Genomic DNA, 55775 nt, shown 5'->3' with positions numbered 1-55775 from the left:
GGAAATGTACTCGGCCTGCAGCAGCATGGCCGCATCGCGCAGTTGCTGCGCCCCCGTGGCCCTGAGCGACACCAGCGTATGCCCGCGCCGCATGGTGAACCCGTTGCCCGCGCCGTCCGCGCGCTGGTGCCGCGCGTCGCCGTTGTTGGCCATGCGCGGCAACTGGGGGCCGTCGGCGCCAACCACCTCGATCAGCAGGACGCCGGAGGAATCGGCCGCATCGACTGGCTGCAGCACCAGCACTTGGGCATCGCCGCTGGGCAGGCGGGCCACCGCAGTGACGGCCTCGTAGGCGCCTGAGCCGTCGAATACCGTTCCGGCGAATGCAGGCGCGCGGCTGACGATGTCAAGGGTGGCGGGCCTTTCGGCAGGCCCGGTCGCGCAGGATGCAAGCACCAGCAGCGAAACCAACAAGGGAACTACATGCGTCAATCTCAAATTCATTACTCCTTCAGGCGGGACAAAGTCAGCGCATCGGACGCGCCGCCAAAATATTTGTCGAGGTTCTGGCTGAACACCGGGTCGGCACCGGGAATTGCCGCGAACAAGGTCATCGACGAATGGAACTTCATGTTATCGGGGTGGCCGAAAATCTCGTCGACGGTCGCATCGGGCGTCGCCAGTACCATGGTCGCGCACTGACGCAGGCGGTCGCCCAGCACAGGATGCGTCAGGTAGGCGGCGGCCTCGTCGAGCGACGCAAGCGCATAGCGCTGCGCCATCTCGCTGCGGCCCAGCCCCGCAAGCTGCGGAAAAACGAACCACATCCAGTGACTACGCTTGCGTCCCGAGCGCAGCTCCCTGCTGACCGCATCATAGACCGGCGCCTGCGCGCGTACGAACCGCTCCAGGTCAAAAGTTGATCGCAAGCGTGCCTCCATCAAAGATTGCCTTCATCAAGCGCGGCACTACCGTTCTCCTGAACGCACCCACTGCCGAATTATGGCCCTGTCCGTACCCCTCGAGCTACGCCGTACATCACTGTAAACCGTTTCTGAGCGAGCGGTGATCTCGCTCGGCGGCCCGAAAGTACGCGCGCTGTCGCGTTTGATCTTAAGATTAACCGATTGCTTGCTGTCAGAGCAACGAAGCCGGTACACTGGGCCATTAAGGACGTCCGCTGTTGGCCAACAGCGGATCTTGGCGCTTCAAAAACTGCTTGCGAGGCTGCTCGTGATTTAGGGTGCTGGGACTGAGACTGAAAGTGTCACTTGCTCAGCAGCAGTTGGCGCGAGCAGCCGAGATGATTTCTTAAGCTCGACAATAGACATACACTAATAAGCGAGAAATTGATGAACCCCAAATCCAGCACGCTTTTTCATTTTACAAATAATATTGATGTAATAAAATCGATATTGAAAGAAGGTTTTTGGCCGCGTTACAGCTTAGAAGATGTTTCACAATTAACTGAAGGCGAATACGACTACATTAGCTTTCCAATGGTCTGCTTCTGCGACATTCCGTTATCGCGAATAAGCGATCACGTCGAGTTTTATGGAAAATACGGAATCGGAATGTCCCGAAGGTGGGCGGAGATGAATGGCCTCAATCCACTATTGTACTTACCCGGAAATAATGAACTTAGAAAGGAATTGCTAAACTTGAATAAGCATTCCAATGAGGTAGAAGGTATCGAACGTGATGAGGCAAAAAAAACCATGCGATATATATTTGCGCACTCTAAGCCAACAAGAGGCACGATGGTGCTCAAGGGTGAACCTGTTGAAAAAAACTTCTATTTCGAATGCGAATGGCGCTATGTTCCAAAAAATGAAAACATAGACGCATATCTATTGCGAACATCACATGAAAAACAGGAAGAGCTTTCAGCCGCAAATGAACTAACAAAAAAACATTGCATATTAAAATTTGAACCTTCTGACATTCGATACATTTTTGTGGAGAGGGACTCCGACATACCAGGCATTATGAATTATATTCAGGCGGAACTTGAGCATTACTCAGCCAGTACACTAAAGTTGCTCAGCTCGAGAGTTTTGTCACTCGAAGGCCTCCACGAAGATTTATAAATCAGCGGGAACTGGCCGCGCTGTTAGCACATATCCTATTCGGAATGCAGCCACTCAACGAGCTTTGAGGGGAGGTTAGAATTTGATCCCAAGCCAACATTTATCTGTGCACCAAAAGGTTCTTTTATATGCAGAGCGTCCTTCAGATATGATCGCTCAGGCTGATCTGCTGGGTTCCAATTTGCCACTTGCCCGTTAGAGCCAATTTCTTGGAGAATCGTCTCGATGTGCTCGTCGCGAAACGCAAAACCAATAAAAAGTATATGCGTCGCCGCCCGGATTTGCTTGCGAAAATATGTATGAAATGTGTTAAAAGGCTCTCGACTTGCCATTCCTTTGAAACCCGGGTAGAGAATTAGCCGGTCACTATGGTTTCCGTAGAAATTGGGATTGCCTCGCCTGATGATTATATCGGTTGACTCATCATCTTCCGGTTCGCCGCGCATCCAGTCAACTGACCCATGAAGCTTGGTTAACAGGCCGCGTTGCGACTCCCCCGCCCATTGATTGATATCGACCTCTTGAAAAATCCCATCGGCATAGCCGAGCGAAACATTCGTCTTCGATTTCCGGATCGCTGTCTCGAGCACCATGTCGTAGTTGGTTGTAACGACATCAATCTTGTCGAATTTTTGCAGACCATCAGCTGTCAGCAGCGGCATCCACGTCCTATCAAGCTCCTCAACAGACGGCGTTTTCGAATAGAGCTTATAGACAAGTGCGTTGATCTTATCAGCCAAGGCGTCAATGTGGTGACCAATAGCAGAAGTTACTTGAATGATGCTCTGTCCGCTTACGGCTCCATCACCGATGATCTGCCGGATTTGGTTCGTTGCGAGTAATTCTGCCGCGAAAGTTCCGCTGCTTACTTGTGCAAATGCAGCTCGCGCTGCATTCAGTTCCCATAAGATGTGTTCAATGTCTACTTGAGATAATCCCTGAGTTCTCAGAACACAACTTTCAACGGCCTGGAAGAGCCGGTTAGAAATGATATCCTCCGGCAGTCTTTTTCTAAAGTCAAGGGCCATGGGATACTTCTCTTGTGACAAACCTCGCGACGCGCCTGCTCCTGCAAAAATCAAAATTTTTCGCACCGTCCGCTCCACCAATCAATTCGTTACTTTAGTATAACACCTCTGATAACACTTCAGAGATGCCGTCGCGCTGGCTCCGGCAGAGATAATGGATCATCCTGATCAAACGGGTTTGGAGGAAAGTCGGCCCTAGCCTGTACTAAGGCCACGTTACCAGTGCGCACTGAGCTGCGTCCACTTTGGGTCGAAAGCGGACACCCCCAGCTACGGTTCGGCATTGAAGACATCGGGAAAGAGTTCTCGGCCGTGACCTGAGTTCGGCCGCGATCGGGGCGCACACACCGTTCGACGTTTCGCTGGCCTGCGCCCTCATCCATTGGAGACACGGCGAGACGTTTTATCATGCCCTCTACGCTTACAGCCAAGCCCCAAAAAAAGCTATGTCACCGTTAAGTGTGGAAGCGCTACACCATCGTCGTTTCCGCGCACGCGGGACCCGATACTGAAGACGATCAGTAATAAAACGATTCGACCTCCAGCGCATACATCGGTTCCCGCTTTCGCGGGAACGACGTGCTGAATTCCATACTTAACGGTGACATAGCCAAAACAAACGGCCAGGGTATCGCTACCCTGGCCGTTCGTATGAACGCAAAAGCCCTTACTTGTCGGTGACAGTAAAGTCGCCGAACTGCTTCAGCTGCGTCGACACCGATGCATTATCGCCGACCACCACAATCGATTGGGTTTCAGGCGCGAAGTACTTCTTGCCCATGTCGCGAACCTGCTCAGGCGTGACCTTCTGGATCGCCGGCACGAACTCCCCCAGGAACTCGGACGGCAGGCCGACCAGCCAGTTGTTGGCCAGCGTCGATGCCACCGCGCGCTGCAACTGGTTGGTGATCAGGTAGGTACCCGCGACGTAGCGCTTGTTCATGCTCATTTCGTCAGCGGGAACCAGATCGCCACCAAGGCGGCGATACTCGCCGAAGTACTCGGTCAGCGCCGCGCCGGTCACCTCGTTGCGTACGTCTGCGCCGCCGACGATGCCGCCACCGGTACGCATGGTGCGTGCACCTGCCGACGCGCCATAGGTGTAGCCCTTCTCCTCACGCAGGTTGGTGTTAACCCGGCTCGAGAAGCCGCCGCCCAGGATGGTGCTGGCCAGGCGCAGCGGCACATAGTCGGCCGAGGTGGCTGGAATGCCAGGGCCGCCCAGGCGCAAGGTCGACTGCACGCTGCCATCGCGCTGCAGCAGGATGCGCACTGGCTTGGCCGATGCCGTGAACGCCGGGGTCGCAGGCGCCGCTGCGCCCTGCCCCTTCCAGTCGCCGAACGCCGCCTGCGCGAACTTCATCGCGTCAGCCTGCGAGATGCGGCCGGTGATCACCAGCAGGCTGCGCTCCGGACGGAAGCGCTTTGCGTGCTCGGTGCGCAGCAGTTCTTCGGTGGTGCTGCTGATCGACTCGGCCGTCTCGGTCGTGTTCCCGTATGGGTGGTCGCCGTAGATCGCCTTGCTGATCGCGCGCTCGGCGCGGAAGCGCGGCGTGGTCTCGGACACACGCAGCGCCTGTAGCGCGTTGGCCTTGGCCAGCTCGACTTCCTTGGCCGGGAACGACGGCATGCGCGCCACTTCGGCGAGCAGGTTCATCATCGGGCCGGCATTCGAGGTCACTGCGTTGGCGAACACGGTAATGCCGTCGTTGCCCGGGCTGGCGGCAACCGAGCCGCCGTAGCTTTGCGCCAGTTCGGCGATCGCGCGCGAATCGCGCTTGGTGGAGCCTTCGTTGAGCAGGCCCGCGAGCAGCTTGGCGAAGCCGGGGTGGTTCTTGTCGTCGGCGGCAAGGCCCGAATCGCGCACGGCCAGCACGTAGTCCACGCGCGGCAGTCCCTTGCGCGGAACGACCCACACTTCAAGTCCGTTCGACAGAACTTTCTTGGCGATCTGCGGCGCCGGAATGGTTTTCTCCTTGCCGAATGGCGGCAAGGTGTTGGCAGCCTTGCTGTCGGCGCCGGCAGCGTAGGCCGAAGGCGCGAACATCAGGGTAATGGTCAATGCCAGCATCAGTTTTTTCATCGATGCGCTCCTTTATGATTTGGCGCCGGCAGGCGCTGGTGCTGGTGCAGGTGCTGCGGCCGGTGCTGGTGCGGCAGGCTTGGCGGCGGCAACCGGTTTGCGGTCGATGACCGTGCGGTTCTCGCGGGTCAGGTACGTTTTGGCGACGCGCTGCAGGTCCGCCGAGGTAACGCCTTCGATCCACGATGGGATCTTGTTGACCACGTTGGCGTCGCCCCACAGGGTCTGCAGCTTGGCCAGCCTGTCGGCGCGGCTGATGAAGCTCTCAAGCGAGTTGTTCCAGTCGGCCAGCATGCTGGTCTTGACGCGCTTGAGCGTCGCGTCGTCGACGCCGTTCTTGACGACCTTGGCGATTTCTTCATCCATCGCGGTCAGCATGGCGTCCGCGTTGGTGCTTGGCTTGTAGACGAAGAAAACGGTGTACAGGGTCGGGCCGTCGTATTCCCATGGGCTGGTCAGTCCGTACAGCGCGTCGACGTTCAGCGCCAGCTCGCGGCCCTTGACGATACCCTGGTAGAACAGCGATGCGTCGCTGCCAGCCAGCAGTTCGCCCAGCACGGCCATCGGCGCCTGGTCGCGACTACCGCGGTCCGGCATCTTCCAGGCAGCCGCAATCGCGGGCACCTGGGCCAGCGTGTCGCTTTGCTCGATGCGCTTTTCAGCGGTGTTGAGCGGCTCGCTGAAGTCGCCCGACTTCGGCGTCGGGCGCTTTGCGATATCGCCGAAATACTTCTTGGCCAGCGCGAAGCCCTGCGCCGGCGTCACGTCGCCAGCGATCGACAGCACCGCGTTGTTCGGGCCGTAGTAGTCGCGGTGGAAGTTGCGCACGTCCTCCAGGCTGGCGCCTTCCAGGTCCTGGAAGCTGCCGTAGCCGTCGTGGTTGTTCTCCCACTTCTGGAACGCGTGCTGGCCGATGTCGATCCACATGAAGCCGCCGTAAGGCTGGTTCTTCACGTTGACGCGGATTTCTTCCTTCACCACGTCCTGCTGGTTCTTCAGCGTTTTTTCGTTGAAGTCGAGGGTCTTCATGCGGTCCGCTTCGAGCCACAGGATGGCGTCGAGCGCCGACACGGGCGCGGTTTCAATGTAGTTGGTGAAGTCCGCACGGGTCGAGCCGTTGTTGTTGCCGCCACCGCCGGTGATGGTCTTGTCGAAGACGCCCTTCGGTGCGTTTGGCGTCCCCTGGAACATCAGGTGCTCGAACAGGTGCGCGAAGCCGGTGCGGTTCTTCGGCTCGAGGCGCATGCCGACGTGGTACACCACGCTGACGCCGACTGTCGGCGAGCTGTGGTCTTCGGAAACAATGACGGTCAGGCCGTTATCAAGTTTTTTGACATTGACCGGCAGCTTCCAGCGGTCGCTGGTTGCGGCGACTGCCGACAGCGACAGTGAAAGGCCCGCCAGAAGGACGGGGATATGGCGAAAACGCATAGAAAACCTCATGGTGACGTTTGGCGAGGGACTACCAGCAAATGGGATGGCCCGAAGCCCATCCCGGCGAGGTATATTACCGTAGCGTTCTTACCAAGAATAGCTTTTGATCATCTATATTTTCACGACATACATATACATATACGCGCATGAAACCCGAGCACCTGTCATTGCTGTTGACGCGAGAAATGCCTTTTGGGAAGTACAAGGGCCGCGTGATCGCCGAGCTGCCCGCCCACTACCTGGGCTGGTTCGCGCGCGAGGGCTTTCCGAAGGGCGAGCTGGGCGAATTGCTGGAATTGATGTACGAGCTGGACCACAATGACCTGAAGGGGCTGCTCGATCCGCTGCGCGGGCGCCGCTAGCCGGCCGCTCGAAAATGCTTATGTCGCGGCGGGCACACGGCTGACGCTGAGGCGGTCGCCGTCGCGCAGCATGCGCTCGAACTCGGCGCCGGTCACGGCTGGGCTGAACAGCCAGCCCTGCAGCTGGTCGCAGCCGAGGTCGCGCAGGAAAGCCATCTGCTCTTCGGTTTCGACGCCCTCCGCGACGATTTCCTGGCGCAGCTGCTTGGCCATCGTGACGATCGCGCGGGCAATCGCGCAGTCGCTTTCCTCATGCGGCAGGCCGACCACGAAGGCGCGGTCGATCTTCAATGTCGAGATCGGGAATTTCTTCAGGTAGGCCAGGCTGGAATAGCCAGTGCCGAAGTCGTCCAGCGCCAGCGCCAGGCCCATTGCCACCAGCTCGTTCATGATGGCGACAATGTTATCGGCGCCGCCCACCAGCAGGCTCTCGGTAATCTCCAGCATGATCTGCTCGGGCAGCACGCCGTGGCGGTCCAGCACAGCCAAAATGCGCGCCGGCAGGCGGCGGTCGAACTGGCGCGCAGACAGGTTGACAGCCACCGGCGGCATCACCAGCCCTGCGTTGCGCCATGCGCCGATCTGGCGGCAGGCTTCTTCCAGCACCCACGAGCCGATGTCGTGGATCATGCCGGTTTCCTCGGCCAGCGCGATGAACACGCCCGGCGAAATCATGCCGCGTTCCGGGTGGCGCCAGCGGATCAGCGCCTCGGCGCCGACGATGCGGCCGCTGCGCAGGCTCACCTTCGGCTGGTAATGCAGTTCGAGCTGGCCTTCGTTGACCGCGGTGCGCAGCTCCGCCTCCAGCATCAGGTCTTCCTTGGCGCGCAGGTCCATCTGCTCGCGGTAGAACAGGAAGGTGCCGCCGCCGCTTTCCTGGGCCTTGGCCATGGCCACGTCGGCGCAGCGGATCAGCGATGCGGCGTCGGACGAATCTTCCGGGTAGACCGACACGCCGATGTTGGCGCTGACCTGCAGGTTATGGCCGTCGATCACCAGCGGCACCGCCAGCGCGGCCAGCATCTTCCTGACGACGATGGCGGCGCTCTCACGGCGGTCGATCTGCGGCAGCGCGACGGCGAACTTGCTTCCGTCGATGCGCGCCAGGATGTCGGCGTCGCGCAGCAGGTGGCGGAAGCGGCGGCCGATCTCGCACAGCAGCTGGCTGGCCACGTCATGGCCGAGGGTGTCGCTGATGGCCGCCATGCGGTTGACTTCGACCACCATCAGGGCGCCATACTGGTTGGCGCGGCGCGCATCCATCAGCGCCTGCCCGAGCAGGTGGGTCAACAGGCTGCGGTTGGGCAGGCCGGTGAGGCTGTCGTAGTTGGCCATGCGCTGCACGCGCGCCTCGGCGGCCTTGTGCACGCTGATGTCCGAGAACAGCGAGAAGGTGTGGGTGATCCGCCCTTCGCTGTCGCGCACCGCGCTGATGGTGACCGATTGCGGGAACAGGTCGCCATTCTTGCGCTTGCCGACAATCTCGCCGCGCCACGGGCCATTGCCGCGCATTGCGGCGCGCACCTTGGCGCGGAACTCGGCGTCGTGCACGCCAGAGCGCAGCAGGTCGGGCGTCTTGCCGATGGCTTCGACCGGCGCATAGCCGGTGATGCGGGTGAAGGCGCTGTTGATCGAAACGATACGTTCGCTCGAATCGGTAATCAACACGCCCTGGTCGCTGTCTTCGATGATGCGGGCGTGCAGGCGCACCTTGTCCTGGTCGCCCAGCTCCTCGACGATTGGCGAGACGTGCACCAGCATGCCGTTCGCTTCGCCGTTGTCGTCCTTGAGCAGCGACAGCGCCAGCCGCACGCCGATAATCTCGCCGTTCTTTTTGCGGCGGCGCACTTCGATCAGGTCGCTGCCCGATTCGAGGAACAGTTCGGCGATGTCGGCATCGTCGTCGCCCTCGGCATACAGGAACAGCACGTGCTGGCCGATCGCCTCCTCGGCCGTGTAGCCAAACAAGGTGGCCGCGGCCGAATTCCAGCCTGTCAGGTAACCGGCCAGGTCGAGCACGATGGCAGGTTCATCCGGGTTGAAAGGTTCAGCGCTGACCGCGCACGGGGGCGGGGTCACCTTGCCGGCGGCGAGCACCAAAATGGCTGCTTCCAGCTCGTCGAGCGAGTGGGCCAGCGCCGCACCATCGAGGCCGCGGGCGCCGCGCAGCAGGGCCAGGCAACGTTCAAGTGCGCGGTCAGGCATTGGTTTCACCCTTGGTCTCCTTGACGACCTCCAGCATCCAGCCGGCGGCCTCCAGTACAGCCTCGTTGAAATCGGCGGTGTCCAGCTGCAACCCTGCCAGCTTGGCCGCTACATCGGCGAAGTCGCCGCGTTCCGCGCTTTCGACCAGCGCCAGCAGCGCACCGAGCTCGCCTTCGCGCTCCAGCAATGCGGCGCGGACGGCATTGCTGATCGCCAGCGGCGCCAGCACCTCTGCCAGCGGCATGCCGAACAACACGCCAAGCAGCGAAAACATGCCGGCCATGAAGCCCTGTTCCTGCATGTTCCTGTCGTAGCCCCCGGCCTTGGCCAGCAGCTCGATGGCGCGGCCGCGCATGGCGACGCGCGACAGCAGCATGGCGCTGCGCACATCGCCCTGCCGGGCGGCAAACAGCATCAGGTTGAGCCAGCGGCGCAGTTGCTGTCGCCCAAGGATAAGGATAGCCTGCGCGAAGCTGTTGACCTTGCGCCCGCCCCCTACTCCCAGCGAATTGACGAGGCGCAGCAGGTGATAGGACAGCGCGACGTCCTGGCGCAGCAGCGCTTCGATTTCATGGGTGTCGGCGTCGGCGCCGACCAGTTGCACCAGCTGAAGCGCCAGCGAGCGCGACGCCGCCTGTGCCCCGCTGGCCTTTTCCGGCGGCGCCAGGTACCAGTCGCCGTCGATCCATTTGACGTCCGCCGGCAATTCGCTGCGGACAAACGGGCTGTTGGCGCGTAATACCGCCCCGTCATCGACCTGCTTCCAGCCGGCCTCGGCATATGCCTGCCGCAAGGAAGGTTCCAGCCCCGCCGGGACAAAACACGGCACGGCCGCCGGCAGCACCCTGGCCAGGTCCGATTCGAACAAACCGAGCAACGCAACGGCGTCGCCGGCCCCATCGGCCAGCAAGGCGGCAGGGGTGCCATTGCGGTTTGCAAGAACGTGAACGAAGAACATGGGCGCAGCTGCTACAGAATTCATCAAATGCCAGATGGGTAAAAGTGATCTGTCATGTTACCCGGAAATTGTTAATTCATACCAACATTTGGCATCGTTTGTGGGGCGTGCGCACCGATTTTTATTCGCTTTATACTGATCTTTGCGAAAACGTCAACAAACAGGAGAGTGGCATGCTGCAAATCCGCAAAAGCGACGAGCGCGGCGACGCGAATCACGGCTGGCTCCATTCGAAGCACAGCTTTTCTTTCGGCAGTTACCAGGACCCGCGCCATACCGGTTTCGGCCCCCTGCTGGTAATCAACGAGGACCGGGTGGCCCCGGGCCAGGGATTCGGCGCCCACGGCCACCGTGACATGGAGATCATTTCCTACGTGCTGGAAGGCGCGCTGGAACACAAGGACAGCCTCGGCACGGGGTCGGTGCTGCACTACGGCGATGTGCAGCGCATGTCGGCCGGCAGCGGGGTGCGGCACAGCGAATTCAACGGTTCGCGGACCGAACCGGTGCATTTCCTGCAAATCTGGATCCAGCCGAATGTCACCAATATCGAGCCCAGTTACGAGGAAAAGCATTTCACGCCCGACAGCAAGGCCGGCAAGCTGAAGCTGATCGCGTCGAAGGACGGGCGCGAGGGATCGGTGCTGATCCACCAGGATGCCGCCGTGTACGCGACGATCATGCATCCGGGCGACCAGCTCGACCACCCGCTGGCGGCGGGCCGCAGCGCCTATGTGCACGTTGTGCGCGGCGGCGTAACCGTCAACGGTACCCCGCTCGCGGGAGGCGACGCGCTCAAAATAACGGACGAGGACCGCATCAGCCTGTCCGGCGCGCAGGCGGCCGAGGTGCTGCTGTTCGACCTGCCGTACTAGCCTGCTGGCGGGCAAAGCTGGAGGCCCTCCTCCAACGGCTGTAGCGGATTTCCGCTACACTTGCGGGTATAGAAATAGATTTGAGATCAAGCCATGCCTGCCACCCTGCCTTCCGAAGAACTGTTGGACTACACCACATCGTGCCTGCTGCCTACGCCCTGGGCGCAGTTCACCTTGCACGCGTTTGTGGAACATTCGACTGGCAAGGAACACCTGGCGATGACCCTGGGCGACATCAGCAACGGCGAGCCCGTGCTGGCGCGCGTGCATTCCGAATGCCTGACCGGCGACGTGCTGTTTTCGCAGCGCTGCGACTGCGGCGCCCAGCTGGAAGGCGCGCTCAAGAAGATCGCCGATGAAGGCCGCGGCATCCTGCTGTACCTGCGCCAGGAAGGGCGCGGTATTGGCCTTGTCAACAAGATCCGCGCTTACCGCCTGCAGGAAGCCGGCGCCGACACCGTCGAAGCCAACCTGCAGCTGGGCTTCCACGCCGACGCGCGCAACTACGAGCTGTGCAAGCCGATGCTGGCCCAGTTCGACATCAAGTCGCTGCGCCTGATGACCAACAACCCGCGCAAGATCGACGCCATGGAGAAGCTGGGCGTCAAGGTCAGCGAGCGAGTGCCGCTGCTGGTGAACCGCAATGCTTTCAACAACAGTTACCTGAACACCAAGGAAGCCAAGCTGGGCCACATGATGCAGCCCCAGCTCGACGCAGTGGTCGAAGACGGGCAACTGTAACCGGCTAAAAATGCGTTAAGCTTGGGGTAAGTTAGTCTGACGCCTGACCTGCCCGACGATGCGCATGAAACGAACGATTACCGCAGCGCTGCTGTGCCTTGCCAGCGCGCTGGCGGCAGCCGCGCAGCAGGCGGCACCAGCTCCGCCCAGGCAGCGCGCCGCGCCTGCCGCCACCCCGTCCCGCCCAATCCCCCCCGCCGCTGTCCCGCCCGGCGTGATTCCGCCTGCCGCCGTGCCGCCCGGCGCAACCCCGCCGGCCGCCGAGGCCGAAGCCGACCAGAACACCACCTTGCCGCCGCCCTCGTCCGCGGCGCAACAGGTGTACTCGGCGGCGCAGGGCGATTTGCTGCAGATCCGCATGCTGCTCAAGAGCGGACGCAGCCAGTCGACAGTCGGCTCCGGTTTTTTGGTGGGCACCAGCAACCTGGTGCTGACCAATTACCACGTGGTGTCGCAGATGGCCCTCGACCCCGACGTCTACAGCGGCGAGTATGTCGACACCGACGGCAAGAGCGGCCCGATCGAATTGCTGGCCGTGGACGTGCTGCACGACCTGGCGGTGGTCCGGGTCGACCGTTTCGGCAGCGGCTTCTTCAATATCCCGACCAAGGCCACGCTGACCCAGGGCCAGTACCTCTACTCGCTGGGCAATCCCCTCGACCTCGGCTTTGCGATCTCCGAAGGCGCCTACAACGGCATCGTCACGCGCAGCTTCTACGACCACCTGATGTTCACCGGGCCGATCAACTCGGGCATGAGCGGCGGGCCCAGCGTGACGGCGGACGGCATGGTGGCCGGCGTCAACGTCTCGCGCCGCCGCGATGGCGAACTGGTCAGTTTCCTGGTGCCGATACGCTATGCCCAGGAATTGCTGGACAAGGTGGCCAGCCAGGCCCGCGCGCCGAAGGATTTCAATCCGCACATCGCCCAGCAGCTGCTGAGCCACCAGCGCGGCATGATCGACCGCCTGCTTGACCAGCCGCTGTCGCTGAAGCTGATGGGGCCTTACCATGTGCCGGTGCGCGAATCGGGCCAGGTGCGCTGCTGGGGCCGTTCCAACGACCAGGCCGAAGCCACCTTCAACGCCGACACGATCGCCTGCTCGATGGAGTCGGCCGTGTTTGTCTCCGAAACCCAGCAGACCGGGCACGTGTCGATGGTCCACCATTACATCCGCTCGACCAGCCTTGACCCGGTGCGCTTCGCCGTGATGGCCACGGGCGTGTTCAAGACGGACAAGCTGGGCAGCGCACGCGACGTGCGCCTGACCGAACCGAAGTGCACCGAGAGTTTCGTCACCACCAAAACCTTGCCATTGCGCGCCGTCACCTGCGTGCGCGCGTACAAGAAATTCGAGGGCTTGTACAACTTTACCCTGCTGACCGCCAGCACCGACGACGCCCGCGCCAGCCTGCAAAGCCGGCTCGACGTCACCGGCGTGTCGTACGAGAACGGCCTGCGCACCACGCGCGCCTTCCTGTCCGCGCTGGGGCGGAGCGGCAAGCGATGAAGGCGCCCTACTTCATCGAGACCCTGGCCCGCAACGGCGACGTGCTGCACCGGCACCAGGTGGCCGGGCTGCCGATCCGGCTGGGGCGCGGCTACGATAACGACTTCATCCTCGACGACGCCCACGCCGCGCCCGCCCATGCCGTGATCGAGGGCGGCGCCGACGGGCGCCTGCTGCTGCGCGACCTGGGCACCAAAAACGGCGTGGTCTACCGTGGCAAACGCCACGGCAGCATCGAACTGACCGGCGACACCGTGATCCGGATGGGCCACACCAGCCTGCGCGTGCGCGGGGCCGATTTTCCGGTGCCGCCGGAACTGGTCGACCGCACCATGCATGGCTGGGAAGGCGCGCTGCCCGGCCTGGCGGGAATGCTACTGATCGGCATCGTCGCACTGCTGACTGTGTGGCTGGGCGACACCAGGCCTTTCCAGCTGAGCCGCTACCTGCAGGCGCTGGCGTACGGGGTGGCTGCCGGCCTGGTCTGGGGCGGCATGTGGGCATTCGCCAACCGCCTGTTCGGACGCCACGCGCGGCTTGGCCGGCACCTGTTCATCTTTGGCTGCGGACTGGCCGCGCTCGCCGTGTACAAGATTGTGTCGAGCATGGCCGCCTATGCATGGTCGCTTGAATGGCTGGTGCGCTACGGCATGCATGTGGCGATCGCCTTGATGGCGGGCATGGTGTACTTCCACCTCGGTACCGTCAGGCCGCAGCGCAGGCGCTACTTCGCCAGCAGCTGCGCGCTGCTCGCCCTGCTCGGCTCGGGGCTGACCCTGGTGGGCAACCTGCAGGCCAGCGGCCGCGTGGCAGACCAGCTGTACATGCCGCTGCTGTTGCCGCCCGAGATGCGCGCGAGTCCCGACCGCAGCGTTGACGAGTTCATGGCCGAGGCGGCCGCGATGAAGGTGCGGATCGACGCCGAGCGGCTCAAGCATGTCGAGGAGGAGCGCGCCGCCGGCGAGTGAGGATGATGCGCTATTATCCGGACTCAACAATCCCGGAACCTCCCCTTCACGAAGGCTGAGCAAGCATGTACCCAACCCGCACCCGCGTTGTCGTTGCCATCGGCTGGCTCTTGTTCTGGGTGCTCATGGTGTCGGTGGCGGTCCAGGATTACCTGCGCGACGAGGGCACCGCGCTGTGGCAACCGCTGGTGTGGGAAACGTCCTCGATGCTGACGGCCACCCTGCTGGTGCTGCTGCAGCACCGCGCCACCGTCCGCTACAACTACCTGCTGGCGACGCCGTGGCGCTGGTTTGCCGTCCAGGCGCTGTGGCTGCCCGTGTACTGGATTGCCTTCGTCCCACTGGCCTTCGGCCTGCGCCACGCCGTCTACGCGCTGGCCGGCGCCGAGTACCGGCATGAGCCGTGGCTCGACACCTTCGTGTACGAATCGCTGAGGATTACTGTGTTCGCCGGCATGTTCACGCTGATCCGCTTCGGCATCCTGTCGTACCACGAATTGCTTGAAGAAAAGCTGCGGGCCGAGAAATCCACGACCTTGCTGCGCCAGGCCCAGCTGCAGCGCCTGACCCAGCAGATGCAGCCGCACTTCCTGTTCAATGCCCTGAACACGGTGTCGTCGCTGATGCGCTCGGACGTGGACAAGGCCGACGCCACCCTGGTCCAGCTGGCCGAGGTGCTGCGCGTGACGCTCGACGCCAGCGAGCAGACCGAAACCACCCTCGATGCCGAACTGCGGCTGGTGAAAGCGTATTCGCGCGTGATGGAAGAGCGCTTCGCCGGCCGCGTTATGGTCAGCTGGGACATCCTCGACGCCGCTCTGCCGTGCAAGGTGCCTGTGATGAGCGTGCAGCCACTGCTGGAAAACGTTTTCAAGCATACGGTCGAGCAGCGCCGCCAGCCGACCGCCGTCATCGTCCGGGCCCGGCGCCATCAGCACAGCTTGCTGGTGTCGGTGGAGGACGATGGCGGCCTCCTGCCCGCCGAACTGGATGCAGGCACCGGCCTGAAGAACCTGCGCCAGCGGCTGGCAGTCCTGTACGGCGACGCAGCCGTGCTGTCGCTTGAACAGCTGGCGCCCGCCGGAGTGCGCGCGGAGATGAGGCTGCCATGCGCGTGCTGATCGTCGACGACGAGCGTCCCGCGCGCGACAAGCTGCGGCGCATGCTGGAACAGGAACCGGGGATGGCGGCGGTGCAGGTAGCGTGCGACGCCATCGACGCGCTGGAACAGTGCGCGGCGTTTGCGCCCGACGTGGCATTTCTCGACATCCAGATGCCCGAGGTCACGGGCATCGAGCTCGCCGCGTCGCTGCCCGCGCCGGCTCCGCTGGTCGTGTTTGTTACCGCATATGACCAGTACGCCGTCCAGGCCTTCGATGCGAACGCCATCGACTACCTGCTCAAGCCCTATGACCAGGCGCGCCTGCAGCGAACGCTGGAGCGCGTGCGCGAACGCCTTCGCCTGCGTACTCCCATGGCGGCCACAAGCCTGCCCGTGCGCCAACTGCTGGTCACGGAACGGGGAACCACGCATGTCATCAAGGTCGACGACATCGAGTGGATCGAAACCGCCGACAACTACGTCATCCTTCATACGGCTTCGGCGCACCCGCTGTTGCGCCAGACGCTCACCGGGCTGCTCGCCCAGCTGGACGGGGCCTTCGTGCGCTGCCACCGGCGCGCCGCGGTGCGGCCCGCGCTTGTCGAGCAGGTGGTCTCGCTCGACAAGGGCGACTGCGAACTGGTGCTGCGTGGCGGCGCCAGGGTGCCCTGCAGCCGGCAGCACCGGGCGGCGGTGCTCGACAGCTTGCAGCGCACCCGCTGAACCGGGCGCCGGTTCCGGTTCGCCCCGCCCGCTTCCCGTTTCGCCACAAAGCAGTTTGCGGCCGGCGCGGCAAATCCTAAGCTTGGCTGGTGTTCAACTAAACGACCTGCGCCATGCAAATCGACCGCCCCGGCTCGCGCCTGTTCTTCCTCGACTGGATCCGCATCCTCGCGTTTTTCGTGCTGATCCTCTATCACGTAGGCATGTATTACGTCAGCGACGACTGGCATGTCAAAAGTCCCCATGCCGGGACAGCCATCGAGCCGCTGATGCTGCTGTCGTCGCCCTGGCGCCTGGGCTTGCTCTTCATGGTGGCCGGCGTCGCCGCCAGTTGCATGCTGGGCAAGCATGGCACGGCGGTGTTCCTGCGCAAGCGCAGCTGGCGCCTGCTGGTCCCCCTGCTGTTCGGGATGTTCGTCGTGGTGCCGCCGCAGGCGTATTACGAGGTGGTCGAAAAGGTGGCCTATGCGGGCAGCTATGCCCAGTTCATGCAGCTGTACCTCACGTCCCATGACGGCTTTTGCCGCGGTTCGGACTGCTTGATCATGCCCACCTGGAACCACCTTTGGTTCGTGGCCTACCTGTGGGTGTACACGCTGGTGTTTGCAGCGATCGTGCACATGTCGGGGGCGCGGTTTGCAGCGTGGTCGAATGTGGTTGCTGGCTGGCTGAGCGGGTGGAGAATCATCGTGCTGCCGGCCGCCGTGCTTGCGGTGGCAAGGCTGGTCTTGCAGCCGCATTTCGAAAGCACCCATGCGCTGATCGACGACTGGTTCAACCACGCGCATTATTTCGTCTTGTTCGCGCTGGGTGCGCTGCTGGCCCACAAGCCACTGTTCTGGGTGCGGACCGATGCCATCCGCTGGCCGGCCCTGGGCGTTGCGCTCGGCTGCTGGGCGGCCATGGTGGTGGCGTTCGCCTGGCCGGATGCCTCGATTGAGCGGGCGGTACTGGAACAAGTGTACAACGTCCAGCGTGTGGTCTACACGCTGTGCGGCTGGAGCGCCATCGTGGCCGCGTGCGGCTTCGGCCACCGCCACCTCTACGCCGACAGCAGCGCCCGGCGATACCTTGGCGAGGCCGTCTTCCCCGTGTACATCCTCCACCAGACCCTGATCGTCGCCCTGGCCCACAACTTCAAGCCCGCCGCGCTGCCGCCTGTCACTGAAGCTGCCGCGCTGGCCGTACTGACCTTGTGCATCAGTTTCGCTGCGTTCGAGCTGGTCCGGCGCGTGCCTCTGCTGCGGCCACTGTTCGGCCTCGGGACAATGCCTGCATCAGGCCACGTAAAACAGCACGGCGATGTAGTGGCAAATGCTGCCGCCAAGGACGAAAAGATGCCAGATCCCGTGTCCATGGCGCAGCTTGTGGTCGGTCGCGTAAAAGGCGATGCCGACGGTATAAAACAGGCCGCCCGCCGCCAGCCAGAGGAAGCCGTCCCAGCCCAATGCCGCGATCAGCGGCTTGACGCCGACAATGGCCAGCCAGCCCATGATCACGTAGATGGCCAGTGACAGGATGCGCGCGGCTTTGGCGTACCAGATTTCCTGCGCGATGCCGAACAGGGCAAGCGCCCAGACCACGCCAAACATCGACCAGCCCCACGCGCCGCGCAGCGTGACCAGGGTAAAAGGCGTGTAAGTACCTGCGATGAGCAGATAGATCGCGCAATGGTCCATCTTGCGCAGCGTATCCTTGGCCGCGCCGCGAACGCTGTGATACAGGCTGGACGTCAGGTACAGGGTCAGCAGCATGGCCGCATACAAGCTGAAGCTGACGATTTTCCATGGGTCGCCGCCGCGGGCGGCCACAGCGATCAACAGCACGCCGCTGACCGCAGCCAGGGCCGCGCCCACCACATGGGTGATGCTGTTGAAACGTTCGCCGTAATACATGCGTACCCCTTATCGAAAACGCATGCCGGCCCCGCCGGCGAAGTCATCATACCCTTTCGACGATACTTGACTTGCACGCGCTGGGCGGGATGACACATCGACTTTCTTGGGTTACATTGGATTCGATCAAACGCCGTTGCCGTGGGAGGAGACTCATCGCATGCTGCACAGAATCGTGCTTGTCGGAGCTGCGACCTTATTGTCGGCTTGCAGGTCCGTGCCGCTGAGCTCAATCTCCACGCCAGGCGTTGCCGTGCCTGCGGCGTGGTCGACAGCGCTCCAATCCCATGGCGACATGCCTTACCGCACCGGATTGACCGCCTGGTGGGACAACTTCGACGATCCGATGCTCACCATGCTGGTGGGCCAGGCGCTAAAGGACAACACCAACGTCATGAGCGCGCAGGCGGCGCTGCGCCAGGCCCGCGCCATACGCGACGTCGCTGGCGCGGCGCTCCTGCCGGCTCTGGCCTTCTCCAGTTCCGCGCAGCAAAGCAAGACGGGCAGCGCAGGCGCGAACAGGGTTGCCACTGCTGGCATCGATGCCAGTTGGGAAGCAGATCTGTTTGGGGCGAACCGCTATGGGCTGCGCGCCGCCGAAGCCAGCACCAATGCTGCCGTCACGACGCTGGCCTCGGCCCGGTTATCGATCGCGGCCGAGGTCGCGCTTGCTTATATTCAGCTACGCGGGACCCAGGCCAGGCTCGCCATCGCGCGCGCCAACCTGGGCAGCCAACGGGAAACGTTGCAGATCACCGGCTGGCGCGTACAGGCGGGCTTGCTTACCGCGCTTGAAGGCGAGCAGGCGCGCGCGGCGAGCGAGCAGACCGAGGCACAGATTCCCGCGCTGGAAGCGAACATTGCCCAGATCGCGCACGCACTGGCGCTCTTGTGCGCACTGCCGCCAGCGCGATTGCAGGCGCAGTTGGCGCTGGCACGGCCGGTGCCGCAGCCACGCGCCGGCATCGTACTGAGCGTGCCGGCCGAGACTTTGCGCCAGCGCCCCGACATCGCAACCGCAGAGCACCAGGTACGCGCCGCAATGGCGCGGGTCGATGCCGCCGATGCCTTGCGTTACCCGGAGTTCAGGCTCGCCGGTTCCCTGGGGCTGCATGCCGCCAGCCTGACCGGCCTCGCCAGCGGCGAGGTGGCGCGGACGATCCTCGCCAACGTCGCCGCTCCGCTCTTGGACGGCGGCAGCCGGCAGGCCCAGGTTCGGGCCCAGCAGGCGGCGCTGGAGCAAGCGCAGCTGTCGTACCGGGAAGCCATCCTAGCCGCATTGAAAGATGTGGAGGACGCGCTGTTGGCACTGGAAAGCGATCGCAAGCGCTTGTCGCACCTGGGCTATGCGGCCGAGGCCGCCGCGAACGCGGAGCTGCTCGCCCGCCAGCGCTATGCGGGCGGCGTGGTCGACTTCCAGGTTGTTCTCGATACCCAACGCTCGTTGCTCGCCTTGCAGGATGCGGTGGCATCCACCAGCGCCGACTTCAGCGCCAGCCATGTACGCCTGTACAAGGCCCTGGGCGGTGGCTGGTCCCGCGGCCATGCGGCAGGAGTTGGGCCGGATGGGGCTGTGGACGGGCAGGCGCAATGAACATGGACAGCGCGACGAATGAAGCAGTAGCCGATGCCGCCACCGACGCGCCGCTGGTGAGCGGCCGGCCGCGCTGGTGGCGCCGCGCGCTGCCTTGGGGCGTGGGCGCAGTCGCCATCGCCGCCGTGCTGCTGGGGCTTTACCAGTGGCAGTTGCAGCGCAAGGCCGCCGCCGCACCGCGCTACAGCACCGAGCAGGTCAAGCGCGGCGACCTGGTGCTGACGGTCAGCGCCAACGGCAGTCTGCAGCCTACCCGCCTGGTCAGCATCGGCAGCGAATTATCGGGAACCGTGGCGCGGGTGCTGGTGGACGTCAACGACAAGGTGAAGAAAGGCCAGGTGCTGGTGGAACTCGACACCGCCAAGCTGAACGACCAGATCGTGCGCTCGAGGGCCGCGCTCGCCAGCGCGAAGGCCGCCGTGGCGCAGGCGCGGGCCACGGTGAAGGAAGCAGAGGCCAGCCTGGCGCGGCTGGAAGACGTGGCACGGCTGTCGGGCGGAAAAGTGCCATCGCAGGCCGAGCTGGACGCGGGCCGGGCCGCGCTCGAACGTGGCCGCGCCAATGAACTGAGCGCGCGCGCCAATGTGGTCAGCGCCAGCGCCACGCTGTCCACCGACGAAACCAACCTCGCGAAGGCATCGATCCGTGCGCCCATCGATGGCGTGGTCCTCACCCGCAGCGTGGACCCCGGCAATGCGGTGGCGGCGTCGCTGCAGGCGGTAACGCTGTTTACGCTTGCCGAAGACCTGCGCCGGCTGCGCCTGCAGGTGAACGTCGATGAGGCCGATGTCGGCGCGCTCCGGCTTGGGCAACAGGCGCGCTTCACCGTCAGCGCCTACCCCAACCGCCAGTATCCCGCGGCGGTGACGCGGGTCGCTTTCGGCTCGACCATCACCGACAACGTTGTCACCTACCTGACCTATCTCGAAGTCGACAACGGCGACCTGAGCCTGCGGCCGGGCATGACGGCCACCGCCGTCATCCGCGCGGCCGAGCGCCGCGGCGTCCTGCTGGTGCCCAACACGGCGCTTCGCTTTACGCCGAACCGGGCTGCCAGGCCTGCCGCCGGCGGCATCGTGGCCAGCCTGATACCGCGCGGCCCGGCGCGTACGCCGCGGCGCTCCGCCGCGGATGGGGCCAGCACGGCGGCGGCGCGCCGCGTCTGGATTTTGCTCGACGGGGAGCCAAGGCAGGTAAGCGTGATGCCCGGAATCAGCGATGGACGCATGACCGAAATCGTCGCCGGCGACCTGCGCGAAGGCATGCACGTGATCACCGAACAGCAGGCAGGAACGCCGCCGTGAGCGCGCCGCCGCCAACAAGCAACGCCCCGCTGATCCGGCTGCGCAGGGTCAGCAAGGTATACGGCGCCGGGCAGGCAGCGCTGATGGCGCTCAAAAATCTGGACATCGACATTGTGGCGGGAGAGTTCACAGCCATCATGGGGCCTAGCGGTTCGGGCAAGTCGACCGCGATGAACATCATCGGCTGCCTTGATACGCCGACCTCGGGCCAATACCTGCTGAGCGGCGCGCATGTGGAGACCCTGTCGCGCGACGAACGCGCCCGCCTGCGGCGCCGCTTCTTCGGCTTCGTGTTCCAGGGATTCAACTTGTTGGCCCGCACCTCAGCACTTGAAAACGTTGAGCTGCCGCTGGTCTACCGTGGCGACGCCGTGGCCGTGCGGCGTGCCAAGGCGACCCGCGCGCTGGCCTCGGTAGGCCTGGCCGGCTGGGAATCCCACACGCCCGGTGAATTATCCGGCGGACAGCAGCAGCGCGTGGCAATTGCACGCGCCATCGTCACCGAACCGGCAATCCTGCTCGCTGACGAGCCTACCGGCAATCTCGACAGTCAGCGCGGCCGCGAGATCATGGACTTGCTGGTCGGATTGAACCAGCGAGGCATCACCATCCTGATGGTCACCCATGAACCGGACATGGCCCTGTACGCCAGACGGGTGCTGCATTTCCGCGACGGGGTACTCGTTGCCGACCAGAATGGCCAGGGCAGCGCCGCGCCACCAGCGGGGCACGAGGCGAGCGCATGAACCAGATGCTCCTCAATGCGCTGTCACTGGCGCTGCGCTCGATCCACCGCAACATGCTGCGCTCCTTCCTGACCGTTCTTGGCATTGTGATCGGGGTGAGCGCGGTCATAACGATGGTCACGCTAGGTAATGGCGCCACCCAGGCGGTGCAAAACCAGATCGCCAGCCTTGGCAGCAACCTGCTGATGGTACGCACCGGGCAACGCCTGGGCTTCGGCGGCGGCGGCGGGGGTGCGCCGGCCTTCAAAGAGGCCGATGCGGCAGCGATCGCCGCCGAGATCGGCGGCATCAACGCGGTGGCGCCTGAGGCGCGCACCAGCGCCACCGTGGTTGCCAACGGCCGCAACTGGACCACCAGCGTGGTTGGCAGCAGCAACGCCTGGTTCGACACCAACAATTGGCGGCTGGCGGCCGGACGCCGCTTCGAGGAAGCCGAGCTCCAGACCGGCGCGGCCGTTTGCGTGATCGGTGAAACGGTACGTCGCGAAGTATTTGAATCGCGCAATGCACTGGGCGAACTCCTGCGCGTCAGGCAATTTTCGTGCGAGGTCGTCGGCTTCCTGGCGGCCAAGGGACAAGCCGCGATGGGCAATGACCAGGACGACGTCGTGATGATGCCGCTGCATACCTTTCAGCGCCGCGTCGCCGGAAACCTGCGGGTCTCGACACTGCTCGTGTCGATGAAAGACGGTGCCGACAGTGCGAGCGTGAAAGCCAGCCTCGGCCAGTTGCTGCGCGAGCGCCGCAAGCTGGCCCCGGACGACGAAGACAATTTCAACGTGCTCGACACCAAACAGCTCGCCGAAACAATTTCAAGCACCACCAGGGTAATGACCACCCTGCTCGGAGCGGTGGCGGCGGTCAGCCTGCTCGTCGGGGGCATCGGCATCATGAATATCATGCTGGTCAGCGTCACCGAACGCACGCGCGAGATCGGCTTGCGCCTGGCAATCGGCGCCCTGGAGCGCGACGTGCTGGCGCAATTCCTGATTGAAGCGGTGGTGCTCGCGGCCTTGGGCGGATTGATCGGCATAATGCTTGCCACCGCGGCGTCGGTCGTGCTGGCCAGGGTGATGGATGTGCCGTATCTGTTCAATCCGTCGATCAATTTGTTTTCGTTCCTGTTCGCGGCGGCGATTGGCGTGCTGTTCGGATACTTCCCCGCACGCCGCGCCGCACTGATGGATCCGATCGAGGCGCTACGGCACGAATGAATCCTGCGCCCGCGCGCCTTGAGGATAGATCGTTTCACCCCGCGCGAGCATTGACGCAAATTGTGCAATCTTGCGCGCGCGTGTTTCAGGCTTCTTGGCGGTCTGGATGCGAAACAGCACGGCATAGCGGTTTTGCGCGCTGACAGTGGCGAAGAATTCAGCCGCGCCGGGATGGGCGTCGAAAGCCGCTTGCAAGTCCGGTGGCACGCCGGACTTGCTGGCCGGCTCGTATGCCGCATCCCAGCGTCCATCCGCGCGCGCGCGTTCGATGGCGGCAAGGCCTGCCGGCTGCATCTTACCTTCGTCGATGTAGCGCAGTGCGCTGTCACGGTTGACCTTTGACCAGATGCCGCCAGGCTTGCGGGACGTCCAGCGCTGCGCCCAGTAATGGTCGCCGGCGCTTTTCTTGAGGGCGTCGATCCAGCCGAAGCACAGCGCTACCTCCAGCGCCTCCGGGTGCGACACCGATGCCTCGGGCGCCCCCTTCCTGGCGTGCCGAACCCAGACGCCGGCTGACTTGTCGTGATGCTGCGCCAGCCATTGCGCCCACTCGGCTTGCGAGCCGATGTGCATGGCCGTGCTGCTGTCGCTTCCGTCTGCTGCCATATCGTCCCCTGAGCGAAGGTCATTTTACGCTGCGCTGGCCGCAGCGCGCTTGCGGAACTGAGCCGCTTTGACCCTGTTACCGCACAAGGTCATGCTGCACCAGCGCCGCCGGTGCGCTTTGGTGCGATCGTAGAACCACAACACGCAGTCGGGATGTTCGCACTGCTTGACCAGGCTGAAGTCGCCTTCGGCCAGCAGTTGGGCGACGCTCTCGGCCAGCGCGCCGGTTATTTGGGTCGCTGCGTCCGCGTCCGGCGTCCGGGTGAGCACCACTGTGCCGTCGGCGTCGACGCCGACATGGGGCGCGCTGCGGCTGGCGTGGAGGTAGCGGTTCAATGGCGCCGGGTCGATCGCCTGCCCCTGTTTACGTTGCTCGATCAATTCGCGCGCGATGGCCCGGACCGCCTTAGCGTCCCTCAACAAACCTGCCTGGTCTTCAAGCGAGGCATCGGCCGGCGGCGCGATGCCCTTACGGCGGCACCACTCCAGCACATCGGCTCCCGTTTTCCAGAAGTCGATCTCGTTGGCGCCACAACCGGCCTGCGTATTGAGCAAGTCCATTGCCGGGTGATCGCCCACCATCACGAAAGGACCCGCATCTACCCCGGTCTGTTGCACAGTCATGTCGACGCTCCTTAGTAACCATTGAAAATAGAATTGACAGGTTACGCGACACGGACTATTCTGGAATCAAGTAACCTGTTCAATTAAATTATACAGGTTATCGGCACCATATTCCATGTCATCAGAGGAGAACACCATGCAGAGCCCAGCCAACAACACCGTCGCCACGCTGTCGAATGTCCATCACAAAACGATGGAAGTCCAGGGAGTCAGCGTGTTTTACCGCGAAGCGGGTTCGCCTGATGCGCCAGACATCCTGTTACTGCACGGATTCGGCGCGTCATCGCACATGTTCCGCCACCTGATGACGCAGCTGTCAGACCGCTACCATGTCATCGCTCCCGACCTGCCCGGCTTCGGCCAGACCACCGTTCTGCCGGGCACGGCTTTCAACTACAACTTCGACACACTGGCCGCCGTCATCGAGGCCTTTACTGTCGCCAAGGGGATGGACCGCTACGCCATGTATGTGTTCGATTACGGCGCCCCCGTCGGCTGGCGCCTGGCGGTTAACAATCCAGCAAAAATCACCGCTGTTATTTCGCAGAACGGCAATGCCTATGAAGAAGGCCTCAGCGATGGCTGGGCCGAAGCGCGCACCGCCTGGGCCGATGCCAGTCCTGCCAACCGAGACGCGTTGCGCAAGTACAATTCGCCCGAGATGATCCAGTGGCAGTACACGCACGGGGTGCAAGATACGTCGCTGCTGGCGCCCGAAGGCTACCTGCTGGCGGCCGCCGCCGTCGATCGCATCGGTGTCGATGTCCAGGTCGACCTGCTGGTCGACTACCGCAACAACATCAAGCAGTATCCGCAAGTGCACGCGTTCTTCCGCCGCTACCAGCCCCCTACCCTCGCGATCTGGGGCAAGAATGACCCGTACTTCCTGCCGCCGGGCGCCGAAGCGTTCAAGCGCGACAACCCGCCCGCCGAAGTACGTTTCCTCGACACCGGCCACTTTGCGCTGGAGACGCATGGCGACGAAATAGCGGCAGCGATGCTGGAGTTCCTCGACCGCAACGTGGACAATCAGGCTTACCCTTCACGTTGACCCGCAGGGTGCTGGTAATCGAAGCGGTCGCTTGCCGTGATGCCGCAGTGCTATCATGCCGGGTCAGCGACCTCGACCGTAAAGAAGAAAGCCAGCACCATGCTCGACAAGATGAAGCAGTTGTTCGACCTGCGCCAGGACCAGTGCGAGTTCCCGGTAATCGACGCCGCGATCCGTTCCGGCGTGCGCATCGGCGGCACCAATATGTGGGTGCTGATCTTTGCGATCCTGATCGCTTCCGTCGGGCTCAACGTCAACTCCACCGCGGTCATCATCGGGGCCATGCTGATCTCGCCGCTGATGCGCCCGATCCTGGGCATCGGCTACGGCGCCGCGATCAGTGACCACCGGCTGATCCGCACTGCCGCACGCAGCCTGGCCATTTTCGCAGTGCTGAGCATCGTGACCTCGACGCTATACTTCCTGGCCAGCCCGCTCGAACACGCCCAGTCCGAACTGCTGGCGCGCACGACCCCGACACTCTGGGATGTGCTGATCGCCTTCTTTGGCGGATGCGCCGGCATCATCGCCCAGACCCGGCGCGATGAATCGACCGTGATTCCGGGTGCGGCCATCGCGACGGCGCTGATGCCGCCACTCTGCACCGCCGGCTATGGGCTGGCGACATTACACTGGGATTATTTTCTCGGCGCGAGCTATCTGTTCCTGATCAACGCATTCTTCATTGCGCTGTCGACTTACGTGTTCGTCAAGCTGATGGGATTTCCCGAGCACGAGGAAGCCGACAAGCGCCTGCAGCGGCGCGCCCACTTTGCGATCGCGCTGGCCGTGCTGGCGCTGGCCATCCCCAGTGGCTTCCTGGCTTACCGGCTGGTGCAGGACCAGGTCTTCCTGGCGGCCAGCAAGCAAGTACTGCTGGAACTCGACAAGCAGCCAGGGGCAATTTTGCTGACGAAGGACGTGTCTGTTCCGCTGCGCCGCGTGGCTGTCACGATCGGCGGGGAACCGCTGGCGGCCAGCGTGCAGGACCGGCTGTCGCACGACTTGCATAAATCCGGCTTCCTGAACGCCAAACTGGTGGTGCGCCATGTCGGCAATGAGAAAATCGACCTGGCCTCGCTGCGCGACCAGTTGCGGCGCGACCTGTACGACAGCACCGTCGAACAGCTGGAGGACCGGGCGACCAAACTCGATGCCATGGCGCTGCGCCTGGCCAAGCTGGAAGAGGCAAAAGTCCAGCAAGGAAGAATTATTGCCGAGACCATGGCGCAATACCCAACGATCACCCAGGTCTCGGTCACCGCTGGCGCCAGCGCCGTGAAGGCCGGCCCTGGCGTCGAGCCGGTAACGCTGGTGGTGGTCGAATCATCGCCGGCGCTACCCGAGGAAGAACTCGAACGCATTCGCGCCGGGCTGAAAATCAGGCTGGACGGCGCCAACGTACGGCTCGTCCAGCTGACGCCGCCTGCGCCGGTCAACGCGAAGCGCGCCAGGCGCGGATAACCGGCCCGCGCTCAGGTTTCGCGGCGTGCGCCGGTGGCGCCAGCGCCGGTCTTGCTGCCCTGAACCGGAATATTGCCCTCGCCACCGGTGCTGCCTTGCGCGCTGCCCGGGCTGGAACTTTGCATGCTGGCGCCGCCGCGCATCTGTTCACCGCCGTTGCCGCGCATCTGGCCGTCGCCGGTCTTGAACGGGTCGGTGAACTTGCGCATCGTTTCCTGCTGGTTGCGCATGTTACGGTCGGTTTCTTCCGACGCCACCCGTGCGACTTCGTCGGCCAGCGCGCGCGCCGTGCGGCTGGTCTCCTGCACATGCTGCTCGGTGACGCGCGCCAGTTCGACCTGGGCGTCGGCGGCAACGCGCGAAATGTGCTGTTGGTACGCACGCAGCTTGTCGGTGGCTGGCTGGGCGCGCGATGCGGCCGCGCTGATCACGTCGGTCTGGCGGTCGGCGGTAAGCAGCGAGTTACTGGCCAGGGTGCCCTCTTCGAGCATGGTCTGGGTTAGCTGGATGTTCAGGTCGCAAAGCTGCTGGAATGAACGGAACAGCGATTTGGACATGTCATTCATGAACGCTGCCTGTGCATCGAGATGGCTTCGGACTGCTGGGGTTACGGACTGGGAAAATGGAAACATTAGAGTCGCCTCAATTTAGTTAGTTTGAAGATGACTGCGGAGGGGAGCGCACGCAGCCGGTCAAGGCGCGCCGCATGCCGTCCGCAACGGGCGGTGAGAAAACCGGATTGCCTGCCGATCGGGGGCGGCCAGGGTATCGTCTTCAGCACGAACTACAAGGCTAGGCGCTAGGGGCTGGCGCCGTTTGACAGGTGTCAATGGTGCGGCCTTCGCTTGGCGGCGGGGGGCCGCTAGCCGATGTTGATGCGTCCGCTGGGGTACTGGATGGCGGCGCTGCGCCGCGTTGCAAGCAGGAATGCGAGGGTCAGCGGGCCGACCCGGCCCACCATCATCATCAGCATCACGAGGGCCTGGCCGGGCACGCTCAGGTTGGGCGTGAGCCCGCGCGACAGCCCCGAGGTGGCGAAGGCCGACACCGCTTCGAACGCGATGTCGAGGAACGCGCCCTGCTCCGTAATCGCCAGCAGGAAGGTGCCGATCATGGCGCCGAATACCGAAATGGTCGCGATGGCGAGGGCGCGCAGGATCACGGTCGAATCGAGGCTGCGCCCGAAGATCACAGGCTGGTGGTCGGCGCGCAGGAACGAGCGGGTTGCCAGTACGAGTACGATGAAGGTCCCGAGCTTGATGCCGCCGGCGGTCGAGCCGCTGCCGCCGCCGATGAACATCAGCGCCATGGTCAGCAAGGCGGTGGCCGGCTGCAGGCTGGCCACATCGAGGGTGTTGAAGCCGGCGCTGCGCGGCACCGCGCCATGGAACCAGGCGGCCCACAGCTTGTCGGCGGCGCCGGGCAGCTGGCCGAGCGTGGCGGGGTTGCCGTATTCGAGCGCGAGCACCGCCAGCATCGCCACCAGGTTGAGCACCAGGGTTCCCACCAGCATGACCTTGGTATGCAGCGCATAGTCGCGGAAGCGGCGCTTGCGAATGAGGTCGGCGACCACCACGAAGCCCAGGCCGCCGCTGATGAACAGGAGCGAGATGACCAGGTTGACCAGCGGGTTGCCGGCGTAGGCGACCAGGCTGTCGGCGCGCAGCGCGAAGCCGGCGTTGTTGAATGCCGACACCGCGTGGAACAGGCTGTGGAACAGGCCGCGCTGCCAGCCCATGTCGGGCACCCATTGGATGGCCAGCAACAGCGTACCGGCGATTTCCATGATGGCGGTAAAGCCGAACATCATGCGCAGCAGGTGGCGCATGTCTTCCTGCCCGGGCTGGTTGAGCGCTTCGCTGACCGCCGCGCGATGCCCGAGCGACATGCGGTCGCGCATCAGGTAGATGATAAACATGCCGAAGGTCATCACGCCAAGGCCGCCGGCCTGCATCAGCACCAGCAGCACCGACTGGCCGAACAGCGTGAAATGGGTGCCGGTATCGACCACGACCAGCCCGGTGACGGTCGACGCCGACACGGCGGTAAACAGGGCCTGGGTCCAGCTGGTGCCATGATGGCTGGCGATGGGCAGCTTGAGCAGCAGCGCACCGGCCAGGGCCAGCCCGATGAACGACAGCAGCAGCGCCTGCGGCGGCGTCAGGCTGCGCACGCGCTTTTCGACCAGCCCCGCAAGGCTGGCGCCGGGCGCTTGCCTCATAAGTACTTCGAGACCTTGCGCAGCCGCGCCAGGGTGCCGAGCAGCACAATCTGGTCGCCCAGCTCGAAGCGGTGCGCCGCGGGCGGCGGCGCCAGCACCATGCCGCGGTTGCGGATCACCAGGCACTTGATGTCGTGCTCGTCCAGGTGCAGGGCCTCGATCGTCTTGCCCTGCAGGCATTCCGACGCGCTTACTTCGGAGATGAACTGGTCGTCGCCCAGGTTGATGTAGTCCAGCACGTGCGGGTACGTCAGCGTGCGCGCCACGCGCAGGCCGATTTCGTGTTCGGGATTGACGATGTGGTCGGCGCCGAGCTTTTCGAGGATCTTGTGGTGGTTGGCGTTCAGCGCCTTGGCCCAGACCTGGGGGGCGCCCATGTTCTTGACCACCAGCGTGGTCAGGATGTTGGCCTCGATGTCCTCGCCGATGGCAACCACCACCACGTCGGACTCGTGCACGCCCAGCTCGCGCAGTACGCGCTCGTCGCGCGCATCGGCGATGACGGCCCGGTCAAGCTGGTCGGCCAGCGCACCGACCCGCGTGGCGTTGGTGTCGATGCCCAGCACCTCGATACCGAGGCGGGTCAGTTCCAGCGCAACGGTCGACCCGAACGCACCCAGTCCAACAACGGTGGCATTACCCTTCATTCAGCTTCCTTGTGATCCGCACGGCTGTGCGCGGCAGAAGGATAGCATGCCGGGGCGCCGCACCGCTCAGTCGACCTGGTAGCGCGGCAGCGCCGTGCCGCAGTCCGAGCAGTACCTGGCCTCAGGCTCGTGGCCTTCGCTCAGGCAGGCCGGGCAGGTACGGGTGGTGGGCGGCCTGCGCCCCATCCGCAGGGACGTCATCTCGGCGGTCACGATGCCGGTCGGCACGGCCAGGATGCCCCAGCCAAGCAGCATCATGAACGAGGCAATCATCTTGCCGATCGCGGTCTGCGGCACCACGTCGCCGTAGCCCACGGTGGTCATGGTGACGGTGGCCCAGTACATCGCCATCGGGATGCTGGTATAGCCGTTTTCCGGCCCCTCGACGACATACATGATGGTGCCGAAGATCAGCACCGCCATCAGCACGGTCGACAGGAATACCAGGATCTTGCGCGCGCTGGCGCGCAGCGCACGCGCCAGCATCGTGTATTCGGCCACGTAGTGCGTCAGCTTGAGGATGCGGAAGATGCGCAGCAGGCGCAGGATGCGGATGTCGAGGAACACCGCCGCCTCGGGCATGAACAGGGCGAAGTAAGTGGGCAGCACCGACAGCAGGTCGATGATGCCGAAGAAACTGGTGGCATAGCGCAGCGGCCGGCGCACGCAGGCCAGGCGGGCGATGTACTCGGCCGAGAACAGCAGGGTGAAGCCCCACTCCAGAACGCTCATGGCGGGGCCGTAGCGCTGCGCGACGGCGGCCACGCTGTCGGCCAGCACCACCGCGATGCTCAGCAGGATGATGACGATCAACGCGATGTCGAACCGCCGGCCGGCGGTGGTGTCGGCCTCGAAAATGATGGTGTAGAGCCGGCGCCGCAAGCCGGCGTCCGGCTTGCCGAACTCGACCAGCGTCTCAAACCCGGCGGGCGCTGGCTTTGCTTCGGCTTTCATGGACCCTGGTGTCCGGCCTGCCAGGCCGGCCCCTTCAGTTCGAGCGTGTTGCCCTCGGGATCTTGCAGGTACACGGACGGCCCTTCTCCTTGGGCACCGTAGCGCGATTCGACCGGGCCGCACGCCACTCCCGCGGCGCCGAGGTGGGCGCGGATCGCGGCCTCGTCGAAGGGCTCGACCCGGAAACAGACGTGGTCGAGGTTGCGCCCCTCCCGGCCCGGCGCGGCGCCGCCTTGCCTGCCGAGCTTGCCGTCGACCGGCACCAGGTCGACCAGCGCACTGCCCGCGCGCAGTTGCACCAGGCCGATCTCGTCCTGGCGGCGCTCGACCGAACAGCCGAGCACGTCGCAGTAGAAGCGGGTCATCGCATCGAGGTCGGCGACCCGCAGGACGATATGGTCGATGTGGCGGATGCGGATCATGCGCGGCTCAGTCGGCGTGGCGTTCGACCCAGCTGTCGAAGGCGTCGACAAATTTTTGCAGGAAGCCGCGCGTCGAGTCGTTGTTCAGCTGGTCGCCGTCGTATTGCCCGGCGATATTGCCGAGATAAGCTTCCGGCTGCTGCATGGCAGGCATGTTGAGGAAGACCAGCGACTGGCGCAGGTGGTGGTTGGCCCCGAACCCGGCCAGCGCGCCCGGCGACACGCTGACGATGGCGCATGGCAGGCCGGTCCACGCGCTGTGCCCGTACGGGCGCGAGCCGACGTCGATGGCGTTTTTCAGCACGGCCGGCACCGAACGGTTGTACTCGGGCGTGCAGAACAGCACGCCGTCGAACTGCTTGATCTTTTCGCGGAACTCGACATAGGTGGCCGGCGGGTTCTCGTCGTCATCCTGGTTGTACATCGGCAGCTGGCCGATTTCGACGATCTCCATCTCCAGGGTGGACGGCGCCAACAGCATCAGGGTTTTAGCGACTTTGCGGTTGTACGATTCCTTGCGCAAGCTGCCGACAATAACGGCGATCTTTCTCGTTGCCATGACGCTCCTTCTCTATGTCTGTAAAGAACGTTAATAGTAACCATTTTTGCATCGGCGTGCCGTCCAGTCTAAATCCGTCCGCGCCTGAAATGCGCCAGGAAGGCCCGCGCCTGGGCCTTGGTCAGCACCACCACCGGGTCGCCGTGCCACGCATACAGAAACGGCCTGCCGCCCAGGCGGTCGGTCAGCCTGGCGTTGACAAGGAAGCGGGTGCCAGGCGGGTACACGGCGGGGTCGCGCATGCTGCGCGCGCACTGCACCCGCATCGTCGGCGCGAAGGCCTGCCCCGCCATCGGCCGGATCGCAAGGGCGCCGGTGCGCGGGTCGGCCACCGATTCGACCGCCACCTCGCGGTAGGCGTGCACGTCGCGCGCCACGGCTTATGCCTTGGCGACGGCCGGCGCGCGCACCACAGGCGCTTCGCGGATCGGCAGGTTGATCAGCGCGGCGCCAAGGGCCAGCACGATGTCGGCGTACCACATCCAGGTGTAGTCGCCGTAGGTGACGAAGGACAGGCCGCCCAGCCAGGCGCCAAAGAAGCCGCCGATCTGGTGCGACAGCAGGGTCAGGCCGAACAAGGTGGACAGGTAGCGCATGCCGAACAGCTTGCCCACCAGTCCCGCCGTTGGCGGCACGGTGGCCAGCCAGGTGAAGCCGAGGGCAGCGGCCAGCATGTAGAAGGTCATCGGCGTCTTCGGCGCCAGCAGGTACAGGCCGATGATGACGGCGCGCGCGCCGTAGGTCAGCGCGAGGATCGACTTCATCCGGTAGCGGGTGCTCAGCGCACCGGCACTGAGGCTGCCGGCGATGTTAAACAGGCCGATCAGCGCAAGCGCGGACGCCGACACGCCGGCCGGCAGGCCGCACAGCGCGACTTCGCCCGGCAGGTGGGTGACCAGGAAGGCGATGTGGAAGCCGCAAGTGAAGAAGCCCAGGTGCAGGTACAGGTAGCTGCGGTCGCGCAGCGCGATTTTCAGCTGTTCGCCAAGGCCGATGCCAGCTGCGGCAGGCGCCGGCGCAGGCGTTGCCTCGCTCACGGCCACCTGCAGCGCCGGCTTCGCCTTGCGCGAACGCAGCGGCCACGCCAGCGGAATGGTCAGCAGCGAGGTTGCGGCCATGGTCAGCATCGCCGCGGCCCAGCCGGTGCTCGCAATGATCGCCTGCATCAGCGGCGCGAATACGAACTGGCCGAACGAGCCTCCGGCGTTGATGAAGCCAGCCGCGAACGGACGCTTGTTGGCCGGCAGGCGCTGCGCGGTGGCGCCGATCAGGATCGAAAAACTGCCCGCCCCGGCGCCTGCGGCGCTGAGGATGCCCATCGTGATAATCAGGCCCCATTCGGATGAAACGAATGGCGTGGCCGCCAGGCCTGCGGCCAGCATGACGCCACCCAGCACGATCACGCGCCCCGAACCGTACTTGTCTGCCACCGCGCCGAACACCGGCTGCGCCGCGCCCCACATGAACTGGCCGATCGCCAGTGCGAAGCTGACGGTGGCGATGCCAAGCCCGGTCGCGGTGTTGATCGGCGAGAGGAACAGGCCCGAAGTGAGGCGCGCGCCCATCGTGATCATCAGGATCGCGGAGGCCGTGAGGATCAGCATCCAGGCGGCGCGCGGGGTCATTTCGGGTTGGTTGGGCATCGGGCGGTCCGGTATTTTTATCAGGCGGGTCGTTCCCGCGACGGGCTCGGCGCCCCCGCGGGAACCTATGCTGAGCTGGCGTTAAGCTGTCGCCGAGCGGATCAGCATCGCAACCGCTTCCGCCGCCATGCCCTCTTCCCGGCCAAGGTATCCCATCTTCTCGTTGGTCTTGGCCTTGATGTTCACCTGCTGCGGCGACACGCCGATGTCCTCGGCGATGCGCGACACCATCTGCGGGATATGCGGCGCCATCTTCGGCGCCTGCGCGATGATGGTCGCGTCGATGTTGCCGATCGTGTAGCCGGTGGCCACGACGCGGTGCGCCACTTCGCGCAGCAAGGTGCGCGAGTCGGCGCCGGCGAACATCGGGTCGGTGTCCGGGAAGTGCTTGCCGATGTCGCCCAGCGCGGCCGCGCCAAGCAGCGCATCGATCACCGCGTGCAGCAGCACGTCGGCGTCCGAGTGCCCCATCAGGCCGGTCTTGTGGGGGATCGTGACCCCGCCGACGATCAGCTTGCGGCCCTCGACAAGGGCGTGGCAGTCGTAGCCGGTCCCGATGCGAAACGGGGGAGTTGGATTGTAGGATGCAAGTGCCATGGTTCGTTCACATTCCAGAGTTAGTTCGTCACGACGCGGCCAGGTACATCTCGGCGATCCGGATGTCGGACGGCAGCGTCACTTTCAAATTGCGCGGGTGTCCTTCGACCAGCCGTGGCGCCAGGCCCATGGCCTCGATCGCGCTGGCGTCATCGGTCACCAGGTTCGGGTCGGTGGCGGCGGCCAGCGCCTCGCCCAGCAGCTTGTAGCGGAACATCTGCGGCGTCTGCGCCAGCCACAGGCCGTCGCGCGCCACCGTTTGTACTTCGCCGCCGCCGCTGCGCTTGACGGTGTCGACCACCGGCAGCGCCAGCAGGCCGCCAACCGGGTCGCTGCCGACCGTGGTAATCAGTTTTTCGATCAGCGCCGCGTCCAGCCCCGGGCGCGCGGCGTCGTGAACCAGCACCCAGTCGTCGCTGGCAATCGTGCCAGCGAGCGCCTGCAGGCCGTTCCTGATCGATTCCATCCGGGTCGCCCCGCCGCAGCGCAGCACGCTGACCGGGCCGTTTGGTGCGATGGCGTCGATATGCCCGTCATCGGGACTGACCACGACATAGGTGTGGCTGATCAGTCTACTGGACAGGAAGGCGTCGATGGTGTGGCGCAGCATCGGTTTGCCGCTGATCGGGAGATATTGTTTAGGTGCAGCCGCGGCCATCCGCGCGCCGACGCCGGCGGCCGGGATCAGGGCGAAATAACGCGGGGCTTGCTGTGTCATGGAGGTCATCTTGTTTGTCAGGCCAGTCTGATAAAGACTGTACCTCACCTGCACAAAGTTTGCAGGGGGGCCGCTGTTTTACGCCGCCGGCTGCCAGCTGCCGTCGAGGATCTTCTCGAGCCAGAACGCGCCGATGATGGTCTTGACGTCGGTGATCTGCCCGGCCTTGACCATGCTGAGCATTTCCGGGACGGTCGAGGTAAAGATTTCGAGGAATTCGCCGTCGTCGAGCTTTGCCTCGCCGGCGGCCAGGCCGCGCGCAAGGTAGATGTCGAGGTGCTCGTCGGAGTAAGCGATGGCGTTGTGGATAGTGCAGACGAATTGCCAGCTGGTCGCGGTGTAGCCGGTTTCCTCGACCAGTTCGCGCTTGGCGCATTCGAGGTGGTCCTCGCCCGGATCGATTTTACCGGCCGGGAATTCGATGAACTCGCGCCCCAGCGGATAACGGAACTGGCGCTCCAGCAGCACCCTGCCGTCGTCGAACAAAGGCAGGATGACGACCGCGCCGGGATGCTTGATGAATTCGCGGTCGGTGATCTTCCCGTCCGGGAGTTGGATGCGGTCCTTCGCCACTTTCAGGAAGCGGCCGTCGTACGCCATCCCGCCGTCAAGCCTCGTTTCCTTCAGCTTTGAATCCATGCACAGCTCCGAATTAAAATTCCAACTAACCTAAGAACCGTCATTCCCGCGCAGGCGGGAATCCATAGCACGTGAATTCGCAGGCGCTATAGGTTCCCGCCTGCGCGGGAATGACGGGGACTAGCGGCGGTGCTTGCGCAGGTAGCGCCAGACGAAACCCGGGAAGGCCAGCGTCACGAACAGGGGCACCGTGATCATGTAGAACTCCTTCACCTGGGTGAAGACGTTACCGATACGGGACTCGAGCAGGTACGCGCACGCGCCGACCACGAAGTATAAGACAAGCAGCTCGAACACGCGCACGAACGCATGTTTGGTGCGTTCAACGCCGGGTTCGCGCTGTTTGAGGGGGACCAGGCCGAAGACTTTCTCGGTCAGGAAAGGCAGGTTGGCGGCCGCCACTGCGAGGGCGATCACCAACCAGCTTGCAAGGGATACATCCATCTATTACGTCGACAGCGTGGTGAGCATCGCGTTGGTGCAGACGGTCAGCAGCGGGCCTGCGAACACGCCCAGCGCGACCACCGCAATGCCGTTCAACGACATCACGACGCGCATATCCGTTGGCGCCGCGATCACCGACACGTCGGCCGGTTCGTCGAACCACATGACCTTGACCACGCGCAGGTAGTAGAACGCGCCGATCAGCGAGAACAGCACCGCAAATACGGCCAGCCAGATTGCGCCGGTCGACAGTACCGATTCAAGCACCGTCAGCTTGGCCATGAAGCCCATCGCAGGCGGCACGCCGGCCAGCGAGAACATCATAAGCATCATCACGGTGGCGAACCACGGGCTGCGCTTGCCGAGGCCCTTGAAGTCGTTGATCTCTTCCGCTTCGAAGCCCGAACGGGCCAGCATCATGATCAGGCCGAAGGTGCCGACGGTGGTCAGGACGTAGGTGATCGAGTAGTACATCGCCGAGCTATAAGCCATTGCCGCGTTGCCAGCGTCCGCGCCAACCACGCCGGACATCAGGCCAAGCAGCACGAAGCCCATTTGCGCGATGGTCGAATAGGCCAGCATGCGCTTCATGTTGGTCTGGGCGATCGCGGTCAGGTTACCGATTGCCAGCGACATCACGGCCAGGACCATCAGCATCTGCTGCCAGTCGAAGGCCATGGCGCCCAGGCCTTCGGACAGCAGGCGCACGGCGATGGCGAAGGTCGCCAGCTTCGGCGCGCCGCCCAGCAGCAGGGTTACCGCCGTTGGCGAACCCTGGTAGACGTCAGGCACCCACATGTGGAAAGGAACCGCGCCAAGCTTGAAGGCCAGGCCTGCGACGATGAACACCAGGCCGAAGACCAGGATCGTGCGGCTTGCGGCGCCCGATTCGGCGGCGCGTGCGATCTCGCCGAGGTCGAGCGAGCCAGTCGCGCCGTACACCATCGAGATACCGTACAACAGGAAGCCGGAAGCCAGTGCGCCGAGGATGAAGTACTTCATCGCCGCTTCGGTCGATACCGCGTGGTCGCGGCGCAGCGCAACGAGTGCGTACAGCGACAGCGACATCAGTTCGAGGCCGAGGTAGATCGACAGCGCGCTGTTACCCGAGATCATGATCATCTGGCCCAGCATCGAGAACAGTGCAAGCACGTAGAACTCGCCGCCGAGGTTATCGGACATCATGTTACGTTCGGTCGCGTACTGGCGCGAGTACACCAGGGTCATGGCGACCGTCAGGTAGGTGAACAGCTTGAGCAGGTTCGACATCGGGTCGGACACGAACATGTTCGAGAACGTGTACACCGTTGCGCCGCTGTTGAAGTCGGCGAACGAGAAGACTGCGCAGCCGCCCAGCGCCAGAAGCGTCAGGTAGTAGGTGATGTTGCGCCTGGCCGCCGTGAGGAACATGTCGATCAACAGGATCGCCGATGCCGCCACCACCAGGAAAATCTCAGCGTAGACCGGGGCCAGGTTTGGATTGGTGAATTCGTTCATAGTCATTTCTTACGGAAGCTTCGATACGGAGACATGCTGGAGCAGGTCAGCGACCGAGGTTTGCATCGTGTCGGTAAATGGCGCCGGGTACAGGCCCATGTACAGCGTAGCGATAGCCAAAATGGCGAGCATGAAGAACTCGCGGCGGTTCAGGTCCACCAGGTCGGCCACGTGCGGGTTCGCCACTTCGCCGAACACCACGCGCTTGACCATCCACAGCGAGTACGCCGCGCCGAAGATCAGCGCCGTTGCGGCCAGCATGCCGATCCAGAAGTTGTACTCCACCGCGCCCAGGATCACCATGAACTCGCCGACGAAGCCGGAAGTCGCCGGCAGGCCCGCGTTAGCCATCGAGAACAGCACGAAGAACGCAGCGAACTTCGGCATGCGGTTGACGACGCCGCCGTAGTCGGCGATCTGGCGCGAGTGCATCTGGTCGTACAGCACGCCGATACACAGGAACATCGCGCCCGACACGAAGCCGTGCGAGATCATCTGGACGATACCGCCCTGCACCGACATGGTGTTAAACATGAAGAAGCCCAGGGTGACGAAGCCCATGTGCGCGATCGACGAATACGCGACCAGCTTTTTCATGTCCTTCTGTACCAGCGCCACCAGGCCGATGTAAATAACAGCGATCAGCGACAGCGTGATGATGAATGGCGCCATCGAGTGCGATGCGTCAGGGGTGATCGGCAGCGAGAAGCGCAGGAAACCGTATGCGCCCAGCTTCAGCATGATCGCCGCCAGCACTGCGGAGCCGCCGGTAGGCGCTTCCACGTGGACGTCCGGCAGCCAGGTGTGGACCGGGAACATCGGCACCTTGACAGCGAACGCCGCCAGGAAGGCGATGAAGATGAAGGTCTGCTCTTTCATCGTCAGCGGCAGCTTGTGCCACTCGAGGATGTCGAAGCTGCCGCCAGCTGCGTTGTACAGGTAGATGATCGCGACCAGCGTCAGCAGCGAGCCGAAGAAGGTGTAGAGGAAGAACTTGAACGACGCGTAGATGCGGTTGTCGCCGCCCCAGATACCGATGATGATGTACATCGGGATCAGGGTCGCTTCGAAGAAGAAGTAGAACAGCAGGCCGTCCATTGCGCAGAACACGCCGATCATCAGGCCCGACAGGATCAGGAAGGAACCCATGTACTGCGCCACGCGCTGCTGGATCACTTCCCATGCCGAGATGATGACGATGACGGTGATGAACGCGGTCAGCGGAATGAACCACAGCGACAGGCCGTCGATACCGAGGCTGTAGAAGATGTTGAAGCGGCCGATCCACGGCGCGCTTTCGACGAACTGCATGCCGTGCGCGGCGTTGTCGAAGTTGGACACCAGCGGGAACGTCGCCAGCAGGCTGATGATCGCGCCAGCCAGCGACAGCCAGCGGGTCATGCCAGCACGCTCATCACGGCCGATGGCCAGGATCACTACGCCGAACAGGACCGGGAGCCAGATCGCGAGACTCAGGTAAGGGAGGGAAGATTGCATCATATTATTGTCTTAGCTGGACGTGTTAAGCGTGCCAAAACGGCAGGAAGTAGACCAGGAACCCCAGCACGCCGAGGATCATCACGAAAGCGTAGTGGTAGATGTAACCGGTCTGCAGTACGCGGACCAGCGACGAGAACCAGCCCACCACTTTGGCCGAACCGTTGACGACCAGGCCGTCGATCAGGTTGCGGTCGCCGTGTTTCCACAAGCCGCCGCCCAGCAGGCGTGCACCGCCCGCGAAGACGACATCGTTGAACTTGTCCATGTAGTACTTGTTGTCCAGCAGGGTGTGCACCGCGCGGAACTTGGCATAGAACCAGCTTGGCACGCGCGGGTTGACCATGTAGCAGTAGTAGGCAGCGGCCACGCCGGACAGCGCGAGCCAGAACGGTGGCGTCATCAAGCCGTGGGTAACCATCGCAACCGGGCCATGCCAGTTCGCGGCCAGCTCTTTCAGGCCAACGTGGTTCTCGCCCACGAAGATCACGCCCTTGAAGAAGTCGCCGAACAGCATCGGGCCGATCGTCATGAAGCCGATGATCACCGAAGGAATCGCCAGCAAAATCAGCGGCAGGGTCACCACCAGCGGCGACTCGTGCGGCTTCTGGCCAGGAGCCAGGCCGTGGTGATGGTGGTCGTCATGCGCGTCTTCTTCATGATGGCCGTCCGAATCGTGGCCTTCCGAATGGTGGTGCGGCTTGCCGAAGCGCTCTTCGCCGTGGAAGACGAGGAAGTACATGCGGAACGAGTAGAACGCGGTGACGAACACGCCAGCCAGCACGGCGAAGTTGGCGAAGCCCGAACCCCACAGGTTGGTTGCGTGCACCGCCTCGATGATCGAGTCCTTCGAGTAGAAGCCCGAGAAGAACGGGGTGCCGATCAGTGCCAGCGAGCCAAGCAGCGAAGTGATCCAGGTGATCGGCATGTACTTGCGCAGGCCGCCCATGTTACGGATGTCCTGGTCGTGGTGCATGCCGATGATGACCGAGCCTGCGCCAAGGAACAGCAGGGCCTTGAAGAATGCGTGCGTCATCAGGTGGAACACGGCGGCCGAGTAGGCCGATGCGCCCAGCGCGACGGTCATGTAGCCCAGCTGCGACAGGGTCGAGTAAGCGACCACGCGCTTGATGTCGTTCTGGATGATGCCGAGGAAGCCCATGAACAGCGCGGTGATCGAGCCGATCACCAGCACGAAGGACAGCGCGGTGTCGGACAGTTCGAACAGCGGCGACATGCGCGCCACCATGAAGATGCCGGCGGTAACCATGGTCGCCGCGTGGATCAGCGCCGAAATCGGGGTCGGGCCTTCCATCGAGTCAGGCAGCCAGACGTGCAGCGGGAACTGGGCCGACTTGCCCATCGCGCCGATGAACAGGCAGATGCAAGCAACGGTGATGATCATCCAGTCGGTGCCCGGCAGCGTTGCGCTCACCAGCGCATCCTTCTGCGCGAAGACTTCCTGGTAGTTCATCGAACCGGCGTAGGCCAGCAGGAGGCCGATACCGAGGATGAAGCCGAAGTCGCCCACGCGGTTGACCAGGAAGGCCTTCATGTTCGCGAAGATCGCGGTCGGGCGGGTGTACCAGAAGCCGATCAGGAGGTACGACACCAGGCCCACTGCTTCCCAGCCGAAGAACAGCTGCAGGAAGTTGTTGGCCATGACCAGCATCAGCATCGAGAACGTGAACAGCGAGATGTACGAGAAGAAGCGGTTATAGCCCTCATCCTCTGCCATGTAGCCGATCGTGTAGATGTGCACCATCAGCGACACGAAGGTCACCACGCACATCATCATCGCCGACAACGCATCGATCTGGAATCCGACTTCCAGCTTAAGGCTGCCAACGGTCATCCAGTTGTAGATAGTGCCGTTGAAGGAAGCGCCGTCGAGCACCGCCATCAGCGTCTGCACCGACAGGATCAGCGCGACCAGCACGCCCAGGATGGTGACCGTGTGCGACGTCTTGCGGCCGACCACGTTGCCCAGGAATTTAGTACCCAGCAAGCCGGCAATCATCGAACCGACGAGCGGCGCCAATGGAATAGCCAGTAAGAGGTTAGGGTTAAGAATTTGCCCCGCCATATTGAACCTTATTCGTTATCTGTTGGGTTAAAGACTTAGCCTTTGAGGCTGTCGAGGTCTTCCACGTTGATCGTGTCCAGGTTACGGAACAGGACCACAAGGATCGCCAGGCCAATTGCCGACTCGGCTGCTGCAACGGTCAGGATGAAGAACACGAAGATCTGCCCTGCCGCGTCGCCCAGGTAATGCGAGAAGGCGATGAAGTTCATGTTCACTGCCAGCAGCATCAGTTCGATGGCCATCAGCAGGACGATGATGTTCTTGCGGTTCAGGAAGATCCCGACGATCGAGATCGCGAACAGGATCGCGCCCAGGACCAGGTAGTGTGCGAGCGATAAGGTCATTTTGTCTCCTTGGAGGCGGCGTCTTGCGCTTCGGCCGCGGCCAGGGCCTCGGCTTTCGACGCTGCATCGAGGGCTGGCTGGTCAACGACCGCCATCTTGACGACGCGCAGGCGGTCATTGCGCTTGACGCGGACAGCGTCAGCCGGATCGAAAGCCTTGGTGTCCTTGCGCTTGCGCAGGGTCAGCGACACTGCGGCAATCATTGCTACAAGCAAGATCACTGCGGCAATTTCGAAGCCATAAATATATTTGGTGTAGATCAGCAGGCCCAGTTCCTTGGTGCCGCCGATGTTGGCCGCCGCCGCTTCCGCCGACTGCTCGAAGCCGAGGAAGCCGCGCCACAGCACCGCCGCCATTTCCAGCACGATCACCGCGCCAATGGCGGACGCCATCGGCAGGTGGCTCCAGAAGCCTTCGCGCAACCGGTCCATGTTGATGTCCAACATCATGACCACGAACAGGAACAGCACCATCACGGCGCCGACATAGACCAGTACCAGCACGATGGCCAGGAACTCGGCCTTGAGGAGCATCCAGATGCCGGCGGCGTTAAAGAACGCCAGCACCAGGAACAGGGCCGCGGTGACCGGATTGCGGGCCGTAATCACGCGGGTCGCGGCCAGCACCATGATGGTCGCGAACACGTAAAACAAAGCAGTTGTAAATTCCATAACTAACCCAGTAGCCTGCAGATTAACGGTAAGGCGCATCGGCGGCGCGGGCCGCGGCGATGTCAGCTTCGTAGCGGTCACCGACCGCCAGCAGCATTTCCTTCGTGTAGTACAAGTCGCCGCGCTTTTCGCCGTGGTACTCGAGCACGTGGGTTTCGACGATCGAATCCACCGGGCACGATTCCTCGCAGAAGCCGCAGAAAATGCACTTGGTCAGGTCGATGTCGTAGCGCGTGGTACGGCGCGAACCGTCGTCGCGCTGCTCGGACTCGATCGTGATCGCCATCGCCGGGCACACCGCTTCGCACAGCTTGCAGGCGATGCAGCGCTCTTCCCCGTTCGGGTAGCGGCGCAGCGCATGCAGGCCGCGGAAACGCGGCGACATCGGGGTCTTTTCTTCCGGATACTGAACGGTGATCTTGCGCGAGAACATGTACTTTCCCGTCAGCGCCATCCCTTTGAACAGTTCGGTCAGCATCATGCTGCTGACAAAGTCTTTAAGTCGTTCCATGATTCCTGTTCCTTACTTCCAAATATTCCAGGACGTCTGCATCCAGGCGGCGACCACGACCAGCCAGAACAGCACGAGCGGAATGAATACCTTCCAGCCGAGGCGCATGATCTGGTCATAGCGGTAGCGCGGGAAGGTGCCGCGAATCCAGACGAACAGCGAGACGATGAAGAAGGCCTTGGCGAACAGCCAGAAGAAGCCGCCCAGCGCGCCGAATTCGAGGAAGGCGAACGGCGCCGACCAGCCGCCCAGGAACATGATCGAGGCCAGCGTCGCGATCAGGATCATATTGGCGTATTCGGCCAGCATGAACATCGCGTACGACATGCCCGAGTACTCGACCATGTGGCCGGCAACAATCTCGGACTCGCCTTCAACCACGTCGAACGGGTGGCGGTTACATTCGGCCAGGCCGGAAATGATGTAGACCACGAACAGCGGCAGCAGCGGCAACCAGTTCCACGACAGGAAGTTCAGGCCCATCTCGGCGAACTGGCCGCGCTGCTGGCCAAGGACGATGTCCGAGAAGTTCAGGCTGCCCGACACCATCAGCACGACCACCAGCGCGAAGCCCATCGGGATTTCGTACGAGATCATCTGTGCCGAGGCGCGCATCGCACCCATGAACGAATACTTCGAGTTCGACGCCCAGCCGGCGATGATGATGCCGTAGACTTCCAGCGAGGTGATCGCCATCAGCAGCAGCAGGCCGGCATTGACGTTGGCCAGCACGATTTCCGGGCCGAACGGTACCACCGACCAGGCGGCCAGCGCCGGCATGATGGTCATGATCGGGCCGATGATGAACAGCGCCGATACCGCTTTGGTCGGCACCACGATTTCCTTGAACAGCAGCTTGAGCGCATCGGCGATCGGCTGCAGCAGGCCCATCGGACCGACGCGGTTCGGGCCGACGCGGATCTGGATCCAGCCGATCAGCTTACGTTCCCACAGGGTCGCGTAGGCAACCAGGCCCATCAGCGGCAGCAGGACGCACAGGATTTTCACCATGGTCCATGCGAGCGGCCACACCGGGCCCAGCAGGCCTTCGCCGGTGGTGGTGATGGTGTTAATGAATTCAGGCATAGCCATTACGCGCCCTCCCCTGCTTTTTCAACCTGGATTGCACCGAACAGCGCACCCAGCGCGGCGGTCGCGTGGTGTGCGGTCGACACGCGGACTGCATTGGCCGGCAGGCGGGCATCGATGCCTGCCACCAGCACGGCGCTGCCCGAACCCTGCGAGACCTTGACGGTGTCGCCGGCCTTGACGCCCAGCTTGTCAGCCAGCGCCTTCGGCAGCTGGACCAGCGGCGCGTTGGCGTCGGCGGTGCGCAGCAGTGGTTCGGAACGGCGCGCAATCGCGTCGGCGAAGTAGATAGGCACGTCGGTCACGCGCTCCAGCGCGCCCGAGGTACCGAACGAGCTTGAGGCCAGCGCTGCCTTGCCGGTGTTGTTCAGCTTGGCCGACAGGTCGGTCACGCCCTTGCCGAACAGCTCGTCGCGGATCGCTTCGGACGTCTCGTAGTCGAAACCTTGCAGGCCGAGCAGGTTGCCCAGCACGCGCAGCACTTTCCACGCAGGACGGGTCTCGCCCAGCGGCTTGACGGTGCCGTTGAAGCTTTGTGCGCGGCCTTCGCAGTTGACAAAAGTGCCCGAGGTTTCGCTGAATGGCGAAATCGGCAGCAGCACGTCGGCGTACTCGAAGCCATGCTTGAAGGCCGACATTGCAACGACCATCTCGGCGGCGTCCAGCGCGGCACGGGCTTGCTGCGGGTTGTGGCTGTCCAGCTCAGGTTCGGCGTTCAGCAGCACGTAGGCTTTCTTTGGCTGCGAGAAAACAGGAGCGGCGTTCTTGGCGTAAGCGCCGGCCAGGTAGCCGCCGACCGTATTGGCCGCGTCCACCAGGTAGCCCAGCTTGGCGCCGGTCTGTTCAGCGATCCACTGCGCCGCTGCGTGCAGCTGCGACGCCTGTGGGTGCTGGCTGACCGAGTTGCCGAGCAGGATAGCGCCAGGCATGTCCGCGCCGGTCTGCGACAGGCTGGCCGCGATGGCCTTGGCTGCGTCGGACGCCTGCACGTTTTCAAAGCCGTTTGGCGCCGAAATACCTTTTTCGCCGGCGATGGCGGCAACCACTTCCGACAAGGCGGCGAGCCAGTCGGACGGTGCGGCGATCATCTTCGAGCTTGTTGGGATCAAGAGGTCGTCGTCGGAAGCGTGCAGGATCGACAGCTTGGCGCCGTTCTTCACAGCAGCGCGCAGGCGCGTGGCGACCAGCGGGTGATCCTTGCGCAGGAACGAACCGATGACGAAGGCGCGCGACAGGTTCGACAGCTCTGCAATCGGCATGCCCAGCCATGGGGTGACGGCGCCATCGTTGGCGAAGTCAAGCTGGCGCAGGCGGAACTCGACGTTCTCCGAACCGATACCGCGTATGGCCTTGGCCAGCAGGGTCAGTTCTTCGACGGTCGAATGCGGGGTCGCGACAGCGGCGATGGCGTCGGCGCCATGCTCGTGCTTGATGTTACGCAGGCCGTGGGCCACGTACTCAAGCGCGGTCTGCCAGTCGGTCTCGGCCCACTGGCCGCCCTGCTTGATCATCGGCGAGGTCAGGCGTTCGGCATTGTCCAGCGCTTCGTAGGAGAAGCGGTCCTTGTCCGAGATCCAGCATTCGTTGATCGCTTCATTTTCCAGCGGCAGGACGCGCATGACCTTGCCGCCCTTGACCTGGACGATCAGGTTGGAACCGAGCGAGTCGTGCGGGCTGACCGACTTGCGGCGCGACAGTTCCCAGGTACGGGCGCTGTAGCGGAAAGGCTTGGAGGTCAGTGCGCCAACCGGGCACAGGTCGATCATGTTGCCCGACACTTCGGAGTCGACGGTCTTGCCGACGAACGAAGTGATCTCGGCGTGTTCGCCGCGGCCCAGCATGCCCAGTTCCATCACGCCGGCAACTTCCTGACCGAAACGTACGCAACGGGTGCAGTGGATGCAGCGGGTCATCTCTTGCATCGAAATCAGCGGGCCCGCGTCTTTCGGCGGCACCACGCGCTTTTCTTCTTCGTAGCGCGAGTTGCTCTTGCCGTAGCCGACAGCGAGGTCTTGCAGCTGGCATTCGCCGCCCTGGTCGCAGATCGGGCAATCGAGCGGGTGGTTAATCAGCAGGAATTCCATCACGGACTTCTGTGCCTGGACCGCCTTGTCGCTGTTCGAGCGCACGATCATGCCTGCCGAGACTGGCGTGGCGCAAGCCGGCAAAGGCTTGGGCGCCTTCTCGACTTCTACCAGGCACATGCGGCAGTTAGCAGCGATCGACAATTTCTTGTGATAGCAAAAATGCGGGATGTAGGTACCAAGCTTGTTGGCTGCGTCCATCACCATGCTGCCTGGTGGGACTTCTACCTTTTTACCGTCAATTTCAATTTCAACCATGAGCGTTCTCTGGCCTTAGAGATAAGTCGGCACGAGGCAATGCTTGTGCTCGATGTGATATTCAAATTCTTCGCGGAAGTTCTTGATCATGGCGCGTACCGGCATCGCCGCCGCATCGCCCAGCGCGCAAATGGTGCGGCCCTGGATGTTGTCGGCGATCGAGTTCAGCATGTCCAGGTCATCGGCGCGGCCCTGGCCGTTTTCGATGCGGTGGACCATGCGGTACATCCAGCCGGTACCTTCGCGGCATGGGGTGCACTGGCCGCACGATTCTTCGTAATAGAAGTACGACAGGCGCAGCAGCGACTTGACCATGCAGCGCGTCTCGTCCATGACGATGACCGCGCCCGAACCCAGCATCGAGCCGGCTTTGGCGATCGAATCGTAGTCGAGGTCGGTGTCCATCATGACGTCGCCGCGGATTACCGGAGCGGACGAACCGCCTGGGATGACTGCCTTGATCTTCTTACCGCCGCGCATGCCGCCAGCCAGCTCCATCAGCTTGGCGAATGGCGTGCCCAGTGGAACTTCGTAGTTGCCTGGACGCTCGACGTCGCCCGAGATCGAGAAGATCTTGGTGCCGCCGTTGTTTGGCTTGCCCAGGCCGAGGTAGTTGTCGGCGCCCATGTTCAGGATGAACGGGACGGCAGCGAACGTCTCGGTGTTGTTGATCGTGGTCGGCTTGCCGTACAGGCCAAACGAGGCCGGGAACGGCGGCTTGAAGCGCGGCTGTCCCTTCTTGCCTTCGAGCGACTCCAGCAGCGCGGTTTCTTCGCCGCAGATGTAGGCGCCGTAGCCGTGGTGCGCGTGCAGCTGGAAGCTGAACTCGCTACCCATGATCTTGTCGCCCAGGAAGCCCGCAGCGCGCGCTTCTTCCAGCGCTTCTTCAAAGCGCAGGTAGTCCTGGAAGATCTCGCCGTGGATGTAGTTGTAGCCCACGGTGATGCCCATTGCGTAAGCGCCGATGGCCATGCCTTCGATCAGCGAATGCGGGTTGTAGCGGATGATGTCGCGGTCCTTGAACGTGCCCGGCTCGCCTTCGTCGGTGTTGCAGACGAGGTATTTCTGGCCCGGGTACTGGCGCGGCATGAAGCTCCACTTCAGGCCGGTAGGGAAACCGGCGCCGCCGCGGCCGCGCAGGCCCGAGGCCTTCAGGTCGGCAATGATCTGTTCCGGCGTGATCTTCTCTTCGATGATACGGCGCAGCGCGCTGTAGCCGCCGCGCTTGACGTACTCGTTCAGGCCCCAGTTGTCGCCGTTCAGGTCCTTGAGGATCAGCGGATTGATGTGACGGTCGTGCAGGCTGGTCATTTGTTCAGTTCCTCTACCAGGGCGTCGATCTTTTCGTCCGTCATGAACGAGCACATGCGGTGGTTGTTGACGATCATGACCGGTGCGTCGCCGCACGCGCCCATGCACTCGCCTTCAACCAGGGTGAACTGGCCGTCGTGGGTGGTTTCGCGGTAGCCGATGCCCAGCATGTCCTGCAGGCGCTTGCCGGCGCGTTCGCCGCCCGACAGTGCGCAAGGCAGGTTGGTGCACACGGTGATCTTGTGCTTGCCGACCGGCTTGGTGTTGTACATGTTGTAGAAGGTCGCGACTTCCTGCACGGCGATCGCAGGCATGCCGATGTAGTCGGCCACTTCCTGCATCACTTCCGGCGACAGCCAGCTGGTTTCCACTTGCGCGTGCGCCAGCGCGGCCATCACGGCGGACTGGCGTTGGTCGGCCGGGTACTTGGCCAGCTCGCGGTCGATCTTTTTATAGCACTGTTCTGATAACAACATAAATTTCTCTCTCTCAGGCTTTACCGGACGCGAGCGTCACCTGTCAATACTGCCGAATACGATGTCCTGCGTTCCGATGATGGTGACGGCGTCGGCGATCATGTGGCCGCGCGCCATTTCATCAAGGCTTTGCAGGTGGGCGTAGTCCGGGGCGCGGATCTTCAGGCGGTACGGCTTGTTGGCGCCGTCGGAGATCAGGTAGATGCCCAGCTCGCCCTTCGGATGCTCGACTGCCGCGTAGGCTTCGCCCGGCGGCACGTGCATGCCTTCGGTAAACAGCTTGAAGTGGTGAATCAGCGATTCCATGTTCGACTTCATGTCGGTGCGCTTTGGCGGCGCGACCTTGTGGTTGTCGACCATCACCGGGCCCGGGTTGGCGCGCAGCCAGCTTGATGCTTGTTTGATGATGCGGTTCGACTGGCGCATTTCTTCGATGCGCACCAGGTAGCGGTCATAGCAGTCGCCGTTGGTGCCGACCGGAATGTCGAAGTCCATCTTGTCGTAGACGGCGTAAGGCTGCATCTTGCGCAGGTCCCATTCGACGCCGGAACCGCGCAGCATGGCGCCGGTGAAGCCCATCGCCTTCGCCGCTTCCGGCGACACCACGCCGATGCCGACGGTACGCTGTTTCCAGATACGGTTGTCGGTCAGCAGGGTTTCGTATTCGTCGACATAGGTCACGAAACGCTTCGAGAAGTCGTCGATGAAGTCCAGCAGCGAGCCCTGGCGCGCTTCGTTCAGCTCGTCGATGGCCTTGGCGCTGCGGATGATCGATGCCTTGTGCTTCGGCATGGCGTCCGGCAGGTCGCGGTACACGCCGCCCGGACGGTAGTAGGCCGCGTGCATGCGCGCGCCCGACACCGCTTCGTAGCAGTCGAACAGGTCTTCGCGGTCGCGGAACGCATACAGGAACGGGCCCATCGCGCCGACGTCGAGCGCGTGCGCGCCCAGCCACATCAGGTGGTTCAGCAGGCGGGTGATCTCGTCGAACATCACGCGGATGTACTGCGCGCGCACCGGCACTTCGATGCCCAGCAGCTTTTCGATCGCCAGCACGTAAGCGTGCTCGTTGGCCATCATCGACACGTAGTCGAGGCGGTCCATGTACGGCACCGACTGCAGGTAGGTGCGGGTCTCGGCCAGCTTCTCGGTGCCGCGGTGCAGCAGGCCGATGTGCGGGTCGGCGCGCTGGATCACTTCGCCGTCAAGCTCCAGCACCAGGCGCAGCACGCCGTGCGCTGCCGGGTGCTGCGGACCGAAGTTCAGGGTGTAATTCTTAATCTCAGCCATTATTTCATCCCGTAGGTTTCTTCGCGGATCACGCGCGGAATGATTTCACGCGGCTCGATCGTCACGGGTTGGTAGATCACGCGCTTCTGCTCTGGGTCGTAGCGCATTTCGACATAGCCCGAAATCGGGAAGTCCTTGCGGAACGGATGGCCGATGAAACCGTAGTCGGTCAGGATGCGGCGCAGGTCGTTGTGGCCTTCGAACAGGATGCCGTACAGGTCGAACGCTTCACGCTCGTACCAGTTGGCCGAACGCCAGATGCCCGCCACGGAGGCGAGCACAGGCATTTCGTCGTCGCTTGCGAACACGCGCACGCGCACGCGCCAGTTGTAGTCCAGCGACAGCAGGTGCGACACGGCCGCGAAACGCAGGCCGTCCCACGTGCCTTCGCCGTAGGTCGAGTAGTCGACGCCGCACAGGTCGAGCAGCTGGTCGAATTTCAGCGCCGGATCGTCGCGCAGGGTCAGCATTGCGGCCAGGTAGTCGGCCGACTTGACCACTACGGTCACTTCGCCCAGCGCGCTGGAAATAACCGCGCCCTCGCCCAGCGCTTTTTGCAGCGCAAGTTCAAGGGTTTCGAGTTTTGTCGTCATGATGGGAACCGCTTCTTATCGAGCAATGGTGTTGGTGCGCTTGATCTTGTTCTGCAGCTGCAGAATGCCGTACAGCAGCGCCTCAGCGGTCGGAGGGCAGCCAGGCACGTAGACGTCGACCGGCACGATGCGGTCGCAACCGCGCACCACCGAGTACGAATAGTGGTAGTAGCCGCCGCCGTTGGCGCAGGAACCCATCGAGATCACCCAGCGCGGTTCCGGCATCTGGTCGTAGACCTTGCGCAGCGCCGGCGCCATCTTGTTGCACAGCGTGCCGGCGACGATCATCACGTCGGACTGGCGCGGCGATGGACGGAACACGACGCCGAAGCGGTCCATGTCGTAGCGGGCAGCGCCCGTGTGCATCATCTCGACCGCGCAGCAAGCCAGCCCGAACGTCATCGGGAACATCGAACCCGTGCGCGCCCAGTTGATCAGCTTGTCTGCTGTGGTGGTGATGAAACCTTCGTTTAATACGCCTTCAATTGACATGGCTTATTCCCAATCAAGGGCACCTTTCTTCCAGATGTACCAAAAACCGACCACGAATTCGGCGATGAACACCATCATCGTCACGAAGCCGGACCAGCCCAGTTCTTTCATGGAGACGCCCCATGGGAAGAAGAATGCCGTTTCCAGATCAAACAAAATAAACAGGATCGCGACCAGGTAGTACCGGACGTCGAATTTCATGCGTGCGTCTTCAAAAGCTTCGAAGCCGCATTCGTAAGGGGAGAGTTTTGCAGTGTCAGGCTTGTTCGGGCCGAGCAGGTAGCCAAGTACCTGGGGGACGACACCGACGCCGATGCCGACAAGAATGAACAACAGGACGGGGAAGTAATTTTCGAGGTTCACGGAGATGAGCCTTTGTTGAACGATCGGTTAATGAAACACTGCGTAGCTAGCAGCGCCCTACCGCGCGATCCTGGCTTTCTGATCATGCGACCAGGACCGAACGTCTGATCCCGTAAAAAAGCCAGCAAAGGCGCAGCCCTTGCTGGCTTCTGGATTCTGGTGCCGACGGCGAGACTCGAACTCGCACAGCTTGCGCCACTACCCCCTCAAGATAGCGTGTCTACCAATTTCACCACGTCGGCAGTGAAGTCCGCTATTCTACAGCGTTACCACTCACTGTTCAATGCGTACTTGCGATAAAACAAGGGAAAAACCAAAAAAACTATACTGCTTTTTTGACATGGGTCAAATTGCGACCCACGTCTGCTGAAACGCTGTGCAAATCACTTCGGCACTTCGGTTGCAGGTGCTGCCGGGGCTGGCGCAGGAGCTGCTGGAACCGCGTCAGGCGTGGCGGCCGGGGCTGCCGGAGCCGTCGCAGCAGGCGCGGTAGGCAGCGATGGATCGACTGGCGCGGCTGGGGCGGTGCTGGTCGAAGGAATGGCTGCCGGGCCGGTGACAGGCGCTGCGCGCTCCATCACACCGCCGCTGACTGCCACGTCGCGGTCGCTGCTGAAGTAAGCCAGCGCCAGGGTCGACGCGAAGAAGATCGCCGCGGCCACGCCGGTCGACTTGGACATGAAGTTCGAGGAACCCGATGCGCCAAACAGGCTGCCCGATGCGCCCGAACCGAAAGCGGCGCCCATGTCGGCGCCCTTACCGTGCTGGAGCAGAACGAGGCCGATGATGATCAGGGCCGACAGAACCTGCACGACGACGACCAGATTGTAAAAGGTGTTCATTGCTATTCCATTCCAAGATTAACTAAGTTTAAGTATTCGCTGCTGCGTGGATGATGGCGAGGAAATCCGCCGCCTTCAATGCTGCTCCGCCGATCAGGCCGCCGTCGATATCCGGCTGCGCCATCAATTCTTTTGCGTTATCGGGCTTCATGCTGCCGCCGTACAGAATCTGCACTTTGCCGGCCGCCACTGCATTCTTTTCCGCCAACTGCGCGCGCAAACGCGCGTGCACTTCCTGGGCCATCTCCGGCGTTGCCGTGCGGCCGGTGCCGATTGCCCAGACCGGCTCGTAAGCCACGACGATCTTCGCCACGCCGTACGCATCGAGGCGTTCGAGCACGTGGGCGAGCTGGTTGCGCACGACCACGTTGGTCTGCCCTGCTTCGCGCTCATCCAGCGTTTCGCCGACGCATACGATCGGCGTCATGCCAGCGCCAATAACTGCGACAGCTTTTTGCGCCACGAGTTCACTGCTTTCGGCATGGTAGGCGCGGCGCTCGGAGTGGCCGACGATCACATAGCGGCATCCGAACTCGGCCAGCATCTGGGCCGAGACCTCGCCGGTGTAAGCGCCACTGGCGTGCGCGGACACATCCTGCGCGCCCCAGCCGATCGGCGTGCCGGCCAGTACTGCCTCGCACTGGGCCAGGTAAGGCGCCGGTACGCACACGGCGCTGTCCGCCTGCGCAGCATCGAAGCCAGCAACAATGCCGGACAACAGGCTGGCGTTGGCGGCACGGCTGCCGTTCATCTTCCAATTACCTACGACGAGTTTGCGACGCATAGTAGCCCAGATTCAAATAACCCGCTATTCTAACCCCCGTTCCTATGTCGGTCAAACAATGGACAGCCGGAAGCTTCATTCTGGGCAGATGCGTATCAAATTAACTGCAAGACAATCTTTCCGACGTGGGTGGAGGACTCCATCAGGGCATGCGCCTCGGCGGCCTGCTCCAGCGGGAAGGTCTTGAAAATCACCGGGCGGATCTTGCCCGCCTCAATCAGCGGCCAGACTTTTTCCTGCAGGCGCCAGGCGATGGCGGCCTTGAAGCTGACCGGACGCGGGCGCAGGGTCGAACCGCTGATGGTGAGGCGGCGGCGCAACACCTGGCCGAGGTCGACATTGGCCTTGGCGCCGCCCAGCAGCGCGATCAGGGCGATGCGGCCGTCGTCGGCCAGGCAGCTGATTTCGCGCGCCACGTAGTCGCCTGCGACCATGTCGAGGATCACGTCAACGCCCTTCCCGCCTGTCAGCTCCTTGACCACTTCGGCAAAATCCTCGGTGCGGTAATTGATACCGCGCTCGGCGCCCAGTTCCTCGCAGGCGCGGGCCTTCTCGTCGCTGCCCGCGGTGGCGAACACACGGTGGCCGAGTGCGGTCGCCATTTGGATGGCCGTGACGCCGATGCCGGAGGTGCCGCCCTGTACCAGCAAGGTCTCGCCCGTCGACAGGTGGGCGCGGTCGAACACATTGCTCCACACGGTAAAGAAGGTTTCCGGCAAGCTGGCTGCTTCCAGCGGAGACAAGCCGGCCGGGAGTGGCAGGCACTGCTGCAGGGGCGCGGCGCAGTATTCGGCATAGCCGCCGCCCTGTACCAGCGCGCATACCATGCTGCCCTTCTGGAACGGACTGCCATCGAGATCGCCGTCGACGATCTCGCCGGCCACTTCCAGGCCCGGCAGGTCGGATGCGCCGGGCGGGACGGGATAGTGGCCGAGGCGCTGCAGCACGTCGGGACGGTTGATGCCCGCGGCGTACACCTTGATCAGGACTTCACCGGCCTTCAGCTCGGGGATGGGACGATCGCACAGTTTCAGGACACTTGGGGGGCCGGGCTGGGTGATTTCGATTGCGCGCATGGGGAATCGCTCCTTGGACGGAAAGAGTGATTGTAAGGCACCTCGTTTAAGGCCGCTCCCGACCCGAGGCAGACCTTTTTCACCTCTACGCTTGCTTCCTCTTTTCTTTTTCTTCCTTAAGGATCGACGTGCACTCTTCCGCTGTAGGTATCGTACGTTCGGTAATGATGTCGTGCCAGCCGCCGCAGTTAGGATCTGGGCAGCCACAGACAGTCGCTCGTATGGGATGCATGGTTAAACCATCCCGTTTCTGTATGGAGTTAGTTCGCTCTTCGCTCTTAATAAGATCGACGATCGCCGCGCGCTTCAAGAATTTTCCAACCATTGTGTTCTCCTGATACGCAACTAGTTTAAAGCTGACAAAACGCGTCGCTAATGCGACCGCTTGTGGGCGACGCCGGCCGATGAGCTCAGCATAGCAGGTCGCCATGGGCCGGAAAATCGCAGACTGTATGATGGACGGGTATCGCCCCGAAGCAGCCATTGACCGCGACTCGGCTAAGCCTCTTTAAGATCGCTGAACCAAGCTGGCCAGTCATCATGCACTGCGTAATGGGCGACGAACTCAGCGGCTGTTTTTTTGCTGACCTTTTTCTCAGTCAAATAGTCGAGCTGGGTGATTAGGTCTTCGTGACCGAGTACTACTTCGAAGCCCTCATCTGCGATCTGCGAAGGAACGCGAAAGTCATCCGTAAGTGGGATATACCTGGCCTCGCTCCCCCATGTGAATGGTGGAATCGCGACCAATACCATGTCATCCGACACCTCGCGAGCTTTCGCAACTGCTTCTTCCAGGTTCACGCTTTCTATCCTTCTCTCCTAGGTCCCGCTCTCAACCAGATGATAGTGGTTCACTCGACATTGTTAAGTCCGCTTTTGGCCGGAACCAGTCCCTCACTTCGGTCACAGGCTGTGGCCGCATGCCATCGAGGACCTCGTCTCAAGTTTGGAGGTGCTCCCCGAATCGAAGCAGTCCAGCTTTGGCTAGACCTAGAATCACATGCATCTGCTGGTTATAGGCCTTCCCAGACGCATGTGTGACTACGGTCCAGAGCTGCCGAGGAGGCATCGCTACGTAACCAGGATGTCCGGCCAGGAGCGCTAGGCAATCTTTGGCATGGCGCGCATTTTCGCTGTCCCCCACAACGCCTGCACCAGGCAGATCCTTTACCGCGCCACTAGCGCAAAGCGTGAGAAAGGTCGTGCGAGGACAGCCTTTTGATTGCATGGAAGCGCTCTCGGGGAACACTTCAACTGCCGCATCGTCCCAAGCCTCGCGTGGCGAGATCGGTCCACTACGAAGTTTAAGAGCAGCTCGTACAGCAACATCGGCATAGTCTGGCATGATTAATCTCAATTTAGCAGGTGAAGGAAGCGTATGGGGCGCTTGTGTGCGATTCCGGACTTCGTCAAGGCTCAGTGATCAAGGTCCGGTACGGTACGAACGAGCGTTTAATTAGGCATAGGTTTACTAGAGGTAGGAACACATCAGCAACCCTGTCATGGATTCGGGCTGAGGATAGGAAGGCAATCTGCAAAGTCTGCATGGATCGATCTTAACGGCCCCATTTTACGCGGGTCTCCGGTAAGAATTGATGCAAGTTGCCCAGCAAGTGCGACGATAGCGTTCGAGTTGCGTATGACATCGAAAGTAAGTTGCACTGGGTAGCCTGTTATCATCCTCGAAAGCGGATGTAAGCCGCCATGAGTGTAGCTATTCATAGCCTTCCACGACGCGTCCTTATAATCCTTCAATTGTTCGACAATTGACTTTGGAGAATTCGGACTAATTTCAAGTTGCTTCAACATGTCCGCTAGTCCTAAGCCTTCGTTCGCCCGTTTGGCGTTCTCCAGCGTCAACGGCTCGCTTAGCTTGTCGACCCACATTTCGCTCGCCGCATGTAGGAGCCAAATCCCGCGCACAAGACTCTCATATTGCGTGCGCATCAGAGCGAACGCGGAAGGGAACAATCCACTACGAATCAGTACTACACACGCGCTTGCATGCTCTAGCGAAAGCAAGGCGGCCTGGAACGCAATGGAGTAGCGAGTTCCATCTGCTGGGGTGAGGCCAACAATATGCGAATCCACCACCTGATGAAAATGGTTAGTTCGTTCCAAAAATGCGTGAACTTTTTCCTGGTTCATATAAGAAGATATCCTGCTTGTCTATTACTTGGTACTCCGACCGAATGCTCGCGCATGCCGACCCTTTATATAACCCACCTACGTCAGCTTCTGGCCGAAAACGGACATCGAAACGGCTCAGTGTACGGTTTTTTGTTGACGCCTTGCCAAGTACGCGGTTTTTTTGACCCGCTCGTAGCCAACTCAGGAGTGACGTCAAACGCGGCCGGGCCTCATCCTCCATCATGCCGTCATGCTCATGCGCGCCATCCGGGCGCGGGCTCTGGGGATGCAGTAGGTATAGTTAGGCCATGCCGACCGCCGATAAGTATCCAAGCACTCCCGACGGACGCTACTTCGTTGTAGCGGGTCGACTCTGGCGCACAAGCAATCCACAGCTCACGCCCGACGAAAGGCAGAAGCTCGTGAATCAACTGATGACGGCGCGCAGGAATGTTGGCGCAGCCAAGAAAGCTGGCGACACGCAAGCAGAGCGCAGCGCGCGCGCCGCGGTCGACGCCAGCAAGCGTGCCCTGGGCGAGCGCGGGCCAGTATGGTGGACCGACGGCGCACCGGATTTCAACAGGCGCATGGTCGCCAACACGCCCTATGCCGAGTGGCACGCTGCCCTCGTCGCAAAGGGCGCTCCCTGAGGCTCAACCTCGAACGGCAGCCTCGATCTTCGCGATGTCGATTTTCCCCATCGTCATCATGGCTTCAAAAGCCCGTTTCGCCACAGCCGGGTCAGGATCAGTGATCGCTGAAGTAAGAACGCGTGGCGTGATCTGCCACGATATTCCCCACTTATCCTGGCACCAGCCGCATTCGCTGGCCTGTCCGCCGTTGCGGACAATCGCATTCCACAGGCGGTCGGTCTCGGCCTGGTCGTCGGTGGCGATCTGGAACGAAAACGCGATGCTGTGTTTAATGCCAGGTCCACCGTTGAGGCCAAGGCAAGGGATGCCAGCCACCGTGAAATCTACAGTCAACACGTCGCCTTGCTTGCCGGAGGGATAGTCCGAG

The 55775-nt window shown here is 62.7% G+C and carries 58 protein-coding genes, 1 tRNA gene and 1 pseudogene (2 of these 60 running past the window's edge); 16 read left to right on the top strand and 44 right to left on the bottom strand.

Annotated features, from left to right (window positions below; all coding sequences use genetic code 11):
• Together LMJ30_RS12620 and LMJ30_RS12615 are read right to left on the bottom strand one after the other, a co-directional pair.
• Positions 1 to 444: the beginning of an alpha/beta hydrolase domain-containing protein gene (locus tag LMJ30_RS12620; RefSeq protein ID WP_229432687.1), read on the bottom strand. Its footprint begins 954 nt before the window's first position; only the first 444 of its 1398 coding nucleotides appear in the window; it begins with the start codon at positions 442 to 444; its stop codon lies off the left edge, out of view.
• Positions 444 to 869: a DUF1810 domain-containing protein gene (locus LMJ30_RS12615; protein WP_229432686.1), complete on the bottom strand. Its 426-nt coding sequence runs from the start codon at positions 867 to 869 to the stop codon at positions 444 to 446. Before LMJ30_RS12615 ends, LMJ30_RS12620 begins: the two co-directional genes overlap by 1 nt.
• 423 nt (positions 870 to 1292) lie before the next feature.
• Between LMJ30_RS12615 and LMJ30_RS12610 the strand changes: the two genes are divergently transcribed.
• Positions 1293 to 2030, top strand: a complete 738-nt coding sequence (locus tag LMJ30_RS12610; RefSeq protein ID WP_229432685.1) for an abortive infection system antitoxin AbiGi family protein — start codon at positions 1293 to 1295, stop codon at positions 2028 to 2030.
• 35 nt (positions 2031 to 2065) lie between these two features.
• On the opposite strand, the gene LMJ30_RS12605 is transcribed toward LMJ30_RS12610, so the two are convergent.
• The 3 genes from LMJ30_RS12605 to LMJ30_RS12595 all read right to left on the bottom strand — a co-directional run bounded on the left by LMJ30_RS12605 (position 2066) and on the right by LMJ30_RS12595 (position 6572).
• The gene (locus tag LMJ30_RS12605) at positions 2066 to 3058 is read right to left on the bottom strand and encodes an SIR2 family protein (protein WP_229432684.1); all 993 of its coding nucleotides are present in this window, start codon (positions 3056 to 3058) and stop codon (positions 2066 to 2068) included.
• Positions 3059 to 3725: 667 nt separating this feature from the next.
• Positions 3726 to 5141: a M16 family metallopeptidase gene (locus LMJ30_RS12600; protein ID WP_229432683.1), complete on the bottom strand. Its 1416-nt coding sequence runs from the start codon at positions 5139 to 5141 to the stop codon at positions 3726 to 3728.
• A 12-nt stretch (positions 5142 to 5153) separates the two neighbouring features.
• Positions 5154 to 6572 (bottom strand): M16 family metallopeptidase, encoded by a 1419-nt coding sequence (locus LMJ30_RS12595; protein WP_229432682.1) that lies wholly within the window; start codon positions 6570 to 6572, stop codon positions 5154 to 5156.
• Positions 6573 to 6721: 149 nt separating this feature from the next.
• Between LMJ30_RS12595 and LMJ30_RS12590 the strand changes: the two genes are divergently transcribed.
• The gene (locus LMJ30_RS12590) at positions 6722 to 6937 is read left to right on the top strand and encodes a DUF3820 family protein (RefSeq protein WP_229432681.1); all 216 of its coding nucleotides are present in this window, start codon (positions 6722 to 6724) and stop codon (positions 6935 to 6937) included.
• Between the two features lie 18 nt (positions 6938 to 6955).
• Here the strand turns inward: LMJ30_RS12590 and LMJ30_RS12585 are convergent, their stop codons facing one another.
• Entirely contained in the window at positions 6956 to 9142 is a 2187-nt protein-coding gene (locus tag LMJ30_RS12585; RefSeq protein ID WP_229433010.1) for a putative bifunctional diguanylate cyclase/phosphodiesterase, read from the bottom strand.
• Positions 9135 to 10100, bottom strand: a complete 966-nt coding sequence (locus tag LMJ30_RS12580) for an EAL and HDOD domain-containing protein (RefSeq protein ID WP_229432680.1) — start codon at positions 10098 to 10100, stop codon at positions 9135 to 9137. The genes LMJ30_RS12585 and LMJ30_RS12580 overlap by 8 nt, the downstream gene beginning before the upstream one ends.
• 173 nt (positions 10101 to 10273) lie before the next feature.
• On the opposite strand from LMJ30_RS12580, the gene LMJ30_RS12575 reads away from it, so the two are divergent.
• The 7 genes and pseudogenes from LMJ30_RS12575 to LMJ30_RS12545 all read left to right on the top strand — a co-directional run.
• On the top strand, positions 10274 to 10975 hold the full coding sequence (locus LMJ30_RS12575; protein ID WP_229432679.1) for a pirin family protein: 702 nt from the start codon (positions 10274 to 10276) through the stop codon (positions 10973 to 10975).
• Positions 10976 to 11068: 93 nt separating this feature from the next.
• The gene (ribA, locus tag LMJ30_RS12570; protein ID WP_229432678.1) at positions 11069 to 11716 is read left to right on the top strand and encodes a GTP cyclohydrolase II; all 648 of its coding nucleotides are present in this window, start codon (positions 11069 to 11071) and stop codon (positions 11714 to 11716) included.
• A gap of 64 nt (positions 11717 to 11780) precedes the next feature.
• Positions 11781 to 13226, top strand: coding sequence for a S1 family peptidase (locus LMJ30_RS12565; protein WP_229432677.1), 1446 nt, complete (start codon positions 11781 to 11783; stop codon positions 13224 to 13226).
• Positions 13223 to 14194 (top strand): FHA domain-containing protein, encoded by a 972-nt coding sequence (locus LMJ30_RS12560; protein WP_229432676.1) that lies wholly within the window; start codon positions 13223 to 13225, stop codon positions 14192 to 14194. The genes LMJ30_RS12565 and LMJ30_RS12560 overlap by 4 nt, the downstream gene beginning before the upstream one ends.
• Before the next feature lie 65 nt (positions 14195 to 14259).
• Positions 14260 to 15315 (top strand): sensor histidine kinase, encoded by a 1056-nt coding sequence (locus LMJ30_RS12555; RefSeq protein ID WP_229432675.1) that lies wholly within the window; start codon positions 14260 to 14262, stop codon positions 15313 to 15315.
• A gap of 41 nt (positions 15316 to 15356) precedes the next feature.
• The gene (locus tag LMJ30_RS12550) at positions 15357 to 16019 is read left to right on the top strand and encodes a LytR/AlgR family response regulator transcription factor (protein ID WP_229432674.1); all 663 of its coding nucleotides are present in this window, start codon (positions 15357 to 15359) and stop codon (positions 16017 to 16019) included.
• 113 nt (positions 16020 to 16132) lie between these two features.
• A pseudogene (locus LMJ30_RS12545) lies at positions 16133 to 17221 on the top strand (acyltransferase family protein); the annotation flags it as partial.
• A 75-nt stretch (positions 17222 to 17296) separates the two neighbouring features.
• Here the strand turns inward: LMJ30_RS12545 and trhA are convergent.
• Complete coding sequence (gene trhA, locus LMJ30_RS12540) at positions 17297 to 17914, bottom strand: PAQR family membrane homeostasis protein TrhA (protein ID WP_229432673.1); 618 nt, start codon at positions 17912 to 17914, stop codon at positions 17297 to 17299.
• A gap of 160 nt (positions 17915 to 18074) precedes the next feature.
• On the opposite strand from trhA, the gene LMJ30_RS12535 reads away from it, so the two are divergent.
• The 4 genes from LMJ30_RS12535 to LMJ30_RS12520 are packed head-to-tail and all read left to right on the top strand — an operon-like array spanning position 18075 to position 22772.
• A complete protein-coding gene (locus LMJ30_RS12535) occupies positions 18075 to 19508 on the top strand; it encodes an efflux transporter outer membrane subunit (RefSeq protein WP_229432672.1) in 1434 nt (477 codons plus the stop codon).
• The gene (locus LMJ30_RS12530) at positions 19505 to 20812 is read left to right on the top strand and encodes an efflux RND transporter periplasmic adaptor subunit (RefSeq protein ID WP_229432671.1); all 1308 of its coding nucleotides are present in this window, start codon (positions 19505 to 19507) and stop codon (positions 20810 to 20812) included. The genes LMJ30_RS12535 and LMJ30_RS12530 overlap by 4 nt, the downstream gene beginning before the upstream one ends.
• On the top strand, positions 20809 to 21558 hold the full coding sequence (locus LMJ30_RS12525) for an ABC transporter ATP-binding protein (RefSeq protein ID WP_371873004.1): 750 nt from the start codon (positions 20809 to 20811) through the stop codon (positions 21556 to 21558). Before LMJ30_RS12530 ends, LMJ30_RS12525 begins: the two co-directional genes overlap by 4 nt.
• 5 nt (positions 21559 to 21563) lie before the next feature.
• Positions 21564 to 22772 (top strand): ABC transporter permease, encoded by a 1209-nt coding sequence (locus tag LMJ30_RS12520; RefSeq protein ID WP_229433008.1) that lies wholly within the window; start codon positions 21564 to 21566, stop codon positions 22770 to 22772.
• Here LMJ30_RS12520 and LMJ30_RS12515 read toward each other — a convergent pair.
• Both LMJ30_RS12515 and LMJ30_RS12510 read right to left on the bottom strand, forming a co-directional pair.
• Positions 22758 to 23378, bottom strand: coding sequence for a YdeI/OmpD-associated family protein (locus tag LMJ30_RS12515; RefSeq protein ID WP_229432670.1), 621 nt, complete (start codon positions 23376 to 23378; stop codon positions 22758 to 22760). The genes LMJ30_RS12520 and LMJ30_RS12515 overlap by 15 nt on opposite strands.
• A gap of 24 nt (positions 23379 to 23402) precedes the next feature.
• Positions 23403 to 24002 carry a CGNR zinc finger domain-containing protein gene (locus LMJ30_RS12510; RefSeq protein ID WP_229432669.1) on the bottom strand — a complete coding sequence of 200 codons (600 nt, stop codon included), beginning with the start codon at positions 24000 to 24002 and terminating at the stop codon, positions 23403 to 23405.
• A gap of 136 nt (positions 24003 to 24138) precedes the next feature.
• Here LMJ30_RS12510 and LMJ30_RS12505 point away from each other — a divergent pair, with 136 nt between their 5' ends.
• Both LMJ30_RS12505 and LMJ30_RS12500 read left to right on the top strand, forming a co-directional pair.
• Positions 24139 to 25053 (top strand): alpha/beta fold hydrolase, encoded by a 915-nt coding sequence (locus LMJ30_RS12505; protein WP_229432668.1) that lies wholly within the window; start codon positions 24139 to 24141, stop codon positions 25051 to 25053.
• A 39-nt stretch (positions 25054 to 25092) separates the two neighbouring features.
• Positions 25093 to 26517: a DUF389 domain-containing protein gene (locus tag LMJ30_RS12500; RefSeq protein WP_229432667.1), complete on the top strand. Its 1425-nt coding sequence runs from the start codon at positions 25093 to 25095 to the stop codon at positions 26515 to 26517.
• An 11-nt stretch (positions 26518 to 26528) separates the two neighbouring features.
• Here LMJ30_RS12500 and LMJ30_RS12495 read toward each other — a convergent pair whose 3' ends face one another.
• The 33 genes from LMJ30_RS12495 to LMJ30_RS12340 form a co-directional block, all read right to left on the bottom strand.
• Positions 26529 to 27149, bottom strand: a complete 621-nt coding sequence (locus tag LMJ30_RS12495) for a phasin family protein (protein ID WP_229432666.1) — start codon at positions 27147 to 27149, stop codon at positions 26529 to 26531.
• 230 nt (positions 27150 to 27379) lie between these two features.
• Positions 27380 to 28738, bottom strand: coding sequence for a TrkH family potassium uptake protein (locus LMJ30_RS12490; protein ID WP_229432665.1), 1359 nt, complete (start codon positions 28736 to 28738; stop codon positions 27380 to 27382).
• Positions 28735 to 29385 (bottom strand): potassium channel family protein, encoded by a 651-nt coding sequence (locus LMJ30_RS12485; protein WP_229432664.1) that lies wholly within the window; start codon positions 29383 to 29385, stop codon positions 28735 to 28737. Before LMJ30_RS12485 ends, LMJ30_RS12490 begins: the two co-directional genes overlap by 4 nt.
• Positions 29386 to 29451: 66 nt before the next feature.
• On the bottom strand, positions 29452 to 30339 hold the full coding sequence (locus LMJ30_RS12480; protein ID WP_229432663.1) for an ion transporter: 888 nt from the start codon (positions 30337 to 30339) through the stop codon (positions 29452 to 29454).
• Complete coding sequence (locus tag LMJ30_RS12475; protein ID WP_229433007.1) at positions 30336 to 30761, bottom strand: VOC family protein; 426 nt, start codon at positions 30759 to 30761, stop codon at positions 30336 to 30338. The genes LMJ30_RS12480 and LMJ30_RS12475 overlap by 4 nt, the downstream gene beginning before the upstream one ends.
• Positions 30762 to 30768: 7 nt before the next feature.
• Positions 30769 to 31320, bottom strand: coding sequence for an NADPH-dependent FMN reductase (locus tag LMJ30_RS12470; protein ID WP_229432662.1), 552 nt, complete (start codon positions 31318 to 31320; stop codon positions 30769 to 30771).
• Positions 31321 to 31388: 68 nt separating this feature from the next.
• A complete protein-coding gene (locus LMJ30_RS12465) occupies positions 31389 to 31697 on the bottom strand; it encodes a hypothetical protein (RefSeq protein WP_229432661.1) in 309 nt (102 codons plus the stop codon).
• A 3-nt stretch (positions 31698 to 31700) separates the two neighbouring features.
• Entirely contained in the window at positions 31701 to 32963 is a 1263-nt protein-coding gene (locus LMJ30_RS12460) for an MFS transporter (protein WP_229432660.1), read from the bottom strand.
• A gap of 81 nt (positions 32964 to 33044) precedes the next feature.
• On the bottom strand, positions 33045 to 33560 hold the full coding sequence (gene ispF / locus LMJ30_RS12455; protein ID WP_229432659.1) for a 2-C-methyl-D-erythritol 2,4-cyclodiphosphate synthase: 516 nt from the start codon (positions 33558 to 33560) through the stop codon (positions 33045 to 33047).
• A gap of 28 nt (positions 33561 to 33588) precedes the next feature.
• A complete protein-coding gene (gene ispD / locus LMJ30_RS12450; protein WP_371873003.1) occupies positions 33589 to 34278 on the bottom strand; it encodes a 2-C-methyl-D-erythritol 4-phosphate cytidylyltransferase in 690 nt (229 codons plus the stop codon).
• 78 nt (positions 34279 to 34356) lie between these two features.
• A complete protein-coding gene (locus tag LMJ30_RS12445) occupies positions 34357 to 34917 on the bottom strand; it encodes an NUDIX domain-containing protein (RefSeq protein WP_229432657.1) in 561 nt (186 codons plus the stop codon).
• Between the two features lie 120 nt (positions 34918 to 35037).
• A complete protein-coding gene (locus tag LMJ30_RS12440) occupies positions 35038 to 35361 on the bottom strand; it encodes a DUF2818 family protein (protein WP_229432656.1) in 324 nt (107 codons plus the stop codon).
• A gap of 3 nt (positions 35362 to 35364) precedes the next feature.
• Positions 35365 to 36858: an NADH-quinone oxidoreductase subunit NuoN gene (nuoN, locus tag LMJ30_RS12435; RefSeq protein ID WP_229432655.1), complete on the bottom strand. Its 1494-nt coding sequence runs from the start codon at positions 36856 to 36858 to the stop codon at positions 35365 to 35367.
• Positions 36859 to 36867: 9 nt separating this feature from the next.
• Entirely contained in the window at positions 36868 to 38358 is a 1491-nt protein-coding gene (locus tag LMJ30_RS12430; protein ID WP_229432654.1) for an NADH-quinone oxidoreductase subunit M, read from the bottom strand.
• Between the two features lie 22 nt (positions 38359 to 38380).
• Positions 38381 to 40441 carry an NADH-quinone oxidoreductase subunit L gene (gene nuoL, locus LMJ30_RS12425; RefSeq protein ID WP_229432653.1) on the bottom strand — a complete coding sequence of 687 codons (2061 nt, stop codon included), beginning with the start codon at positions 40439 to 40441 and terminating at the stop codon, positions 38381 to 38383.
• A 35-nt stretch (positions 40442 to 40476) separates the two neighbouring features.
• Positions 40477 to 40785, bottom strand: a complete 309-nt coding sequence (gene nuoK / locus LMJ30_RS12420) for an NADH-quinone oxidoreductase subunit NuoK (protein ID WP_161007942.1) — start codon at positions 40783 to 40785, stop codon at positions 40477 to 40479.
• A complete protein-coding gene (locus tag LMJ30_RS12415; protein ID WP_229432652.1) occupies positions 40782 to 41456 on the bottom strand; it encodes an NADH-quinone oxidoreductase subunit J in 675 nt (224 codons plus the stop codon). Before LMJ30_RS12415 ends, nuoK begins: the two co-directional genes overlap by 4 nt.
• A 22-nt stretch (positions 41457 to 41478) precedes the next feature.
• On the bottom strand, positions 41479 to 41967 hold the full coding sequence (nuoI, locus tag LMJ30_RS12410; RefSeq protein ID WP_223468757.1) for an NADH-quinone oxidoreductase subunit NuoI: 489 nt from the start codon (positions 41965 to 41967) through the stop codon (positions 41479 to 41481).
• 12 nt (positions 41968 to 41979) lie between these two features.
• Positions 41980 to 43059, bottom strand: coding sequence for an NADH-quinone oxidoreductase subunit NuoH (gene nuoH, locus LMJ30_RS12405; protein ID WP_229432651.1), 1080 nt, complete (start codon positions 43057 to 43059; stop codon positions 41980 to 41982).
• The gene (nuoG, locus tag LMJ30_RS12400) at positions 43059 to 45398 is read right to left on the bottom strand and encodes an NADH-quinone oxidoreductase subunit NuoG (RefSeq protein ID WP_229432650.1); all 2340 of its coding nucleotides are present in this window, start codon (positions 45396 to 45398) and stop codon (positions 43059 to 43061) included. The genes nuoH and nuoG overlap by 1 nt, the downstream gene beginning before the upstream one ends.
• Before the next feature lie 15 nt (positions 45399 to 45413).
• The gene (gene nuoF / locus LMJ30_RS12395; protein ID WP_229432649.1) at positions 45414 to 46709 is read right to left on the bottom strand and encodes an NADH-quinone oxidoreductase subunit NuoF; all 1296 of its coding nucleotides are present in this window, start codon (positions 46707 to 46709) and stop codon (positions 45414 to 45416) included.
• On the bottom strand, positions 46706 to 47185 hold the full coding sequence (gene nuoE / locus LMJ30_RS12390; protein ID WP_229432648.1) for an NADH-quinone oxidoreductase subunit NuoE: 480 nt from the start codon (positions 47183 to 47185) through the stop codon (positions 46706 to 46708). Before nuoE ends, nuoF begins: the two co-directional genes overlap by 4 nt.
• A gap of 36 nt (positions 47186 to 47221) precedes the next feature.
• Entirely contained in the window at positions 47222 to 48475 is a 1254-nt protein-coding gene (locus tag LMJ30_RS12385; RefSeq protein ID WP_229432647.1) for an NADH-quinone oxidoreductase subunit D, read from the bottom strand.
• A complete protein-coding gene (locus LMJ30_RS12380; RefSeq protein WP_229432646.1) occupies positions 48475 to 49068 on the bottom strand; it encodes an NADH-quinone oxidoreductase subunit C in 594 nt (197 codons plus the stop codon). The genes LMJ30_RS12385 and LMJ30_RS12380 overlap by 1 nt, the downstream gene beginning before the upstream one ends.
• Before the next feature lie 15 nt (positions 49069 to 49083).
• Positions 49084 to 49560, bottom strand: a complete 477-nt coding sequence (locus tag LMJ30_RS12375; RefSeq protein WP_054263649.1) for a NuoB/complex I 20 kDa subunit family protein — start codon at positions 49558 to 49560, stop codon at positions 49084 to 49086.
• Positions 49561 to 49563: 3 nt separating this feature from the next.
• Positions 49564 to 49923, bottom strand: a complete 360-nt coding sequence (locus LMJ30_RS12370; protein WP_169463344.1) for an NADH-quinone oxidoreductase subunit A — start codon at positions 49921 to 49923, stop codon at positions 49564 to 49566.
• A 157-nt stretch (positions 49924 to 50080) separates the two neighbouring features.
• A tRNA-Leu gene (locus LMJ30_RS12365) sits at positions 50081 to 50165 on the bottom strand.
• Positions 50166 to 50306: 141 nt separating this feature from the next.
• Positions 50307 to 50765, bottom strand: a complete 459-nt coding sequence (gene secG / locus LMJ30_RS12360; RefSeq protein WP_229432645.1) for a preprotein translocase subunit SecG — start codon at positions 50763 to 50765, stop codon at positions 50307 to 50309.
• 28 nt (positions 50766 to 50793) lie between these two features.
• A complete protein-coding gene (gene tpiA, locus LMJ30_RS12355) occupies positions 50794 to 51549 on the bottom strand; it encodes a triose-phosphate isomerase (protein ID WP_229432644.1) in 756 nt (251 codons plus the stop codon).
• 95 nt (positions 51550 to 51644) lie between these two features.
• On the bottom strand, positions 51645 to 52625 hold the full coding sequence (locus LMJ30_RS12350) for an NAD(P)H-quinone oxidoreductase (RefSeq protein WP_229432643.1): 981 nt from the start codon (positions 52623 to 52625) through the stop codon (positions 51645 to 51647).
• 498 nt (positions 52626 to 53123) lie between these two features.
• Positions 53124 to 53426 carry a hypothetical protein gene (locus LMJ30_RS12345; RefSeq protein ID WP_229432642.1) on the bottom strand — a complete coding sequence of 101 codons (303 nt, stop codon included), beginning with the start codon at positions 53424 to 53426 and terminating at the stop codon, positions 53124 to 53126.
• A 139-nt stretch (positions 53427 to 53565) separates the two neighbouring features.
• Entirely contained in the window at positions 53566 to 53970 is a 405-nt protein-coding gene (locus tag LMJ30_RS21870) for a DUF6979 family protein (protein WP_371873002.1), read from the bottom strand.
• Between the two features lie 155 nt (positions 53971 to 54125).
• Positions 54126 to 54773 carry a DUF6988 family protein gene (locus tag LMJ30_RS12340; RefSeq protein WP_229432641.1) on the bottom strand — a complete coding sequence of 216 codons (648 nt, stop codon included), beginning with the start codon at positions 54771 to 54773 and terminating at the stop codon, positions 54126 to 54128.
• 404 nt (positions 54774 to 55177) lie between these two features.
• Between LMJ30_RS12340 and LMJ30_RS12335 the strand changes: the two genes are divergently transcribed.
• Positions 55178 to 55405: a hypothetical protein gene (locus LMJ30_RS12335; protein ID WP_229432640.1), complete on the top strand. Its 228-nt coding sequence runs from the start codon at positions 55178 to 55180 to the stop codon at positions 55403 to 55405.
• Between the two features lie 3 nt (positions 55406 to 55408).
• Here the strand turns inward: LMJ30_RS12335 and LMJ30_RS12330 are convergent, their stop codons facing one another.
• On the bottom strand, positions 55409 to 55775 hold the 3' portion of the coding sequence (locus LMJ30_RS12330; protein WP_229432639.1) for a VOC family protein. The gene runs 113 nt beyond the window's last position; 367 of the gene's 480 nt are visible here — the last part of the coding sequence; its start codon lies off the right edge, out of view; the stop codon is at positions 55409 to 55411.

Origin of the sequence: Massilia agrisoli (genome assembly GCF_020831365.1) — a bacterium.
Classification (GTDB): domain Bacteria; phylum Pseudomonadota; class Gammaproteobacteria; order Burkholderiales; family Burkholderiaceae_D; genus Telluria_A; species Telluria_A agrisoli.
Note: the sequence above shows the minus strand (reverse complement) of the source record. Positions and strands in the feature narration are given on the sequence as shown.

Bases quoted from the DNA above. Each gene is read 5' to 3' on its own strand.
- LMJ30_RS12610 (WP_229432685.1), top strand. From the start codon at position 1,293: ATGAACCCCAAATCCAGCACGCTTTTTCATTTTACAAATAATATTGAT.
- LMJ30_RS12605 (WP_229432684.1), bottom strand. From the start codon at position 3,058: ATGGCCCTTGACTTTAGAAAAAGACTGCCGGAGGATATCATTTCTAAC.
- LMJ30_RS12600 (WP_229432683.1), bottom strand. From the start codon at position 5,141: ATGAAAAAACTGATGCTGGCATTGACCATTACCCTGATGTTCGCGCCT.
- LMJ30_RS12595 (WP_229432682.1), bottom strand. From the start codon at position 6,572: ATGCGTTTTCGCCATATCCCCGTCCTTCTGGCGGGCCTTTCACTGTCG.
- LMJ30_RS12590 (WP_229432681.1), top strand. From the start codon at position 6,722: ATGAAACCCGAGCACCTGTCATTGCTGTTGACGCGAGAAATGCCTTTT.
- LMJ30_RS12585 (WP_229433010.1), bottom strand. From the start codon at position 9,142: ATGCCTGACCGCGCACTTGAACGTTGCCTGGCCCTGCTGCGCGGCGCC.
- LMJ30_RS12580 (WP_229432680.1), bottom strand. From the start codon at position 10,100: ATGTTCTTCGTTCACGTTCTTGCAAACCGCAATGGCACCCCTGCCGCC.
- LMJ30_RS12575 (WP_229432679.1), top strand. From the start codon at position 10,274: ATGCTGCAAATCCGCAAAAGCGACGAGCGCGGCGACGCGAATCACGGC.
- ribA (WP_229432678.1), top strand. From the start codon at position 11,069: ATGCCTGCCACCCTGCCTTCCGAAGAACTGTTGGACTACACCACATCG.
- LMJ30_RS12565 (WP_229432677.1), top strand. From the start codon at position 11,781: ATGAAACGAACGATTACCGCAGCGCTGCTGTGCCTTGCCAGCGCGCTG.
- LMJ30_RS12560 (WP_229432676.1), top strand. From the start codon at position 13,223: ATGAAGGCGCCCTACTTCATCGAGACCCTGGCCCGCAACGGCGACGTG.
- LMJ30_RS12555 (WP_229432675.1), top strand. From the start codon at position 14,260: ATGTACCCAACCCGCACCCGCGTTGTCGTTGCCATCGGCTGGCTCTTG.
- LMJ30_RS12550 (WP_229432674.1), top strand. From the start codon at position 15,357: ATGCTGGAACAGGAACCGGGGATGGCGGCGGTGCAGGTAGCGTGCGAC.
- trhA (WP_229432673.1), bottom strand. From the start codon at position 17,914: ATGTATTACGGCGAACGTTTCAACAGCATCACCCATGTGGTGGGCGCG.
- LMJ30_RS12535 (WP_229432672.1), top strand. From the start codon at position 18,075: ATGCTGCACAGAATCGTGCTTGTCGGAGCTGCGACCTTATTGTCGGCT.
- LMJ30_RS12530 (WP_229432671.1), top strand. From the start codon at position 19,505: ATGAACATGGACAGCGCGACGAATGAAGCAGTAGCCGATGCCGCCACC.
- LMJ30_RS12520 (WP_229433008.1), top strand. From the start codon at position 21,564: ATGCTCCTCAATGCGCTGTCACTGGCGCTGCGCTCGATCCACCGCAAC.
- LMJ30_RS12515 (WP_229432670.1), bottom strand. From the start codon at position 23,378: ATGGCAGCAGACGGAAGCGACAGCAGCACGGCCATGCACATCGGCTCG.
- LMJ30_RS12510 (WP_229432669.1), bottom strand. From the start codon at position 24,002: ATGACTGTGCAACAGACCGGGGTAGATGCGGGTCCTTTCGTGATGGTG.
- LMJ30_RS12505 (WP_229432668.1), top strand. From the start codon at position 24,139: ATGCAGAGCCCAGCCAACAACACCGTCGCCACGCTGTCGAATGTCCAT.
- LMJ30_RS12500 (WP_229432667.1), top strand. From the start codon at position 25,093: ATGCCGCAGTGCTATCATGCCGGGTCAGCGACCTCGACCGTAAAGAAG.
- LMJ30_RS12495 (WP_229432666.1), bottom strand. From the start codon at position 27,149: ATGTTTCCATTTTCCCAGTCCGTAACCCCAGCAGTCCGAAGCCATCTC.
- LMJ30_RS12490 (WP_229432665.1), bottom strand. From the start codon at position 28,738: ATGAGGCAAGCGCCCGGCGCCAGCCTTGCGGGGCTGGTCGAAAAGCGC.
- LMJ30_RS12485 (WP_229432664.1), bottom strand. From the start codon at position 29,385: ATGAAGGGTAATGCCACCGTTGTTGGACTGGGTGCGTTCGGGTCGACC.
- LMJ30_RS12480 (WP_229432663.1), bottom strand. From the start codon at position 30,339: ATGAAAGCCGAAGCAAAGCCAGCGCCCGCCGGGTTTGAGACGCTGGTC.
- LMJ30_RS12475 (WP_229433007.1), bottom strand. From the start codon at position 30,761: ATGATCCGCATCCGCCACATCGACCATATCGTCCTGCGGGTCGCCGAC.
- LMJ30_RS12470 (WP_229432662.1), bottom strand. From the start codon at position 31,320: ATGGCAACGAGAAAGATCGCCGTTATTGTCGGCAGCTTGCGCAAGGAA.
- LMJ30_RS12460 (WP_229432660.1), bottom strand. From the start codon at position 32,963: ATGCCCAACCAACCCGAAATGACCCCGCGCGCCGCCTGGATGCTGATC.
- ispF (WP_229432659.1), bottom strand. From the start codon at position 33,560: ATGGCACTTGCATCCTACAATCCAACTCCCCCGTTTCGCATCGGGACC.
- ispD (WP_371873003.1), bottom strand. From the start codon at position 34,278: ATGACACAGCAAGCCCCGCGTTATTTCGCCCTGATCCCGGCCGCCGGC.
- LMJ30_RS12445 (WP_229432657.1), bottom strand. From the start codon at position 34,917: ATGGATTCAAAGCTGAAGGAAACGAGGCTTGACGGCGGGATGGCGTAC.
- LMJ30_RS12440 (WP_229432656.1), bottom strand. From the start codon at position 35,361: ATGGATGTATCCCTTGCAAGCTGGTTGGTGATCGCCCTCGCAGTGGCG.
- nuoN (WP_229432655.1), bottom strand. From the start codon at position 36,858: ATGAACGAATTCACCAATCCAAACCTGGCCCCGGTCTACGCTGAGATT.
- LMJ30_RS12430 (WP_229432654.1), bottom strand. From the start codon at position 38,358: ATGATGCAATCTTCCCTCCCTTACCTGAGTCTCGCGATCTGGCTCCCG.
- nuoL (WP_229432653.1), bottom strand. From the start codon at position 40,441: ATGGCGGGGCAAATTCTTAACCCTAACCTCTTACTGGCTATTCCATTG.
- nuoK (WP_161007942.1), bottom strand. From the start codon at position 40,785: ATGACCTTATCGCTCGCACACTACCTGGTCCTGGGCGCGATCCTGTTC.
- LMJ30_RS12415 (WP_229432652.1), bottom strand. From the start codon at position 41,456: ATGGAATTTACAACTGCTTTGTTTTACGTGTTCGCGACCATCATGGTG.
- nuoI (WP_223468757.1), bottom strand. From the start codon at position 41,967: ATGGAACGACTTAAAGACTTTGTCAGCAGCATGATGCTGACCGAACTG.
- nuoH (WP_229432651.1), bottom strand. From the start codon at position 43,059: ATGGCTATGCCTGAATTCATTAACACCATCACCACCACCGGCGAAGGC.
- nuoG (WP_229432650.1), bottom strand. From the start codon at position 45,398: ATGGTTGAAATTGAAATTGACGGTAAAAAGGTAGAAGTCCCACCAGGC.
- nuoF (WP_229432649.1), bottom strand. From the start codon at position 46,709: ATGACCAGCCTGCACGACCGTCACATCAATCCGCTGATCCTCAAGGAC.
- nuoE (WP_229432648.1), bottom strand. From the start codon at position 47,185: ATGTTGTTATCAGAACAGTGCTATAAAAAGATCGACCGCGAGCTGGCC.
- LMJ30_RS12385 (WP_229432647.1), bottom strand. From the start codon at position 48,475: ATGGCTGAGATTAAGAATTACACCCTGAACTTCGGTCCGCAGCACCCG.
- LMJ30_RS12380 (WP_229432646.1), bottom strand. From the start codon at position 49,068: ATGACGACAAAACTCGAAACCCTTGAACTTGCGCTGCAAAAAGCGCTG.
- LMJ30_RS12375 (WP_054263649.1), bottom strand. From the start codon at position 49,560: ATGTCAATTGAAGGCGTATTAAACGAAGGTTTCATCACCACCACAGCA.
- secG (WP_229432645.1), bottom strand. From the start codon at position 50,765: ATGAACACCTTTTACAATCTGGTCGTCGTCGTGCAGGTTCTGTCGGCC.
- tpiA (WP_229432644.1), bottom strand. From the start codon at position 51,549: ATGCGTCGCAAACTCGTCGTAGGTAATTGGAAGATGAACGGCAGCCGT.
- LMJ30_RS12350 (WP_229432643.1), bottom strand. From the start codon at position 52,625: ATGCGCGCAATCGAAATCACCCAGCCCGGCCCCCCAAGTGTCCTGAAA.
- LMJ30_RS21870 (WP_371873002.1), bottom strand. From the start codon at position 53,970: ATGCCAGACTATGCCGATGTTGCTGTACGAGCTGCTCTTAAACTTCGT.
- LMJ30_RS12340 (WP_229432641.1), bottom strand. From the start codon at position 54,773: ATGAACCAGGAAAAAGTTCACGCATTTTTGGAACGAACTAACCATTTT.